This window comes from Actinophytocola sediminis, from assembly GCF_054779715.1.
On the sequence record NZ_BAAGXS010000074.1, the window covers coordinates 55,295 to 112,965 of the forward strand.

A 57,671-nucleotide genomic window follows, 5' to 3' on the forward strand; every position below is an offset into this window, starting at 1 on the left:
CGGTCGCCGGGCGGGTGAGGTCGAGCTGATCGCCGCCGGGGAACTTGTTCGGGTCGCGGTTGACCGCCGGCAGGTAGACCAGCACGCTCTCGCCCTTGCTGATGAGCTGCCCCGCCACCTCGACGTCGTCGAGGGCGGCCCGGTTCACCTCGTACTGCACGATGGTGAGGTGGCGCAGCATCTCCTCGACCGCACCGTCCACGATGGACTCGTCCGCGCGCAGGACGGCGAGCTGGTCGGGATGGCGCAGCAGTGCGAACGTGCCAAGTGACAGCATGTTCGCGGTCGTCTCGTGCCCGGCGAACAGCAGCATCGTGGCGATCCCGGCCAGCTCCTCGACGCTGAGGTCGGACGAGACGAGCCCGCTGATCAGGTCGTCGGCCGGCTGGGCCTGCTTCTGGCGCACCAGGGCGTGCAGCGACAGCCACATCGCCTCACCCGCGGCCTGCCGCTCCTCCTCGGGCCGGGCCGGATCGACCATCTCGAACGACTGCCGCTCGAAGACCTCGTGGTCGGTGTAGGGCACGCCGAGCAGCTCGCAGATCATCCGCGACGCCACCGGCATGGCGAAGTCGCGGACCAGGTCGGCCGGAGGGCCGATGTCCGCCATCGTCGACAGCGTCTCCGTCACGACCTCGGTGACCCTCGGTTCCAGCGCACGCATGCGGCGGAGGGTGAACTGGCCGGTCAGCAGCTTGCGGTACCGGGTGTGGTCCGGCGGGTCCAGGAACAGGAACATGCCGGGGGACTCGGTGTCCTGCGCCAGGCCGCGCAGCGGCGATCGGGCCAGGTCGAGCCGGCTGGAGAAGCGCGGGTCACTGAGCACCTGTCGGGCTTCGGCGTAGCCGGTGACCAGCCAGCCGAGCGAGTCGTCCGGGTAGCGCAGCCGACTGATCGGCGGGCGTCCGGACAGCTCGGCCGGCGGGTCGAACGGGCAGGTCCTCGTGGTGGGCACAGTCATGGTCATGTCAGCTCCCGGTTAGCATTGCGTATGACATAAACAATGCCACAGGGGGTCTGCGCGTGTCAGCCCGCCTCCGTCCGCGCCGGGCTCACCCGCGGACGGTTTCCGCGGTCGCCGGTTCGGGGTCGGCCACGGGGTCGAGGTGGTGGCGGAGTTTCTCGCCCTCGACGTCCACGTCGGGCAGGATCCGGTTGAGCCAGCGGGGTAGCCACCAGGCCGTCTTCCCGAACAACGCCATCACCGCGGGCACGAGCGTCATGCGCACCACGAAGGCGTCGACGAGCACGGCGAACGCGAGTCCGAAGCCCATCTCGCTCGCCATGGTGTTCGACGAGAACACGAAGCCGGCGAACACACTGATCATGATGAGTGCGGCGGCGGTCACCACCCGGGCGCCGTACCCGAAGCCAGTAATGATCGCGTCGGTCGGTTCGGCGCCGTGGACGTGTTCCTCGCGCATCCGGGTGACGAGGAAGACCTGGTAGTCCATCGCGAGGCCGAACACGATGCCGATCGTGATGATCGGCAGCATGCTGATGATCGGGCCGGTCGCGGGGGCGATGCCGAACCAACCCCACTGGAAGACCGCGACCATGGCGCCGAAGGTCGCGCCCACGGTGAGCAGGAAGCCGAGCGTGGCCTTGATCGGCACGATGATCGAGCGGAACACCAGCATCAGCAACAGGAACGCCAACCCCACGACGAGCGCGAGATAGGGCACCAGCGCGTCGCTCAACTGGTCGGACAGGTCGATGTTGATGGCGGTCTGCCCGGTCACCAACACGGTGTCGTCCATCTGCTCGCGGATCTGGGACACGAGTGCGGCGGTCTCCGGGGTGTTCGGGCCACTGGCGGGGATGACCGTGAGCAGCGCGGTGTCCCCGGCCGGGTTGACTCGCGGCGGGGTGACCGCGGCGACGTCGTCCATGCCACCGACGGTTTTCGCCACGGCGTCGGCATTCCCCGCGCCGGTGATATCGACGGCCAGCAACAGGGGCCCGTTGAAGCCGGGGCCGAAGCCCTCGGTGAGCAGGTCGTAGGCCTTGCGCTGGGTGGTGTCCTCGGCGGCCTGCGCCCCGCTGGGCAGGCCGAGTTCCAGGTCCAGCGCGGGAAGCGCGAGCACGGCGAGCCCGACGACACCGGCGACCAGCACCGGGATCCTGCGCCGGACCACGAGCCGACCCCAGCGCTCCCCCGCGGCCGGCTTCTCCGCGCGGGTACGGGACCGCCGGCCGAGAATCCGCCTGCCCGCGAAGCCGAGCATGGCAGGCAGCAGCGTGAGCGCGATGAGCACAGTGATCACGACCGTGGCCGCCGCGGCCAGACCCATCTCGGTGAGGAACGGGATCCCCACCACCGACAACCCGGCGAGCACGATCACCACGGTGAGACCGGCGAACACGACGGCCGAACCCGCGGTGCCCACCGCGCGACCCGCCGCCTCCTCGGGATCGCGGCCGAGGGCCAACTCGTGGCGGTAGCGGGACAGGATGAACAGCGCGTAGTCGATCGCGACGGCCAGACCGAGCATCGTCGCGAGGATCGACGTGTTGGAGCTGAGGTCGACGAACCCGGTCATCGCGGTGATCCCCGCGACGCCGATCCCGACCCCGATGAGCGCGTTGAGCAGCGGCAGTCCGGCCGCGACAAGCGAACCGAACGTGATCAACAGGACGACCGCGGCCACGGCCACGCCGATGATCTCGCTGGTGCCCCCGCCGCGGGACGCCTTGAGCGCGTCGCCGCCGACCTCGACCGTGAGACCGGCCTGCCGCGCCGAATCGACGGCGTCGGTCAGCGCGTCCTTCGCCGCGTCGGTCAGGTCCACCTGCTTGTCCTGGTAGCTGACCTGCGCGTATCCGATCGTGCCGGCGCGGTTGATCGCCCTGCCGGCATACGGGTCGGTGACCGACGCGACCTGCGGCGCACCCTCCAGGTCCGCGAGCGTGCGGGTCACCGTCTCCTGGTTGGCCGCGTCGGTCAGGGTTTCGCCGTCGGGCGCGCCGAACACCAACTGCGCGCTCGCTCCACCGGCCGCGGACTGCGGGAACCGCTGCTTTATCAGCTCGAGGGCCTGCTGGGATTCGGTGCCCGGCACCGAGAATCCGTCCTCGGTCGGTCCGGACAGCGTCACAGCGGCGATGCCCATGCCGACCAGTACCGCGAGCCAGATCGCGAGGACGAGCTTGCGGGCGCGGAAGGCGAACCTGCCGAGCCGATAGAGGGTGGTAGCCATGCCGACGACGATTCCCGCAAGCACGCTCCCGGTCGTCACACCAACGCTGACTTTCCGACGTACCGCGCCCGCGGTATTCCTGAGACCGGCTACCGCGGCTGAGTGCGCTCGACCCGCGCGAGCCCGGTCTGGTAAGCGATCACCACGAGCTGGGCCCGGTCACGCGCGCCGAGCTTGGCCATGGCGCGGTTGACATGGGTCTTCGCCGTCATCGGCGAGACGTACAACCGGGCCGCGATGTCGTCATTGGACAGTCCACGTGCGACAAGACCGAGCACCTCCCGCTCGCGGGCCGTCAACGCGCTCAACTGCTCCGGCGCCGGCAGCAGCGAGTGATCCGGCTGCGTCAGGAACCGGCCGATCAGGCCCTTGACCGCCTTCGGGGACAGCAGGGCATCACCGCGCGCGACCACCCGGATGGCCTCGATCAGCTCGTGTGCGTCCACGCCCTTGCCGAGAAACCCGCTCGCCCCGGCGCGCAGGGCCGCGAAGACGTACTCGTCGACCTCGAACGTCGTCAGCACCAGCACCCGCACCCCGGACAGCTCCTGGTCGGCCGCGATCTGTCTGGTCGCGGCCAGCCCGTCCATCTCCGGCATGCGGATGTCCATGAGCACCACGTCGGCGCCGACGGCCCGCACCTGGTCGATCGCCTCGCGCCCGGTCGACGCCTCAGCCACCACCGACAGGTCCGGTGCGGAGTCGATCAACACCCGGAACCCCGCGCGGATCAGCGCCTGGTCGTCGGCCAGCACGACTCTGATCATCAGCCTGTTCCCCTTCCGGTACCGGCAGCACCGCGCTGACCAGGAACCCACCGTCCGGCGTTGCGCCGGTCGCCAACCGCCCACCCACCGCGCCGACCCGCGCGCGCATGCCGGCGATCCCCCGCCCGTCGCCACCGATGGTGCCGGGTGTGGCCGTGGCACTCTCGTTGCGCACCTCCACCAGCAGCTCGCCGGGCTCCTGGACGAGGGTGACCGACGTACTGGCGCCGGCCGCGTGTTTGGCGATGTTCGTCAGCGCCTCCTGCACGATCCGGTACGCCGCGAGGTCCACGGCCGTCGGCAGCGCGACCTCGGGACCGTCCCACGCGACAGCCACGACCATCCCCGCGGTCCGGAACGACGCGACGAGGCTGTCGAGCCGGGCGAGCGTGGGCGCCGGCTCGGTCGGCGCCGCCTCGTTCTCGTCGGGCTGGTGCAGCACACCCAGCAGGACCGAGATCTCCTCGAGCACCGTCCGGCTCGCCTGCCGCACGTGGGACAACGCCTCCCGGGCCTGGACGGGTTGGCTCGCCAGCACATGGGTGGCCACCTCGGCCTGCACGGTGATAAGAGCGATATGGTGCCCGACCACGTCGTGCAGCTCCCGCGCGATCCGCAGCCGCTCCTCGGCGACCCGGCGCCGGGCCTCCTCCTCGCGCATGTGCTCGGCGTCGCGGACCCGCTCCTCGAACTCGGCGATCCGCTGTCGCCGGTTGCGGGCGATCCGGCCGAGCGCGCCGGCCAGCCCGATCACCAACGCCGCGTTCAACGCGTCCCGCCACGCATCGACATCCTGGACCAGCCGCGCGCCCCCCAGCACCATTGCCACACCGGCACACACCAGCCAGCTCCGACGGCGACCCTCCAGCGACATGACCACGTACGCGGCCACCGCGACCACCGGCACCGACGGCACCACCGGCCCGCCCACCACGATGACGAACAACGCGAGCGCCGCGTCGACACACAACACCGGCACCGGCCACCGGCGGCACGCCACCAGCACCACGCCCGTCAGCGCGCTCGGCACCGCACCCAGCGCCCCCGACGGCTCGTGACCGTGCGGCTGCAGCAGATCCCACCCGAAGAACGACACCGCGGCCACCACCAGACCACCGGAAACGAGCCGGTAGTACCGGAGGCGTCGCTGGTCACGGGTGTCAACGCCCATGACCTCACGTTACGGGGCGACCTCCCGCACCGGCATCCTCTCCACGCGGTAGCCGTCCTACCGCGAACGCGGTACCGCGAGTCAGCCGATGTGAGATTCCGCGTGCCCTGCTGTGTGCTAGCCATCACCGCACGTCCGCGCCCTGCTGACCACCCCGTTTGGGGAGGTCAGGGCCACCTCCGGTACCCTCTCCGGCGGAGGATTCGCATAGTGGCCTAGTGCGCACGATTGGAAATCGTGTTGGGTGTTAAAACCCTCGCGGGTTCAAATCCCGCATCCTCCGCGCCCTGAAAAGGCGAAACGCCCGGCATCCGTACTTGGACGCCGGGCGTTCGTCGTCTCGGGCCCTGCGCTCAGCAACGACAACGAGAAGAGGCGTGGATGGCAGATGAGGTGATGGCCCGGGTGACCGCGATCGTGCAACGTGGGCAGGCCGGCGAGCGCGCGGCTGCCCGGCAGGACCTGGAAACGATGTGGGCCGAGGTCGAGGCCGGCGGGGGCGACGACTTCCACCGCTGTGTGATCGCGCACTTCCTGGCCGACCTGCAGGACACCCAGCACGCGGAGCTGATGTGGGACGAGCGCGCCCTGGCCGCGGTCAACGGCGTGAGCGACGAGCGTGCGCAGGAGTTCGACGGGTCGTTACAGGTTCGGGGGTTCATGCCATCGCTGTACCTGAGCCTCGCCGACGATCACCGGCGACTCGGGGACGCGGACCGCGCGCACGAGTTCCTCGGCAAGGCGCAAGCCACGGTGGACGCACTGGGCGATGACCCCTACGGCGAGCTGGTCAAAGGCATCCTGGACAAGGTGGTCCAAGCGTTGGCCGACGGCTCGACCGAGCCATTGCCACAGTGACGTCCCGCCGGGTTGACGAAGAACCGGTTCGCCGCGCCGCCGAACAGCAGTGTGACAATCGCGACTGCCGTGCCGACCAGCATCAGCGCCACCACCCGGAGTAGCGGCGCAAGCGAACCTTCGTAAGGCCCGAAGCCGCCGATGGACACCACGTTCCAGGCACCGCGAACGCCCGCCCAGTCGATGCTGAACGCCAGCCCAACGGCGGCAAGGAACAGGCCAGCGCCGACCAGTGTGAGCCAGAAGGCGACGGTCACGGCCCGCGAACGCGGTGATGGGTGCTCGTGACCTGGCGGCAGGTTAATTTCGGGAGCCCGACCGCTCCGGTGGAACGACTGGCGTTACTCGTCGTCGGTCTTGGCATGGTTGGCCACACCCGGTGTCGGGTCGCGGTCGAGGTCGATCAGCGGGTGGCGCTCGGCCCCCTCCGGAGCAGCGTGACGACCCTCCGTCGGCTCTTGCTGCTGGTCAGCCTGCATGATGTCCTCCTCATCTCTCTCGTCACCGATCACCGGGCAGTATCGCCCACGGCCCGCCGTCCGGCGCGTCGGGATTGGATGGATCACAGCCTGCCCGCCCGGAGGGCTCGGGAAGCGCTTCCGGTAAGGTGCTCTGCGGTAGCGTGTCCGAGCGGCCGAAGGAGCGCGCCTCGAAAGCGCGTGAGGGTTCACACCCTCCGTGGGTTCAAATCCCACCGCTACCGCTCTGAGTAGGCACAACGCCGGGCGAGTCCTAGAGACTCTCCCGGCGTTTCGCCGTTAGTCTCAGTTCTAGTCTCAACAGGTAGTCGTCCTCCCGCCTGACTCTGATCAAGTCATCGCGTCAGCGGATACCGTCCCCCTTATCGGCCACATCCTCAACCGATCGCCGAGGTGAGGTTCGAGCAAGCTTCCATCGGATCTGCGGCGTATGGATGACAACCGCATGAGCAGACTGTCATCGTTCGACCACTCAGCATGAGAATCGAGATCGTTGACACGCTGAGGCCTCTTCATCCGATGTGACTGACGTGAGAACGGATCATCGCGTCACTGCGGTGCACTTCGATCTCACGGAGCCAACTTCTGCACATTGGGATGACAGGTGCCAGCAAATCCGCGAGAACGCCGCAACGATCCGTTGAATACTCGGATGTCGTTTCCCCAACCAAATCAGCACTCTGGCCCACTCTCCGGCCATGTCAAGAAGGGCCGCGTCTACAGATCTCCACTCGCTGCGACCGGACTCTTGCAACTCGGAAATTGGGTTCGGGATGATTTGCCAGATCTTTTGTGGCCGATACTTATATTGTCCGAACTGGGCACTAAACAAGCCGTCCGGTTTATGCGATGGCAGAAGAGCGTCCAGAATGACCTTCGTGGACTTGCCGAACCCCAGTTCATTGCCAACTGCCTCGACGGCCGACTCACCAGCTTAGATAGGTTGACGAACCAGATCCCTCAAGCGAAGACGACGATCAAGACCAGAGCCGAGGAACATGGACTACTTCCAGGATCCGCACAGAGCATATTGGCGTCATACCCGGAGCGCCCTGCGGCCTGGCTCGAAGATTGCAACCCCACTCCGCCAAGCCAGGAAGATATAGACGCTCTCGGACGTGCAGTACTAGCGGTTCTTAAAGACGGCCACCGCGAGGCGGTAGTCAAATGCCTTCACATATGGAGTTCAGTCCAAGCTGGCACGCTCAGTACGAGCGCCGAGACAATCTCCCTACTCAGAGAATATCCAAATGACATCACGACCCGAGACGCAGCTGATTCAGTTGTACGCGCGATGTGGAGCGCGCACAAAGGGCTCCTTCTGCACGAAGATAAAGGCTACTTCGATCTTGCCATTCGATGGGCGAAAACTTTTTGGTCTTCGAACTCTGTGATCACCCATTGCCTGCGACGTCAGGATATCGAAAACAACAGGCTGGACACGGAGGCAGAATCCGATGACCCCCTAGCGAACAATGCACCCCTCGACATAACCCTTACACCGACCATGGTTCCAGACAACAGATCCCGCCTTCACCAGCAAGCAATAGACTTATTTGCCAGCTACGTGGAAGCACTCGAGACATCGCCCGCAAATCTATACGACCACGAGAAACAGGAAGTTCACGCAGGACTTGTCGCAGGCGTTAGCCGAGATGTTATTACAGCACTCAACACCCCAGAATTGTGGTGTATGGAGCACGGTGCCCATATCGTTCGATCTTTGATCGAAAGTCGAATTTACATTCAATGGATGGCGCAACAAAGTCCAGCGATATATCGTCATTTTCAGGAGTATGGGGCAGGCAAGGCGAAGTTGTACGCACGGATATTTGATGAACTTCCCACAGAGGCGCGGAAGATCGATTTCAAGGAAGGTATCGAAGAACTCGAGCGGTTGAGTCACAACGATGCCACGATTGATATTCGCACAGTCGACACGAGAGATTCCTTCGCCGAAGGCAAAACTATACGAAACATGGCCAAGGAGTGTGGACTACTGGATCTTTACCGGCAGGCCTACTCGATAGCGAGCGGAGTCTCACACTCCGAATGGTGGTCGCTCGAGACTCATACCATGGAGCGATGTCTCAACGTCCTCCACGGAGGCCATCTGATTCCCAGCCTTTCACTCAACCCCGGCGGAAATGTTGAACTTGCAAGATCGTGGCTGGATCAATTGTACACACTCATGCAAGTGAGCATGCAGATACTTGACACAAACAAAGATGCAGTGAAAAATGCGTTTTCATGGCTCATGGACGATCAAGAACACGACTCACAAGATAGTCTTGGATCTCCTCCTCAAGAGAGCCAGTCTTCTTGGCACAGACTGAACGGCCCGACATAGAAGCGTTAACATCGCTCAGGCCGGGCCGTTAGTCTCTATTCAATTTTCTTCCAGAGTAAACTGCCGACATCTCGGCGGATGGCAGCGATGAGATGCTGGTATCTCGCGGCCATCGCGGTGTTCGACCCACCCTCACAAGGCGCCCTCCGTCACAGCCGTCACGACTCAAACGTTGGCTCATCCAGCAGCGAGACCGACACCGTGCGGTGCCGCTCTGACGCACGCCAGCGACACAAGAATCCAGAGACCGAACCATTCATCGCACACATGAAGTCACCCACGAGTAGCATAGACTGCACGTTTGAATCGAGGAGGTCGACATGCCTTATGATCTAAGCCAACGCCTCGTCGTCGGCATAGCCTCGAGCGCGTTATTTGACTTGAAAGAATCTGACGAAGTCTTTCGTCGAGACGGCGAAGAAGAATATCGTAGATTTCAAGATCAGCATCTCAATGATCCACTACCCCCAGGAGTCGCTTTTGCTTTCATCAAACGACTCCTAACTCTTAATAACCTAGGAGACCTCGACGACCCACTTGTTGAAGTTATGGTACTTTCGCGCAATGACCCATTCACCGGACTGCGGGTAATGAAATCAGCCCAGCATCACAACCTATCAATTAGTCGAGCGATCTTCATGCAAGGACAATCACCTCACAAATTTATGAATGCCCTGAAGATGTCTCTCTTTTTGTCGGCGGACAAGAACGATGTACGCCAGGCCGTTTCTAAAGGACTTCCAGCCGGCCAGGTTCTCGATTCCTCAGCAGCGGCCGAGCAAAACGAGGATCAGGATTTGCGCATTGCCTTCGACTTCGACGGTGTTCTCGCCGACGACAAATCGGAGCATGTTATGCAGACGCGTGGCCTTGAAGCGTTCCATGAACATGAAGTCACCAACGAGGTGATACCTCACACTCCAGGGCCCCTTCGTGACTTTCTAGCGAAAGTCAATATTATTCAACGACTCGAAGAAGAACGACGGCACAATGACTCGAATTATAGAATTCGCGTCCGCGTTTCAATCGTCACCGCTCGCAACGCACCGTCTCATGAACGGGCTGTCCACAGCTTGAAAAAGTGGGGAGTCACAGTAAATGACGCGTTCTTTCTGGGCGGAATTGATAAAAGTGCCATTCTAGAAGTCCTACAACCTCACATATTCTTCGATGACCAGCTTCGGCATCTCGACTCAGCATCGCATGTTGTGCCCAGTGTTCATATTCCATATGGCGTAACGAACGCCGCACATCAGGACGGCACCGAGTAAGGAGGCCGGCAGGGCTGGATCCCTCGCCGCGCAACTCAGGTGGAGCACCGGCCATTCCACCCGGCGCCGGTCTAGTCTTATAAATGCGCATCCAGGGCAGTACCAGCGACGCCCTGACCACCCTCGCCGGACGTCGCAGACTCTGGCTCGGCGACGACCTCACGCATCGCCCTGACCGGCCAGTCTCATCGAACAGGCCGAGCAATTCCCGGCGAGTTCAGGCGCCCCTACCGGCCTCCGTGGGTCGCCCATCGCAACGCAGCGTAATCGTCGGTCATGTTCACAACAAAACTCCCGTTTCTTCAGGAGCTAGCACGGATTCGAAGAATCTACTTAGGCGATCGAGAGTGGCTCCAACCTCGTTTCGAGCCAAGTGTGCGACGTAGTGTTTACGGATTTCCTGTTGGCCATTATTCTCGCGCGAGCGTGGCGGCAGCTTGCTTTCCGACAACCAACGCACGCCTCCGAAAGTGCCGAATATGTCGCGAGTGTTCAGGGGAAGCCTCATGGTGCCCCATGGGACCATCAGCGCCAGCAACTGGTGCAGAGAGCGATTCGTCGCGTATCTAGCCCCTTTGAGGAGCCCTTCCTCTTCAACGCGTCGATCCTGGTACCCCGTGAGCACAGGCTGGGTAGGCCGCCCCGTGCGATCAGGCAGCCCTCGGCACCAGTCATCGAGGGCACGTGCCCACATGATGGTCTCCACTGCTGGCCCTCGCACTCGCAACGATACTTCGCGGCGGGAGTTCTCGCCTTCGAATCGCACGTCCTGAAGATGGGCGTAGACCTCGCGCCAACGATCGTTCGCGAACTGGAGCAGACGAAGGGTTTCTCGCGCCGCGCCAAGGTCGAATGACTCGCTCACTTGGATATCCTCCTCGTGCGACGGGTCAGCAACGGCGTCATGCGGCGTCATGCTCACTGACGATACGACAAGGGTCAGGCGCTGCCATCCGCTCACTAAATCACAGCCCACCGACACGACGACAACGGAAACACCGCTCGGCGCACCTTCGAATGCGTCGTGCCCGCTGCTCTGCGCAGAGGCCGAATCTGTGGTCACTCCGGCTGGTCGACTGTCTGGTGTGATGCTGGATCGTAGTCTCAGTTCTAGTCTCATTCACCTACGTTCGAGTACGTCCAGGAGAGCAGCGCCAACCGTCCGAGCAGCTAGGACGCCCCCGACGACACCCGCTGAACGGGTGGTCGCAGACCTCGAAAGCGCGTGAGGGTTCACACCCTCCGTGGGTTCAAATCCCACCGCTACCGCTCTGAGCCAGTGAATGCCGGTTACCGATGATTATTCGGTGGCAGCATTTTCGTTGGGTGGCGTAGGTGTCGAGCTGTTGTCGTTGCACGGTGCCCGGAGTGGACGTCGCGGTTACCCGCGATGTCCGGCGAAGAACTCTGCCAACAGCGCGCCGCACTCCTCGGCCAACACGCCGCCGACCACCTCCGGGCGATGGGTCAACCGCCTGTCCCGCACCACGTCCCACAGCGAGCCGACCGCGCCGGTTCTCGGCTCCCACGCGCCGAACACCACCCGCGCGATCCTGGCCAGCACCAACGCCCCGGCGCACATCGTGCACGGCTCGACCGTCACCACCAGTGTGCAACCCGCCAGCCGCCAGCCGTCGCCGAAGTTCGTGGCGGCGGCGCGTAGGGCGAGGATCTCGGCGTGTGCGGTGGGGTCGGCTTGGGCTTCCCGCGCGTTGGCCGCGGCGGACAGCTCGGCGCCGTCCGGACCCAGTACCACCGCGCCGATGGGGACGTCCTCGGTCCGCACCGCTGTGCGGGCTACCTCGATCGCGCGGCGCATGTGGGCCTGATCGGCGGTCACTGCGGGATGGTGTCCAGCAGTTTGCCGAACTCGTCGGCGAATCCGCACCGTTGCGCGATCATCTGCAGCTGCTCGTCCGGGTACAGGTCTACCTCGCCGACGATCACCTGTAGCTCGGCGGCCGGCAGGCCGATGTCGGCCAGGATGTCCAGCGCGCCTTCCGGCCAGACCTCCTCGTCGTCCTCGGAGGGTGGTTCCACGCGCAGCAGGTCGAGGGCGTCGGCGGCGATGTCGTAGTCCAGTGCGGCGGCGGCGTCGGACAGGAGCAGGGAGATGCCGCCGGGGCTGGGGCGAAGGACCACGAAGAACTGGTCGTCCACGCCAAGGAGGCCGAACACCGCTCCGGTGCTCCGGACCTTGCGCAGCTCGGTGATCGCCACGTCCAGCTCACCGAGCACCGCCGCGTCCATGGCCGCACACCGCCATCTGCCATCCTCACGCACAACCGCGACCGCGAAGCCTGGCACCGCATCCTGCTCGGACATGGGGACACGGTATTCCTGATGTCCACCGCCCGAAAGGTGAGGGTTGCCAGAAGGCCGCTTCGGACGGTAAGAGGGCCCGCACTCCACGTCATCTGGTGCGATCATCGACGCATGACTCCCGCCGAGATCCCCACCCTGGCGCAGGACCCGCGGTTCACCGGGTTGCTCGAGGCCGCCAGGGCTCTCCAGCCGCGCACGGTCGCCCTGCGCCGTCAGCTGCACAAGCATCCGGAGCTGGGGTTGCGGCTGCCACGCTCGCAGGCCGCGGTCCTGCACGCGCTGGAGGGCCTGGACCTGCACGTCATGCGCGGCGAGTCCTGTGACTCGGTGATCGCGGTGCTCAACGGCGCCAACCCCGGGCCGAGCGTGCTGCTGCGTGGCGACATGGACGCGCTGCCGCTCAACGAGGACAGCGGGCTGGCCTTCGCCTCCGAGGAGCCAGGGCGGATGCATGCCTGCGGGCACGACACGCACACCGCGATGCTCGCCTCCGCCGCCCGGCTGCTCAGCTCACGCCGGGACGCGTTGTCCGGTCGGGTGATCTTCATGTTCCAACCCGGTGAGGAGGGCAACCACGGGGCTCGGCACATGATCGACGACGGTGTCCTCGAAGCCGGCGGGCGGCCGGTGGAGCGGGCGCTGGCACTGCACATCACCGCCACCGCGACCTCCGGGGTCATCACCAGCAAGCCGGGGCCGATCATGGCCAGTGCGGACGCCTGGACGGTCACCGTCACCGGGCGCGGCGGCCATGGCGCGATGCCCTTCCACGCGATCGACCCGGTGCCCGCGGCCGCGGCCATGGTCGGCGCGCTGCAGACGATGGTCACCCGGCGCTTCTCGGTGTTCGACCCGGCCGTGCTGACCGTCGGCCGGATCACCGCGGGCACCACGTCCAACGTGATCCCGGAGACCGCCGAGCTCGAGGGCACCGTGCGCACCCTGTCCGAACAGTCGCGTGCCGAGGCGCTGGCCCAGATCCCGGCCGTCTGTCGGCACATCGGCGCCGCGCACGGCTGCACCACCGACTTCGAGCTGGTCACCGGCTACCCGCCGACGGTCAACGACGACACCGTCGCCGCCAGGGTGCTCGAGCTGGCCTCCTCGGTGCTTGGTCAGCGGCACGCCGCGGTCATGCCCGACCCGCTGATGGCCGCCGAGGACTTCTCCTACGTCGCGCAGAAGGTGCCCGCCACGTTGGCCTTCCTCGGCGCCTGCCCGCCGGGCATCGAACCGGACAAGGCGCCGCCCAACCACTCCAACCGGGTGCACTTCGACGAGTCCGCGTTCGCGCACGGGGTGGCGATGTACGCCGCGTTCGCGTTGGACGCCCTGCGCTGATCAGTGGCCCTCCAGCCGGGTGGACCATGATGGTGCCCATGCGAGCGGTATGCGTTGTCGGTCTCGGTCTGATCGGTGGCTCGGTGCTGCGGGCGGCGGTCCGCTCCGGGCGGCAGGCGTGGGGCGCGTCCTCGTCGGCCGCCGACGCCGACGCGGCGGTCGCCGACGGGTTCACCGTGGCGCCCACCGAGGAAGCACTGGCCAAGGCGGCCGCGGAGGACGCGGTGGTGGTGTTGGCCGTGCCGCTGCCGGCGGTGGACGACGTGCTGCGCACGGTCGCGACGGTCGCGCCGTCGTGCCTGCTCACCGACGTGGTGAGTGTCAAGCAGCCGGTGGCCGAGGCGGTCGCGCGGCGGGTGCCGACGGCCCGGTACGCCGGTGGGCATCCGATGTCGGGCCGGTCGGCGTCCGGCTGGCCGGCCGGCGACGCCGCGTTGTTCGACGGCGCGCCCTGGGTCGTGGCGACCGACGAGGAGACCTCGCTGCCGGCCTGGATCGCGGCGGCCACGCTCGCGCTGGACTGCGGCGCGCATGTGGTGCCGACGACCTCGACCGAACACGACGCGGCGGTCGCGCGGATCTCGCACCTGCCGCACGTGCTGGCCGCCGTGCTCGCCTCGACCGGCGCGGACGGTGGGCCGCTCGCGCTGGCGCTGGCGGCCGGCTCGTTCACCGACGGCACCCGCGTGGCCGGGACCCGGCCGGAGTTGGCGCTCGCGATGTGTGCCGGCAACCGGCTGCCGCTGCTGGACGCGGTGGACGACGCGCTCGGCCGGCTCGGTGCGGCGCGGGGTGCGCTGGCGTCGACCGGTGGGTTGGCGGCGACCATCAACGCGGGCCACGAGGCGCGCACGGCACTGGACGAGTCCCGGGCGGCGCGGGCGGCCGACTGCGAGGAGCTGCGGATCGACCTCGCCGGCGCGGAGGCCATGGATGACCTGCGCGCGCTCGGCGCGGGCGGCGGTCGGGTCATCCGGCTCGACGGCGACGTGGCGGTCGCCTGCCTGCCGGACTAGACCCTGGTCGCGATGCCCGGGTAGTCGATCACCAGGCCGTCCAGGTCGACGGTGAGGTCGGCGCTGAAGCCGGGAACCGAGTAGTTGATCACGGCGCCGTCGTCGGTCACGGCCACCGTCCGGTAGGTCTGGTGCACCAGACGCACCGACAGGTCGGGCATCGACATCTGCAGCACCGGCAGCACGTGCTCACCCGCCTGCCGGTGCAGCCCTAACCGGCGGATGGGCAGCGCGGTGAAGGTGACCGCGCCGGTCACGTCGACGTCGGCCGCGCCGTCGAACTCGTTGCGTTCGGTGCCGTCGCCGTGGTCGACCAGCCACACGCCGTCCTCGGTGCGGCCGACCGAGATCTGGCGTTCCTCGTCGGCGGTGGTGGTGCGCAGCAAGCCCTTGCCCACCTCACCGCCGCGGGCGACGGTCAGTTCGAACGACGCGTGGAAGGCCTCGGCCCGCCGCGAGCCTCCCGGCGCGACCGGGGACGACGGGCGGGCGGCGACGATCCTGCCCGTCGCCCGCAACCGCCCGTCGGACACCAGTAGCCGAACCGATTCCAGGTAGGGCGCCGCCACGCCCTGCCAGGTCATCATCAGTGGCTTCCGCGAGGTCACGTGTCGTCGCCTTTCCACTCGGTCATCGACGGCCGCGTGATCCTCAACAATACGGGGAAATCGCTCAGGCGCGGCGACGTCGACGCAGGAACAGCAGCGCACCGACGCCGGCGGCGACCAGTACGACCCCGATCATGATGGGGGCGAACACGGACGCGCCGGTGTCGGCGAGGCCGCTGGTGTTGCGTGGCTGCGGTACCGGAGGGGCCTCGGAGCTGGTGGTGCTCGTCGGCGGCGTGGTGGTCGAGGTCTCGGTGGTCGGCGGCGGTGTGGTGGTCTCGGTGCTCGGCGGCGGCGTCGTCCACTTCGCGCCCGCGGTCACGGTGATCTCGCTGCGGGCGGCCTTGGCCACGATGAGCGACTGGGTCTTGGCCTCCGCGTAGCCGATGCCGACGAACAGGCGACCGGTGTCCAGGGTGGCGTTGGCGGTCAGCTCGATGCTGACCTCGCCGTCGGGCGCGTCGGCCGGCACGTCCAGGTACAGCTCGGTGCCGTCGGTGATCGCGCGGGCGTCCAGGTCCTTGCCGTCTACGTCGGTGATGCGCACGCCGTCGGGCAGTTCGGCCTTCAGCTCGGAGACCGAGCCGGTGGTGGTCACGGTGAACGGTCCGATCCGCTCACCGGACTTGCCGGCCAGTTCGGTCGGGCTGACCTCGAGCGCGGGGGTCGGCTGGTCACCGATGCCGACGTTGGCGTCGCCGATCAGGTAGTCGTAGAGCGCGAGCACGTCGGCCGCGAAGCCCTGGCCCTCGCCGCCGGGCAGCGGGTCCTCGCGGTTGAGGTCGACGCCGTCGCTCAGGTGCCAGATGGCGGCCTGGGTGCCGGTGATGGCCTCCTGGCGGTTGAGCCCGCCGTGCAGCTCGACGCCGGCGTCGGTCAGGGTCTGCTCCAGCGTCTCCCGCTCGACGACCGGGTAGCTGTGGTGCAGGACCCAGTTGATCCGGTCACGGTTGGCGTGGAACGGCGAGTTGGCCGCCGGGTACTCGTCCCATGGCGTCTCGGCCATCTCCCGCTTGTGGTCCAGGTTCGTGCGGATCTCGACGCAGTACATGTCGAGCTTGCTGCCATCGGCTACCCGGAAACCGATCAACTTGGCGAGGATCTCGTTAAGCTTCCCATCGCCCATATCAACGTGGTAACCATCTACCGCGCCATCAGGGAAGCCGGTGGCCGGCTCGGCCGCGGCCGGAATAGCCGCGGTCATCATCAAGGTCACTGCGGCGCCGACCGCCGCGACTCCGGCACGTGCGGCCTTGAGTCTGCTGGCCATAGAAACTCTCCTAGTCGATCAGGGGGGAGCCGCAGCGTATCCACCTGCGACGATGATCAAATTCGGGGGTGTCGATAGCGCACCGTTATCAACATCCGGGCATGGCGGGCTATCGTCCCCAGGTGTGAGCGGATGGCAGGGTGAGGACGGAAATCAGGGCGGTTGGGGACCGCCGGGAAACGAGCCTTACGGGCAGGATCCGTATTACCTCCAACCCGATCCGTACGGCTATCCACCGCCGCCGCCCGCCCGATCCAAACTCCCGATGATCTTCGGGGTGTTGGCGATCGTGCTCATCGTCGGCGCGGTGGTCACGATCGTGTTAGTCACCCGAAAGAGTGGCGGCACACCCGTCGCCGCGCCGAGTTCCAGCGCCACCGCGCCGTCCTCGTCCGCTCCCCCGAGGTCGGGTCCAGCGAGCTCGTCGCCCTCGACCGGCCCGGACACCCGCGACGGTTGGCAGACCATCGACAACACCTCAGACTCCGGCCTGATCTACGAGGTGCCGCCGGAGTGGAAGGTCGGCACGGCCACCCGGCCGAGCGGCCTGGGGGTGGACTTCACCGGCACCGCCGACTTCGGCGTCTACCAGTGCGAGGGCAACACCTACATCCGCAGCTACGCGACCAGCGGCGACGTGCAGGCCAAGGACGGCGCCGACCTGGACCTGACCAAGACGGTCAAGGACTTCACGACCGCGTTCGGCAAGGCCTCCTTCCAGGACACCGCGCAGGTCACCGTGCCGGAGCCGGAGAAGTTCGACCTGAACGGCCAGCAGGCGGTGCGCGTGGTCGCGAAGGTGATCCCCGAGGTCACGGTGCCGACGTGCGAGGCGTCGGAGGGCGAGGTGGCGATCGTCGGCGTCCTGCTGCAGGAGGACGGCAAGCCGTCCGGTGTCGCGATGCTGGCGGTGATCAGCGACGTGGCCGGCGGCCCGGCCGACCCCGAGTCCCTACCGAAAACGGTGGCCACGGAGATCCTGGCCTCGATCAAGGTCGGCTGACCACGGCGAGTTGACCGAGATGTTCGGCCACCACGACTATCGAGTGACGAGCTGTCGCAGGACAGGCAGCGGAAGCGCCCCGTTGGTCAGCACGGTGTCGTGGAAGTCGCGGAGGTCGAAGTCCGGGCGGGACTCGGCAACGGCACGCATCCCCTGGATCTCCAGCCGACCGACCATGTACGACAGCGCCTGCCCGGCGTAGACGATGTAGCGGTCGACCTCGGTACCGATCTCCAGGTCGGACATCGGCGTGTTGTCCCGGAGATACCCGACCGCCCGATCCCGAGACCACCCCTTGGCATGCATCCCGGTGTCCACCACCAACCGCCCGGCCCGCATGGAGTCCATCGCCAACATGCCAAGCCGCATGACATCCGACGAGTACAGCCCCATCTCCTCGGCCAGCCGTTCGGTGTACAGGCCCCAGCCCTCGACATACGCCGTCGGCGTCACCACCCGCCGCAGCAACGGCAGGTGGCGCAACTCCTGCGCGAGCGCGATCTGTAGATGGTGGCCGGGGACGGCCTCGTGGAAGGCCACCACCTCGGCGGTGAACCGGTCCCGCTCCTCGGCCCGGTCGGTGTTCGCGAAGAACGTCCCCGCCCGGCTGCCGTCCAGCGCGGGCAGCACGTAGTAGGCGGCCGGGCTACCAGGGGCGTCGGCGGCCGGAATCGGCTCGATCGCGCACCGGGTACTCGGCAGCCGTCCGAACCACGCCGGAAGCACGCCCTCGGCCCTGGCCACCGCCGCCTTCACGGCGTCGAGCAACTCGTCACCGTCACGCCAGCGCATCGCCGGATCGGTTGTCATCCGACGGAAGATCTCGGTCCGATCCCGCGTACCGAACACCCGGGACCCGACCTCCGCGTACTCCTCGGTCAGCCGATCGATCAACTCCAGCCCGGTCCGGTGCAGGTCCTCCGGCGTCCGATCAGTCGTCGTGTGATGCCGAACCAGCCCCGCGTACATCGCCTCGCCGTCGGGCAACCAGCACAACCCGACCCGCTCGTCATCCCGCCCGTGCGGTGCGATCTCGGTGGCCAACATCCGCTGGTACTCGACGAGAGCCGGCCGCACCACCTCGGCCAGCAGACGCCCCCGCACCACCGCCGGCTCACCGTCAAGTGCCGGCCGAGCCAACCGATCCGGATCGGCAAGGCTCCGGTCAAGGTGCGCGACCGCCGCGTGCACCAACCGCGCCACCGGCACCCGCCCCTCGGCGACCCCCGCCCGATGCCGCTCCGCGACCGTCGCCAGATACCCCGGCACCGCCCGCAACCGCTCCAGATGAGCCCCGACCTGCTCCGCCCCGGCCAGCACGGTCATCGGCAACACATGCAACAGCTCAGCCGCCGGACTGACGAACAGATCCGAGATCGCGTACTCGACGCCCCGCGCCGCCAACTCGTCCACCATCGACCGGGCATGGTGGGCGACCACCGCCCTGGTCACCGCGTCATCCCCGGCCAGCGTCCCCGGATCGATCGCGTCGGCACGCGCGGCGATGTCCAGACACCGCACCCGGCACGCCTCGTCCGCCGAAGCGGACCGGTCGCTCAGGGTCGAGTCATGGCCAGGAACCCCCAGCACAGTCGCCAACAGGGGATCCCTCGAAAAGGTGAGCGCGAGGAGTTCATCGGCAAGCGAGTTCGGAGTGTCGACCACCGGCCCAACCTACTGATGCTCCTGTTGGTACTCCCGCCAACGCGCCATCATGACGTGGATCTCGCCGCGGAGGAACTCGAAGAACTTGCGGCTCTCGTCCAGCCGCTTGCCCACCCTGGTGTCCTCCCCGGCCACCGTGACCCCGTCCCCCATCAGCATCACCCACTGCTGAAGCTGCTTGTCCCGGTTGGCGTACGCCTCGTACCAGAGATCGTCGGTCACCTCGTAGTGGTCCCGGCGCTCCCCGGGATGCCGCGCCCGGATGATCAGCCCGACCTGCATGAGGTACCGCACCGCACCCGAGATCGCCGCCGGGCTCACCCGCAGCTGTTCGGCGAGCGCACTCGCGGTCCGGCTGCCGTCCTCGGCCACCAGCAGGGAGCCGAACACCCGCGCCGGCATCCTCGGTACTCCGGAGTCGACCAGGAGCAGCGCGAACCGCTCCACGAACCGGGCTACCGCCTCCTCGTTCTCGCCTTGGGCCACGCTGCGCATCCTCCATCCCGGATGGTGTGAACCTGGTCAGTTTATACGCTTTCTTAACTTCACAACTTTGTGAACCGACTGTAGCTTCGGGGTCATGACAACCGCAATCTCCGTGTCTGGCCTGGTCAAGACGTTCGGCCAGACGCGTGCGCTCGACGGTCTGGACCTGACGGTCCGTACCGGGGAGGTACACGGCTTCCTCGGGCCCAACGGCTCGGGCAAGTCGACCACCATTCGCGTCCTGCTCGGCCTGCTGCGGGCCGACGCCGGCGAGGTCGCGCTGCTCGGCGGCGACCCGTGGACCGACGCCACCTCCCTGCACCGCAGACTCGCCTATGTGCCGGGCGATGTGTCGCTGTGGCCCAACCTGTCCGGCGGCGAGGTCATCGACCTGCTCGGCCGGCTGCGCGGCGGCCTCAACACCAAGCGCCGCGACGAGCTTCTCGAGCGCTTCGACCTCGACCCGACGAAGAAGGGCCGCACCTACTCCAAGGGCAACCGGCAGAAGGTCGCCCTGGTCGCCGCGCTGTCCTCGGACGTCGAGCTGCTGGTCCTCGACGAGCCGACCTCCGGGCTGGACCCGTTGATGGAGGCCGTGTTCCAGGACTGCATCACCGAGGAGCGCGAGCGCGGCCGCACCGTGCTGCTGTCCAGCCACATCCTGGCCGAGGTGGAGACCCTCTGCGAGCGGGTGAGCATCATCCGGCTCGGCGCCACCGTGGAGACCGGCACGCTCGCCGAATTGCGCCACCTGACCCGCACGTCGATCGCCGCCGAACTGGCCGGACCGCCGACCGGCCTCACCGGCCATCCCGGCGTGCACGACCTCAGGATCACCGGCAACCAGGCGCGGTTCGACGTCGACACCAAGGAGCTCGACGCCGTCCTGCGCGAGCTGACCAGCGTCGGCGTCCGCAGCCTGACCAGCCAGCCGCCGACGCTGGAGGAGCTGTTCCTGCGCCACTACGAGGCTGACGTGGCCGAGAACGGCGGCCGGCACGCGGCGGTGTCGTCCACATGACCACCACCGCCCTACCCGCGCCGGCCAGGGTCGCCACGACCGGTCAGCGCGACGGTCTCGCCGGCACCGGCGCGCTGCTGCGCCTCGCGCTGCGCCGCGACCGGATCCTCGCACCGCTGTGGATCCTGCTGTTCGTCGTCACGGCCGCCGGCTCCGCCTCGGCGTCCCAGGGCCTGTTCCCCACGCTGGAGTCCCGAGTGCGGGCCGCGTCGGCGGTCAACGACACCCCGGCCACGCTCGCGCTGTACGGCCGGGTGTTCGACCCGACCTCGCTCGGCGCGGTCTCACTGATCAAGCTCGGCGCGTTCGGCGCGGCGCTGGTCGCGCTGGTGTCGATCTTCATGTTGGTGCGGCACACCCGCGCCGAGGAGGAGTCCGGGCGCCTGGAGCTGATCGGCTCCGCGGTCGTCGGCCGGTACGCGACGCTGACCGCGGCCCTGCTGCTCACCGTCGGCACCAGCCTGGTGCTGGCCGTGCTCACCGCGCTGGCACTGATCGGCGCCGGGCTGCCGGGCGCCGGGGCGCTGGCCTTCGGGCTGGCCTGGGCGGGTGCCGGCATCGCGTTCGCCGCGGTCGCCGCACTGGCCGCGCAGGTCACGGAGAACGCGCGCACCGCGAACGGCATCGGCGCGGCGGTGCTCGCGGCGGCCTACCTGCTGCGCGCGGTTGGCGACGCGGCCGGCGCGGACACCTCGACCTGGCTGTCCTGGCTGTCGCCGATCGGCTGGGCCCAGCAGGTGCGGCCCTTCGCCGGGGACCGCTGGTGGGTGCTCGGCTACCTGCTGGTGTTCTCGGTACTGGTGGCCGCGGCGGCCTACGCGCTGGTCGCCAGGCGCGACCACGGCGCGGGCCTGCTCGCCCAGCGGCCGGGCCCCGCGTCGGCCGGGCCCCGGTTGCGCACGCCGTTCGCGCTCGCGCTGCGGCTGCACCGGGGCGGGTTGCTCGGCTGGCTGGTCGGCCTCGCGCTCGGCGGGCTGATCGTGGGCAGCATCGCCTCGCAGGTCGGCGAGATCGCCGACACCCCGCAGGCCCGCGACATGATCACCAAGCTCGGCGGCGAGCGCGGGCTGACCGACGCGTTCCTGTCCGCGGAGATGGGGATCATCGGGGTGATCGTGGCCGCCTACGGCATCTCGGCCACGCTGCGGCTGCGCGCGGAGGAGACCGCGGGCCGGGCCGAACCGCTACTGGCGACCCAGGTCAGCCGGCTGCGCTACGCGGCGAGCCACGTGCTGATCGCGCTGGGCGGCAGCACGCTGCTGATCCTCGTGCTCGGCGTGTTCGCCGGGTTCGCGCACGGCGCGGCGGTCGGCGACCTCGGGGAGCTGGGGCGCGTGCTGGTGGCGGCGCTGGTGCAGTTGCCGGCGGTGTGGGTGCTCACCGGGATCACCGTCGCGGTCTTCGGGCTCGCGCCCGCGCTGGCGCTCGTCGGCTGGGGCGCGTTGGTGCTGTTCCTGCTGCTCGGCCAGCTGGGGCCGGTGCTGAACCTGCCGGAGTGGATGATGGAGCTCTCCCCCTTCACCCACACCCCCAAGCTGCCGGGCGGTGACCTGCCGGCGACCCCGCTGGTGGTGCTGACCGCGATCGCCGCGCTGCTGGTCGCGATCGGGCTGGCCGGTTTCCGCCGGCGGGACATCGCCACCAGCTGACGCGGACGGGACTCAGCCACACCTGACCGAGCCCTGAGCCGGACATGTGAGTCTTTACCTGGAATGCCTGGCCAACCGGTGTGGTTATGGCCAGGCAGACCGGTAGGGACGACAAGTGGGGTAGGTGGTCGCGCGTGGGCGCCGCATCGGCAACGTCGGCGGCCGGCGGCACCACCCGCTTACCCAGGGAAGTCTGGGTCCTGGTCGCGGCGAACTTCGTGATCGCCGCCGGGTTCGGCCTGGTCGCGCCCGCGCTGCCGACCTTCGCCCGCAGCTTCGACGTGAGTGTGACCGCGGCCTCGATCGTGGTCAGCGCGTTCGCGGTGACCCGGCTGGTGTTCGCGCCGGCGAGTGGCCGGATGGTGACCCTGCTCGGCGAGCAGAAGGTCTACCTGACCGGCATCTCCATCGTCGCGGTCAGCACCGGGGCGTGCGCCTTCGCCGGCGAGTACTGGCAGTTGGTGGCGTTCCGGTCGGTCGGCGGTATCGGGTCGACGATGTTCACCGTCTCGGCGATCGCCCTGCTGATCCGGCTCACCCCGCCGCCGCTGCGCGGCCGGGCCTCTGGCCTGTGGGGCACCGGGTTCCTGCTCGGCAACGTGATGGGCCCGCTGCTCGGCGGCGGCCTGCTGACGATCTCGCTGCGCACGCCGTTCCTGGTCTACGCCGGAGCGCTGTTCGTGGCGGTGTTCATCGTCTGGTGGTTCCTGCGGAACTCGACGCTGGCCGCGCGGGTCAACAACGACCAGGCGCCGACGTTCACCGTGCGGGAGGCGCTGCGCCACCGGGCCTACCTCGCCGCCCTCGGCTCCAGCTTCGCCAACGGGTGGGCGGTGTTCGGCGTACGGGTGTCGCTGGTCCCGCTGTTCGTCACCGAGGTGCTGCGCCAGGGCGACGCGTTCGCCGGGACCGCGCTCGCGGTGTTCGCCGCCGGCAACGTGGTCATGCTGTTGTTGTCGGGCAAGCTCGCGGACACCATCGGGCGCAAGCCGATCCTGCTGGCCGGGCTGGTGGTGTCGGCCGGCGGCACGATCTGGGTCGGCTGGACCGACTCGGTGTTCACGTTCATGGTCGCCACCGTGGTCGCCGGGCTCGGCGCGGGGCTGCTCGCGCCGCCGCAGCAGGCCACGGTCGCCGATGTGATCGGGTCCGAGGCACGGGGCGGGCCGGTGCTCGCCACGTTCCAGATGTCGGCCGACATCGGCGCGGTGCTCGGCCCGATCGTCGCCGGGATGCTCGCCGACCAGCTCTCCTACGCCACCGCGTTCACCGTCACCGGGGCGCTGTGCCTGGTCGCGGCGCTGGTGTGGCTGCCGGCGCCGGAGACGCTGCCGCGCGCCGCGCCGGTGCCCGCGCCGACCGCGACCGATCCGACGGCGGCCGCGTCGGCCTCGGGTGAGCCGGCGGTCAGTCCGGTGGCGGAGCCGACGCCGACGCCGGAAGGTCCGCCACGAACCGGGTGACCCCGCGAATCCTGTCCGACCGGTCGCGTAGGTTCGGGCCCATGGCGACGATGGTGACCTTTCATGCCCATCCTGACGACGAGTGCATCAGCTGCGGCGGGGTGATGCGCAAGGCGCACGAAGACGGGCACCGGGTGGTCCTGGTGGTGGCGACCAGGGGTGAGCTCGGCGAGGTGCCGGACGACTTCCTCGACGACGGTGAGGAACTGTGGCAGCGCCGGGTCCGGGAGACCAAGGACGCGGCCGACGTTCTCGGCGTGGCACGCGTGGAGTTCCTGGGGTACACCGACTCCGGGATGATGGGCGAGCCGACCAACGACGTGCCGGACACGTTCTGGCAGGCCGACGTCGAGGAGGCGGCCGAGCGGCTGGCGGCGATCCTGCGTGAGGAGGACGCCGAGATCCTCACCGTGTACGACGACCACGGCGGCTACGGCCACCCCGACCACATCCAGGTGCACCGGGTCGGGATGCGCGCCGCGGAGCTGGCCGGCACGCCGAGGGTGTACCAGGCGACGATGAACCGGGACGCGGCCAACCGGGCGCGGTCGGCGTTCGCGCAGCCGGACGGTGGGGTCGAGCCGCCGGAGTTCGACGAGACCTTCGGCTCGCCGGAGGCGGTGCTCACCACGCAGGTCGACGTGACCAAGTGGACCAGCTACAAGCGCCAGGCGATGCGCGCGCACCCGAGCCAGATCAGCGAGCAGTCGTTCTTCCTCGCCATGCCCGACGAGGTGTTCGACGTGGTGTTCGGCACCGAGTGGTTCATCCGGGTCGGCGCGCGGCCGGGGATCAGCGAGTTCGATCTGTATGGCGACTGAGGTCTTCCACCAGGTGCACGGGCCGGCGCACGGCCCGGTAGTGGTGCTGTCCGGATCCCTCGGCAGCGACCTGCGGATGTGGGACCCGCAGGTGGAACCGTTGGTGGCGGCGGGTTTCCGGGTGGTGCGCTACGACCACCGGGGGCACGGCCGGTCGCCGGTGCCGCCGGGGCCCTACTCGCTGGCCGAGCTGGCCGGCGATCTGGTGGCGCTGTTGGACCGGCTCGAGGTGGCGCGGGCGTCGCTGGTCGGGCTGTCGCTCGGCGGCATGGTCGGCATGTGGCTGGCCGCGCACGAGCCGGCGCGGGTGCACCGGCTGGTGCTGTGCTGCACGTCGGCCAGCCTTGGCCCGCCGACGATGTGGGTCGACCGGGCGCGCGCGGCCAGGGAGTCCGGAATGGACGCTTTGGCCGACGCGGTGGTCGGCCGCTGGCTGACACCGGCGGCCGATCCGGCGCTGGCCGGCCGGCTGCGGGCGATGATCGCCGGCACGCCGGCCGAGGGCTACGCGTCCTGTTGTGCCGCGCTCGAGACGATGTCCATCGAGGACGACCTGTCGTCGATCTCCGCGCCGACGCTGGTGATCGCCGGCGCGCGGGACCAGGCGACGCCGCCGGAGCACGGGTTGGCGATCACCACGGCGGTGCCGGGGGCGAAGCTCGCGGTGGTCGACGACGCGGCCCACCTTGGCAACGTGGAACGCCCGGAGCGGTTCACCGAGCTGATCCTCGAGCACCTCCGGGAGTCCACTTGGGACACCGGGATGGCGGTGCGCCGGGCGGTGCTCGGCGACGCGCACGTCGACCGGGCGGTGGCCGGGACGACCGCGTTCACCGCCGGGTTCCAGGAGTTCATCACCGAGTCGGCGTGGGGTTCGGTGTGGGCGCGGCCGGGTCTGGACCGGCGCACGCGCAGTGCCATCACGTTGAGCGCGCTGGTCGCGATGCACGCGTTCGGCGAACTGCCGATGCACGTGCGCGCCGCGGTCGGCAACGGGCTCACCCACGCCGAGATCGCCGAGGTCCTGCTGCACACCGCGGTCTACGCGGGCGTTCCGGCGGCGAACCGCGCGTTCGCCATCGCCAGTGAGGTGCTCGCCAGTGAGGTGCTCGCCGAACAGCCGTGAGGCTCAGCCGCTGACCTGGCCGCGCATCCGGCAGCACCGCTTGTACCGCTGCCCGGAGCCACACCAGCACGCCGCGCCGCCTTCCGGCGGCCACGTCCCGGCCACCGGCAACGACCGCAGGTACGAGCTGATCGTGGTGCCGATCGGCGGCACCCCCCTGGTCCGCGCGGCGAACACGTCGTAGTCGGCCACCCCGTAGGTCGGCTCATCGACCCTGGCCAGCGTGCGCTCCACCGACGCCCGGTGCTCGTCCCAGTCGACGCCGAGGTCGTCCTTGAGCGTCGGCCAGGTCGCCACCGCTCTGGTGTGCTCGGACTTCGGCCAGAACAGCACGCTCGGCGGCCGCACCCGACCGGCCGTCGCGGGCGCCGCCGCGCCGGCGCCGCGGGCCCGGCCGGCCGCCTTGCGCAGCTGGGTCGCGAGCGGACCGTCGGCCATCGCCTGGCCGGCCTCGTAGATCCGCACCGCCGCCGCCAGTTCGCCGGCCGCCTCCAGTGCCTCGCCGTAGACCTGGTGCTCGGTAGCGCCCGCCCGGCCAAGCTCGGTCAGCTTCGCCCACTCGGACGCGGCTTCCTCTGCCCGACCGGTGTCGGCGAGGAACGCCGCCAGGTAGGCGAGCATCTCGACGCCGTCGTCGCGCACGCCGTCGGCCACCGCCTGCCGCAGGGTCGCCTCCGCCTCGGCCGGGCGGCCGAACTTCAGCTGCACCTCGCTCACCGCGAGCATCGCGTACGCCACCGAGAACTCGATCCCGCGCCGCGCGGGATCGGTCACCGCCGCCATCAGCTTGGCCACCGTCGCGTCCGGCGTGCCAGCGTCGATGGCATCGCGTACCGCGAAATCGATGTCATCTCCGGTTACCACACCACGAAAAGCCATGCGCGGAGATTACTCATCCCACAACCCTGGCCAGTGCGGCCGGGTCCGGCGCGTCGTCGGCGATGACCACGGTGTAGCGACAGGACAGCGTCTGGTCAGCGTCAACGATCACTTCCCGGTCGAAGAACGGCGCCGGGCACACCGCGGCGAACGGTTGCGACCGGACGAACCACTTCGGCTCGTCCGGCGCGAGGAACACCAGCGTCGAGCTCCCGCCGTGCTCGTCGTGCCGGCCGACGAAGCCCAGCCAGGGGGCGCGTACCCCCATCAGCTCGTCGCCGCCGACCCTGCCCGGCGCGTGCACGACACCGCCGGTGAACGAGCGCGGGCCACGCCAGAACAGGCCGCCGTAGCCCGCGTTCGGCCGGCCCTCGGTGGTCGGGCTGCCGATCGCCAGCTCGCCGCCGGAGACGTTGGTGCACCGGGTCGCGAACCGCACCACCCACGCGTCGGCCACCTGCTCGAAGGTCTGCGTGCGTTCCTCGGTGAACCAGGTCTGGCCCTGTTCGGTCTGCCACACCAGCGACTCGACCAGGCTCACCTGCTCGCCGGTCGCGCGCACCGTGGCGAACCCGGTGTGCCGCATGGCGCCGTTGTTGGGCAGTTGCTCGTAGCCGCGGTCGCGCAGGTAGGTCGGGCCGCCCCAGAAGTTCGCCGTGCCGACGCCGGGCTGCGACACGTTGGGTAGCGACCACGCGATTCCCCTGTGCCACACGTGATCGTGCGGACGGTAGAGCGACACCACCCGCCCGCCGAGGGTCCGCAGTGGATGCAGGTAGGGCCGGGGCGACTCCAGCCGGGCGTCCGGCGGTCCGTAGACGTATCTGGCGATCTCCGTGCCATCGCTGGAGATCCGCATCGACGTGCCGTGCTCCTCGACCAGGCTCAGGCCCACGGCGCCCCCGTTCCGTCCATCCGCCGGTAGAACGGCGAGTCCGGCCCCAGCTCCCCCGCGCCGATCCGCCTGCCGGTGAACGCCGAGGCGTAGATGGCCGCGATCAGCTCGACCGTGGACCGGGTGTCGGTGAGCGACACCGGCGGCGGGGTGCCGGCGTCCAGCGCGTCGAGCACCGCGCCGAGCTGCGCGTCGTGCCCGCTGCGGACCCCGGTCGGGCCGGTGGCCCACGCGGCGGCCACCTCGTCGGCGTGTCCCGGCGCGGCGGTCACCGTCCAGTTCTCGTCGCCGTAGCCGTAGACGTGGTCAAGCTCGACGGTCGCGTGCTCGAAGTCGAACCGCAGGTAGCTGGTCTCGCGCGGGGACACCACGCTGTTCATCACCGTGGCGACCGTGCCGTTGGCGAAGGTCACGATCGCGCACGACAGGTCCTCGGTCGCGGTCGGCTTGGCCTGCCGTGCCGCGACCGCCACCACCTCCCGCCACGGCCCCATGACCGACAGCAGCAGGTCGAACTGGTGGATGCCGTGGCCCATGGTCGGTCCACCGCCCTCCACGTCCCAGCCGCCGCGCCAGGGCACCGCGAAGTACTCGTCCGGCCGGAACCACAACGTGTGGCACACCGCGGCCGTCGGCCGGCCGAGCGCCGGATCGCCCACCAGCCCGCGTAACGCCGCCGCGCCGCTGCCGAAGCGGTGCTGGAACACGGTGGCGAAGTGCGCGCCGCCGGCACTGGCCGCGGCCGCGATCGTGTCCAGCTCGGCCAGGCTGAGCACCGGCGGCTTCTCACACAGCACGTGCACGCCCCGGCGCAGCGCCGCGACCGCCTGCGGCGCGTGCAGCCCCGGCGGGGTGCACAGGTGCACCAGGTCCGGTGCCTCCTCGGTGAGCAGCGTGTCGAGGTCCGGGTAGCGCGCGGGCACCGCCCACTTCTCCCCGAACGCGGTCAGCGCCGTGTCGTTGATGTCGGTGGCCGCGACGATCCGGGACCGGTCGCCGAGCCGTCGCAGACTTGCCGCGTGGAACCCCGCGATCTCCCCGGTGCCCACGATCGCGCTGGTAAAAGTCGCCATGTCACCTGACGTTAACGGCAACCGATGCGAAAGAGGTCGGCCCGACGACGACTTCCTGTCCGGCCAACCGAAGCCGGGCGACGTGGCGCACCACCGCGCTCGACGAGCCGAGCCGCAGCTCCAGCTCCCCCGGTTCGACCACCCGGTGTCCGGCCAGGCCGGTGAACGCCGCCGCGGCCGCCGGCACCGCGAACTCCACCACGCGCGACTCCCCCGGCGCGAGCCGCACCTTGGTGTAGCCGACCAGGCGCATCACCGGACGGGTCACCTGGGCGACCGGGTCGTGCAGGTACAGCTGCACGACCTCGGCACCTGGCCGCTCGCCGGTGTTGGTGACCGTCAGCCCGACGGTCACCGTGCCGCCCTCGGTGGCGATCTCCTGCGCGGACTGGGTGAACCCGGACCACGAGAAGTCCGAATAGGACAGTCCGTGGCCGAAGGGGAACAACGCGGTCGGGTCGACCGAGCTGGCGTCGTTGTGCCGGCCGAGCACCGGCGCGAGGTAGCCGCTCGGCTGGCCGTACGGGTCGGCCGGCACGCTGACCGGCAACCGGCCGGCCGGCTCGACCCGGCCGGTGAGCACGCCGGCGACCGCCGGCCCGCCCTCCTCGCCGGGGAAGAACGCCTGCACGATCGCCGCGACCCGGTCGGCGTAGGGACCGAGGGCGTAGGGCCGGCCGCTGAGCAGTACCAGCACGACCGGGGTGCCGGTGGCCAGCACCGCCTCGAGCAGTTGGGGCTGGTCGCCGGGCAACCGCAGGTCCGGCACGTCGCAGCCCTCGCCGGAGGTGCCCCGGCCGAACAGTCCGGCCCGGTCGCCGACCGCGACCACGCACACGTCCGCGCGCCCGGCGGCGGCCACCGCGTCGTCGATGCCGGCCAGGTCGCCGCCGGTCACGTCGCAGCCGGGGGCGTGCTCGACCAACGCGGAGCCGAGCTCCGCGGTCAGCGCGTCGAGCAGGGTCGGGATGTCCACCCCGAGCGGCAGTTCCGCGTGCTGGCTGCCGACGTGGCTGGGGAAGGTGTAGCAGCCGAGCATCGCGTCGACGGTGTCTGCCTGCGGGCCGATCAGCGCGACCCGGGCGCCCGCGGCCAGCGGCAGCGTGCCGTCGTTGCTCAGCAGGATCACCGACTCCCGCGCGATCCGGCCGGCGAGCTCCCTCGCGGGTGGCGGATCCAGCGACATCCGTCCGTCCACAGTGGGCTGTTCCCAGTCCGGGTCGAGCAGGCCGAGCGCGAACTTCTGCCGCAGCACCCTGGTCACCGAGAGGTCGACAACGGACTCGTCGACCAGTCCGGAGCGGACCGCGGCGATCAGCGGCTCGCCGTAGCACCGGACGTTGGGCAGTTCGACGTCCACGCCCGCGGTGAGCGTCAACGCGGCCGTCTGCTCCGGCCCGGCGGCGAGCCCGTGCTGGGTCTGGACGAACCCGATGGCGAAGTAGTCGGAGACCACGGTGCCCTCGAAGCCCCACTGCTCCCGCAGGATGCCGGTGAGCAGGTCGCGGTCGGCCGCCGGCGGCACCCCGTCGATCTCGGCGTAGGAGTTCATCACCGACCGCGCGCCGCCCTCGGTCACCGCCAGCAGGAACGGCGGCAGCAACACGTCGGCCAACTCGCGGCGACCGATCGCCACCGGGCCGAAGTTGCGCGCGCCCCGGGAGGCGGAGTAGCCGACGAAGTGCTTGAGCGTGGCCATGAGCCCGCTCGACTCCAGGCCGCGCACGTAGGCGGTGCCCAGGGTGGCGACCAGGTACGGGTCCTCGCCCATGGTCTCCTCGGTGCGGCCCCAGCGCGGGTCGCGGACCACGTCGAGCACCGGCGCGAGTCCCTGGTGGACACCGAGTTCCCGCATCATGGCGCCGATCTGGCCGGCCATGTCGCCGACGAGGCCGGCGTCGAAGCTCGCGCCCCAGGCCAGCGCGGTCGGGTAGATGGTCGCGCCCCAGGCCATCAGCCCGGACAGGCACTCCTCGTGCACCACGGCCGGAATGCCGAAGCGGCTCGCGGCCATGATCTCCGCCTGCATCACCGCCATCCTGGCGGTACCGGCGACCGGGGTCACGGGTGCCGAGCCCAGCGGCCGGGTGAGCTGACCGAGGCCCTGTTTGATCACCGCCGGCCAGTCGAGCTGGGCGTCGACCAGGTCGTGCTGGAACGGCGCGACGTCGTCGTCCCCCTCGGACATGCCGAGCCAGATCGAGTACAGCTGGGCGACCTTCTCCGACAGGGTCATCCGGCCGAGCAGATCGGCCACGCGCTCGTCGGTCGGGCGTCGGGGGTCCCGCCACGGCTCCACGACCGTCGCCGCCCCCTCAGACTCGTTGAGCATGCCGCTATCCCGTCCCTCATGTTCCGAAATTTTTCGGAACCAACACCTCCACGCTAACCCTCCTATTACGGCCGCATCAAGGGATTGACGCCCCGCAGACACCGTCGTAGCCTGCGACCTGAGTCGTCGCAAGTATCGTTCATACTCCGAAACTTTTGTGATCGCGCGCTGGGGCCGATCACCAAGACCGGCGATCCCCGGCTCGGCAGCAGGTAACCTTCCGGAAGTGTTTCGGGAATCGGAGGCGGACCAGCCAGTGAGTACTGACGGGGAGAAGAAGGTCACGATCACCGTGATCGCTCAGGAAGCCGGGGTCTCGGTGCCCACGGTATCCCGGGTACTCAACGGCCGGTCGGACGTGTCGCCACAGACCAGGGCCAGGATCGAGGCACTACTGGCCCAGCACGGCTACCGCCGGCGGGTGTCCAGGAGACGGGAGAGCGCCGGGCTGATCGACCTGGTGTTCAACGACCTGGACAGCCCGTGGGCGGTGGAGATCATCCGCGGCGTCGAGGACGTGGCGCACGCGGCGGCGATCGGCACCGTGGTCAGCGCGGTGCACCGGCACTCCGGGGCCACCCGGCAGTGGCTGGAGAACCTGCGGGCCAGGGCGTCCGACGGGGTCATCCTGGTGCTGTCCACGCTGCAACCGGCCCACCAGGCCGAGCTGCGCAGGCTGAACGTGCCCACGGTGGTCATCGACCCGGCCGGCGGACCGGCGCTGGACGTGCCGACCATCGGCGCGACCAACTGGGCCGGCGGGATGGCCGCCACCGAACACCTGACCGCGCGGGGCCACCGCCGGATCGGCTTCATCGCCGGCCCGCCGGGGCTGCTGTGCAGCCGGGCCAGGCTCGACGGCTACCGGGCCGCGCTGGACGCGGCCGGTATCGAGGTGGACAACGCGTTGATCCGGCCGGGCGACTTCTACCACGAGTCCGGCTTCCGGGGCGCGACCGAGCTGATGGACCTCAAGCAGCCGCCGACGGCGATCTTCGCGGCCAGCGACCAGATGGCGCTCGGCGTGTACGAGGGTCTGCGCCAGCGGGGGCTGCGGGTGCCAGAAGACGTGAGCGTGGTCGGGTTCGACGACCTGCCGGAGGCCCGCTGGTCCTCACCGCCGCTGACCACCGTGCGCCAGCCGCTGACCGAGATGGGCATGCTGGCCGCGCGCACCCTGCTGCGGCTCGCCCGCGGGGAGCAACCGGACAGCCCACGGGTCGAGCTGGCCACCGACCTCGTTGTCCGGGACAGCACAGTTGAACACTCTGGGTAATTGTTGCCGAACGTAACGTCGCGATTTAGCTCGGCAGAACCCATTTCGTGCGCGCAGGGCAACGACCTCATCCACCGTTTGAACGGTCCTGGCGGCATTTGGATGACATGCGGTGACAGGGCATCCCGTGCGCTGCACCGTATAGGACATGGTGGGGAGCAATCTTGGCGAGCTGCATGGGCGGCTGCTCGTCCAATGTCAGCCTGGGCAGGCAAAGAACGCGGCGCGTGTGGCGACCGCGCACGACACCGGTCTGGTACTCACCGGCCGCACCCCGAGACCCGTGGTGCGGGCCCTGCGTGAGCACGGCTTCACCGGTCCGATCCTGTGCGACGCCAACCGCTACTCCGGCAGACGCCGCTCCACCGCGGTGTCCGGCCCACACGCGGCCTGGACCGCCGAACAGCAGGACCTCGGCCTGGTCGCGGTCACCGACTCCGGCTACCTCGCCGAGCACGACTGGGGCGGCCTGCGCCGGATCCTCACCGAGGCGGCCCGCCAGCCGGGCCAGGTCATCCCGATGCTGCCGCTGGCCGCGCGCTGGTTCGAGCACTCGGTCGACGGCCTGGTGGCCGAGCTGAACCACTTCGGCCTGCCGGCGGCCGTCGCCATCGAACACCCGAAGGACCCGTTCAGCGTGCGGTACCTGATCAGGGGATTCCTGTCCCTGCTGGCCGCCGACGTGCCGATCCTGCTGCTGCGCGCCGACATCTCGGCCATCGCCGCGAGCTTCCACGGCGCGCACACCGCCGCCATCGGCACCACGACCGCGCTGCGCCACGTCTATCCCCGAGGCGGACCGGGCGCGCCCCGATTACCGTCGATCGCCGCCTTCGTCCCCCCGCTGCTCGATCACCGCCCACTACCCACCCTCGCGACCCAGACCCCACCCGGCTGGAGTTGCGACTGCCCCGAATGCGCGGGCCGGCCGCTAGCCACCCTGGCCCGCTCCCCGCGCCCGGAGGCCTCCGCGTTCAGACACTCGCTGAGCGCCCAACTCACCCTTTATGACCGGCTGCGGCATCGTCCCGCGCCGATCGCCGCGTGGCACGAGCTGTGCGCTACCGCGCTCGCCGAGCACCGCCGGCTGGCGGAGAACCTGCCGGACTGGCACACCCCGACCAACCTGCGCGCCTGGTACCAGCTGACCCGCGACGCGGTGCCCGACGGCGCCCCGCTCCCACACCAGGACGAACGCGCCCACGGTTGAGCGGTTCACCCCCGGGTTCCCGGACCGCGCGTCGGCGTCAGCCGGCGTTGTGGCTGATGATGGCCTCGACGTCGGCGGTGCCGTCGAGTACCGCGCTGGTGATGTCGGCCAGGCGACGGTTGTTTGCGCGGGCGTAGGCACGCAGCGCGGTGAACGCCTGCTCGGGGGTGAGGGTGCCGCTGTGCGCGGCGAGCATGCCCTTGGCCTGCTCGATGATGACCCGGGTGTTGAGCGCGGTCTGCAGTTGTTCGGTGAGGATCTCGGCGTGGTCGATGCTGCGTTGCTGCAGGATGCCGATGGTGGCCACGTCGGCGAGCGCCTGGCCGAGCTCGGTCGAGACCGGGCGCACGCCGGCGGACTTGGTGTTGAGCAGCGACAGGGCGCCGATCACCTCGCGGCGCAGCCGCATCGGCAGGGCGTGGGTCGCGGCGAAGCCGCAGAGTTCGGCCGCGGCGACGTATCTCGGCCACCGGGGGGCGTCTGCCGCCAGGTCCGGGCTGAACACGGGCTGCCCGGTGTGCACGCACTCGACGCACGGGCCGCCCTCGGTGTCCGCGGCGAACACCTCGATCAGCTCGGCCTTCTCCGAGGACGCGGCGGCCATCCGCACGCCGCCACGCTGGTCGGCGAGCAACACCCCGGCGGCGTCCACCTCGAGCAGGTCCACGCAGTAGTCGGCGAGCATGTGCAGGAACTCGGCGAGGTCGAAGTCGTCGACCAACGTGTCCGCGAGGCTCACGAACGCGCGCGAGACCCGGCGCTCCCGAAGCGCGGCCGCCTCCCCGCCGGCGACGACGGTGTCCGCCAGTCCTGGTGTCTCTGCTGGTTCGCGATTCATCCGGGTCACTCCCCGTTGTCCAGCCGCAAACGGCGCTCAATGATGTCTTTCGCGACCTCGACCAGCGCTCGCTGATGGGCGAAGGCGTGTCCGCGGATGCGCAGCAGGGCCTCCGGCAAGCTCACCTTCAGATCCACCGCGACCATACCGGTCGCCTGGTGCACCTCGGCCTGAATGTCGACCAGCGTTGGCAGCGTCATCGGCGCGACACCGTGCAGGTCCTGGAGGATCGTGTCGGTGGCGGCGTCGGCGAGCAGCAGCGCGTCGGTCAGCTGGGCCGGCGTCAACGCCCCGGCCGCATCACGGTGCAGTTCCAGCATTCCCAACCGGACCGCGCCGATCTGCAGCGGGAAGGCGAACACGGCCACCGCGCCCGCGGTCACCGCGTCCGCGGTGAAGCCGGGCCAGCGGGCACCGTCCGAGGTCAGGTCCGCGACCAGCACCGGGCGCCGCCGCTCGTAGGCGTCGACGGACGGTCCGGCCCCGGCGGTGGTGGCCAGGTCGTCCAGTCGCACACCGAGCGCGTCGCTCGCGTACACCATCGCACCGCCTCCGTTGGCTCTGGTTCCGCCCAACATCCGGATCCGTGCGCCGGTCACCGCCAGCTCGGCCACACACAGATCGCAGATCTCGCGCAGCACACCCGCCGCGGTGTCGTGCACCGCGAGCAGGGTCTGCAGGTGCTCGCGCCGGTCCGCGCTCATCACACCGCCCTTCCCGACACCCGCCTCGTGAGGCGGATGTGGCGGTCACTCTAGTGCCGTGTCCGACCGGAGACCGATTACCGCACGACGCGGAACCGATCCGGTGGTTGACAATCCGTAATCGGTGCGAGGTCCCCCCGAACGGGCAATGTCCTGCCGACGCCGCTGCTCCATTCGAGCCATACTGTTTCGCCAGGTGACCGGATGATTTCGGTCAGTGCGCGCCGCTCTTAACGATCGCGTTACGTACATCTGTGCGCTTTTTTCCGGACACCAAACGAACTTAGGCTCCGGCAGGTTCGAACCGCCATGGGAGGCCCGCCAGATGCCAAGCAGACGCCTACGAGTCGTCGGTCCATCGATGGTCATCGCCGCCGCGACCGCGGTCACGATGGCCGGTGGCCCGGCGGCGCTCGCCGAGGAACCGGCCGCGCCGACGATCAGTGAGCTGCACTACGACAACCTCGGCACGGACACCGGTGAGGCGCTGGAGGTCGAGGCACCGGTCGGGTTCGACCTGACCGGCTGGCAGCTCGCCCTCTACAACGGCAACGGCGGCGCGGTGTACAACACCCGCGCGCTGTCCGGCACGGTCGACCAGACCGGCGTCGTGGTCGCCACCTACCCCACCGACGGCCTCCAGAACGGCTCCCCCGACGGCGTCGCGCTCGTCCGTCCGAACGGGACGATCGCGGAGTTCCTCAGCTACGAGGGCCAGCTGACCGCCGCGAACGGCCCGGCCAGCGGCGCGACCGCCACGGACATCGGGGTCGCGCAGGCCGCCGACACCCCGGTCGGCCACTCGCTGCAGAAGGTCGACGGCGTCTGGCAGGCGCCGGCGCCCCACTCCTTCGGCGCGCGCAACACCCCCGGCGAGGACCCCGGCCCGGACCCGGTCGGCTGCGACCTCACGGTCACCAACACGATCGCGCAGGTGCAGGGCACCGGCGACGCCTCGCCGCTGGTCGACACGCAGGTGGTGGTCGAGGGCGTGGTCACCGCCGACCACCGCACCGGCGGCTACCACGGCCTCTACGTGCAGACCGAGGGCTCCGGCGACCGCGCCCCTGCGCCGGGCACCGCCGCCGACGCCGTGTTCGTCTACCTGACCAACAACACCGCCAACCACCCGAACGTCGCCATCGGCGACCAGGTGCGGGTGCGCGGCACGGTCGGCGAGTACTTCGGGCTCACCCAGGTCACCATCGGCGCCCGCACAGACGTGCAGGTCTGCGCGAACGACGCGCCGCTGCCCGCCGCTGCCCCGCTCGGCCTGCCGCTGGACGCGGCCGCGCGCGAGTCGGTCGAGTCGATGGTGGTGGCCCCGGTCGGCGACTTCGCCGTCGCCGAGGTCTACAACACCAACCGCTTCGGCGAGGTCGTGCTCACCGCGGGCGACCAGGCCGCGCGCATCCCGACCGACCTGCACGCGCCGGGCACCCCCGAGGCGCAGGCGCTGGCCACCGCCAACGCGCTGGGCAGGCTGCTGGTCGACGACGGCCGCACCACGAACCTGTCCAACGCCGGCGAGGCGCCGCCGTATGTCTACCCGGACGCCCCGCTGCGGGTCGGCGACCAGGTCGAGGCGTTCGGCCCGACCGTGTTGTCCTACGGGTTCGACGAGTGGCGGCTGCAGCCGACCACCCCGGTGAACGCCACCACCCCGGCCATCGACCGGACCACGTTCAAGCAGACCAACCCGCGCACGGCCGCACCCGAGGACGTCGGTGGCGACCTGCGGCTGGCCAGCTTCAACGTGCTCAACTACTTCGTGCACTTCGGCGGCGAGGCCAGGGGCGCCAAGGACGAGGCCGGGCTCGCCAAGCAGCAGGCCAAGATCGTCTCCGCGATCGGCGCGCTGGACGCGGACGTGGTCGCGCTGGAGGAGATCGAGAACTCCGCCCGCTTCGAGGACAACGACCCGCAGCTGGCGCTCACCCGGCTGGTCGGCGCGCTCAACGCGGCGCAGGGCGCCGGCACCTGGGACTACGTGCGCTCGCCCGCCGAGCTGCCCGCTGCCGAGCAGCAGGACTTCATCACCACCGCGATCATCTTCAAGCCGGCGGCGGTGACGCCGAAGGGCGCGTCCCGGTCGATCAACGACGAGACGGTGTGGTTCAACGCCCGCGAGCCGATCGCACAGACCTTCACCGCCGGCGACGCGACGTTCACCGTGGTGGCCAACCACCTGAAGTCGAAGTCCACTTCGGACTCCGCGACCGGGGACAACGCGGACACCGGTGACGGCCAGGGCGCGTTCAACGGCGACCGGGTCCGCCAGGCGCGGTCGCTGGCGTCCTTCGTCGCGGGCCTGCGGGCCGACAGCGGCAGCGAGGACGTGTTGCTGCTCGGCGACTTCAACGCCTACACCCAGGAGGACCCGATGCGGGTCCTGCACGACGAGTCCTATGTGGACCTCAACGACACCGGCAAGGCCAGCTACGTGTTCGGCGGCGAGTCCGGCTCGCTTGACCACGCGGTGGCCTCGCCGTCGCTGGCGCAGCGGGTGACCGGGGTCGACGTGTGGCAGATCAACGCGCACGAGTCGTTCGCGTTCCAGTACGACGGTTTCCCGACCTTCTACGCCGCCGACCCGTACCGGGCCAGCGACCACAACCCGATCGTCGTCGGCCTGGCCACCTCGGCGCAGGGCCCGGCGGAGCTGAACCTGTTGGGCATCAACGACTTCCACGGCCGGCTGGAGTCACTCGGCGAGGGCGTCGGCGGGGCAGCGCAGCTGGCCGGGTTCGTCGACGCGCAGCGCGCGGAGAACCCGAACACGCTGTTCCTCTCCGCCGGGGACAACATCGGCGCGTCCACGTTCGTCTCCGCGATCGACGAGGACAACCCGACGCTGGACGCGTTGAACCTGATGGGCCTGGACGCCGCCGCGGTCGGCAACCACGAGTTCGACAAGGGCATGACCGACCTCACCGAGCGGGTCATCCCCCGCGCGGAGTTCCCCTACCTCGGCGCGAACGTCTACCGGGGTGACCAGCGCGCGCTGGAGGCCTTCACCGTGCGCGAGGTCGACGGCGTGCGGGTGGGCATCGTCGGCGTGGTGACCGAGCAGACCGCGTCGCTGGTCAGCCCGGACGGGATCGCCGGGATCACCTTCCGCGACCCGGTGGCCGAGGCCGAGCTGGTCGCCGGTCAGCTCAAGGACGGCGACGAGGCCAACGGCGAGGCCGACGTGGTGGTGCTGCTCGCCCACGAGGGCGCGGCCACGGAGAACATCGACTCGGTCGACGAGCTGCGCGCCGACCCGGTGTTCGGCGAGTTCATGGACCTGAGCGCGAACGTGGACGTGCTGATGTCCGGGCACACCCACCAGCCCTACGCGTTCACCGCGCCGATCCCGGGCACCGACCGGCTGCGGCCGGTGATCCAGGCCGAGGAGTACGGCCGCAGGCTGGGCAGGGCGACGCTGACCGTGGACCGGACGACCGGCGACGTCCTGACCACCGGGGCGCAGTTGCTCGACGTGGCCGGCGGCCAGGAGAACCCGGCGGTGGCCCAGCTCGTGGCCGACGCCAAGGCCAACGCCGACGTGCTCGGCCAGCGGCCGCTCGGCTCGATCACCGCCGACGTCAACCGGGCCAAGAGCCCCGACGGCGCCGACGACCGGGGCAGCGAGTCGGTGCTCGGCAACTTCATCGCCGACGTCCAGCTCGCCGGCACGGCCGACGATGGCCGGGGCGGCGCGCAGATCGCGTTGATGAACCCGGGTGGGCTGCGGGCCGACCTCACGCACGCGCCCGACGGCGTGGTCACCTACGCCGAGGCGTTCGCGGTCCAGCCCTTCGCCAACGACGTGGTGACCCTGTCCTACACCGGTGAGCAGCTCAAGCAGGTGCTGGAGGAGCAGTGGCAGCCGGACGGCGCGTCCCGGCCCAAGCTGCACCTTGGCGTGTCGACGGGCTTCCGCTACACCTATCTGCCGGACAACCCGGCGGGTGAGCGGATCACCTCGATGTCACTGAACGACACGCCGATCGAGCCGACCGGGACCTATCGGGTGACGGTGAACTCGTTCCTGGCCGCCGGTGGGGACAACTTCTTCACCCTGGCCGAGGGCACCGACCGGGCGACCACCGGTGACAACGACCTGACCATGCTCACCGCGTACCTGGCGGCGAACTCACCGGTCACCGCCGACGTGGCGCCGAGGGCGTCGATCGGCGAGCCGGAGCCGGCGTGCACCGAGACCATCACCGGCCTTCGGCTGTGGAAGGTGGAGGTGACCAGCGGGCAGACCTGCCTGGCCGACGCGGTGGTGCTCGGCTCGGTGACCGTGCGCGGTGGCGCGTCGCTGACCGCGACCGACGGCACCATCCTCGGCACGCTGACCGCGAAGTCGGCGGAGCGGGTGACCGTGACCGGCACGCAGGTGCTCGGCCTGGTGACGATCACCGGCACGACCGAGGCGGTCGCGATCGAGACCGCCACGGTGACCGGCACGCTGACCCTGCGCGACAACCAGGGCGCGATCACCCTCGACGGCTCGACGTTCACCGGACCGGTGACGCTGACCGGCAACCGAGGCGGCGTCCTGGTGGCGGCCAACCACGTCCGCGGCGTGCTGACCTGCCAGAACAATGACCCGGCACCGACCGATGAGGACCGGGCGAACACCGTGCGCGGCGCGGTGGTCGGCCAGTGCCGGCAAATGTGACGATTTGTCCGTGACGACGGCCCGTTCGATGAGCACATCGGACGGGCCGTCGTTATTTTGTGACCTGACATAGATCACATCGTGCGAGGATTCACCCTTCCCGCGTGATCCAGTGTTGGAGGGCGTCGTGTCGGAAGAGTCGGAAGATCGGACCAGCAACCGGACTGATGTTGACAAGGCCCTGCTGGGCCACGCGACCTATCGCAGCCTCGGTGAGCAGCGACTGTCACCGGGCGAGGAGAGATTCGAGAAGTCCCGGCGCACGGTCGGCCTGTGGCTGGCGCCGCTGGTGTCCGTGGTGTTCCTGCTGCTGCCGCTGGACATGCCCGACAACCAGCAGACCCTCGCCGGGGTGCTGCTCGGGGTGATCATCCTGTGGGTCACCGAGGCGGTGCCGATCCCGATCGGCGGCCTGATCGGGGTGGCCGCCATCGTGATCCTCAACGTCGTGCCACCGGACGACGCCCTCGGCCCGTTCGGCTCGTCGACGGTGTTCACGTTCATCGGCGCGTTCATCCTGGCGCAGGCCATGCTCAAGCACGGCGTGGCGCGGCGGTTCGCGTTCCGCATCCTGGCGATGCCCAAGGTCGGCAAGTCGACCACCGGGGTGATCGTCGCCTTCGGCGGGATCACCTGTGTGTTGTCGGCGTTCGTGTCCAACACCGCGACCGTCGCCATGCTGCTGCCCACCGCGCTCGGCATCCTGTCGGTGATCGCGAAGCTGCTGCAGGAACGTGGCCTGGTGGCGGCGAACTTCGACCCGCTGCGGCTGCGCGTCGGTGCCGCGCTCATGCTGATGCTGGCCTACGGCGCGAGTGTGGGTGGCCTGCTGACCCCGGTCGGCAGCCCGCCGAACCTGATCGGCCGAGGGCTGATCGAGGAGGCGACCGGCAAGCGCATCTCCTTCGCCGAGTGGATGGGCGCCGCGCTGCCGATCTGCGCGCTGATGTTCGTGGTGCTGGCCGTGGTGCTGTTGTTGTTGAACCGCCCGGAGATCAGGCGCATCGAGGGCGTCGAGGAGTACGTCGCGCAGCAGCGCGCGGAGATGGGACCGCTGTCGCGGGCGGAGAAGAACACGCTGATCGCGTTCGGCATCACGGTGACGCTGTGGATCTTCCCCGGCGTGATCGCGCTGATCTTCGGCACCGAGTCCGCTGTGTACGCCGAGATCTCCGACCGGCTCGACGAGGGCATCGTGGCGGTGCTCGGTGCGAGCCTGCTGTACCTGCTGCCGGTCGACTGGCAGAAGCGCGAGTTCACCCTGCGCTGGCGGGACGCGGCCGAGATCGACTGGGGCACGATCGTGCTGTTCGGCACGGGCATCATCTTCGGCTCGCTGCTCGCCTCGACCGGTCTCGCGGAGACCATCGGCAACTCGGCCTCCGAAGGGCTCGGCCTGTCCAGCGCGGTGACGATCACGATCTTCGCGGTGCTGCTGGCGATCATCGTGTCGGAGACGACGAGCAACACGGCGTCGGCGGCGGTGGTGGTGCCGATCATCATCCCGGTGGCGGTGGCGGCCGGGGTGGACCCGTTCGTGCCGGCGCTCGCGGCGACGTTCGCGGCGTCGTTCGGCTTCATGTTGCCGGTGTCGACGCCGCAGAACGCCGTGGTCTACGGCTCCGGCGCGGTGCCGATCACCACGATGATCCGCTCCGGGGCGTCGTTCGACGTACTCGGCGCGATCCTGATCATGGTGGCGATCCCGGTGATGGTGGCCGCGATCGGGATTGGCAGCTAACCGGATTCGCGCGGTGGCGGTCGGTAGTGTTTCGGCATGGCGCAGGACGAGGCCAGGCTGGTCGCCGGCCGCTACCGACTCGTCGAACCGTTGGGGCGCGGCGGCATGGGCGTGGTGTGGCGCGCGCACGACGAACTGCTCCACCGGGTGGTCGCGGTCAAGGAAGTCCACCTGCGGTTCGGGCTGGCTGAGCAGGCCGAGTACGCGGCGGCGCGTTCACTGCGAGAGGCGCGCGCCGCCGCCGGCCTGCGCCACCCCGGCATCGTCGCCGTGCACGACGTGGTCATCGAGAACGGCCAGCCGCTGATCGTGATGGAACTGGTCGCCGGGCAGTCGTTGGCCGAGGTCGTGCGCGGCCGAGGACTGTCCGGCGAGGCACAGGTGGCGGCGATCGCGCGGCAGGTGCTCGACGCCCTGCGGGCCGCGCACGCCGCCGGGATCCTGCACCGGGACGTCAAGCCGGCCAACATCCTGCTCGACGGTGACCGCGCCGTGTTGACCGACTTCGGCATCGCGGCGGTCAGCGGGGCCACCGCGCTGACCGAGACCAACGCGTTGGTCGGGTCGCCGGAGTACCTGGCGCCGGAGCGGGTGAACGGGCAGCCGGCGACCGAGGCGTCGGACCTGTGGTCGGTGGGCGTGACGTTGTGCGTGCTGCTGCGGGGCGAGTCGCCGTTCCAGCGGGAGGACACCCAGTCCACGTTGGCCGCGGTCCTCACCTACGACCCGCCGCCGGACCTGTCCGCCGGGCGGTTGTGGCCGGTGATCGAGGGCCTGCTGCGTAAGGACCCGGCGCACCGGCTGACCAGCGGGGCGGCGATGGAGTTGCTCGGCGGCGGGGTGCCGACCACCACGCTGACCCCGGTGGCGTCGCCGCGATCCCGTCGGCGGCACCGGATCGTGGCGTTGCTGGCGGTGTTCCTGCTGGTGGTCGGCGGCGCGGTGACCTGGGTGCTGTTGCCGACCGGTGAGACGGCCGCTGACCAGTCGCCACCGTCCGGGTCGCCGTCCGGGTCGGTGTCCGACGCGCCGGGGGCGCCGCCGGGGTTCACCAGGTACGAGGATCCGGCCGGCTACTCGCTGGCCGTGCCGCGTGGCTGGTACGGGGAGTCCTACGAGCAGGAGACGGACTGGTCGGCCGGCAACGACCAACGCAACACCCTGTGGATACACGTCGAATGGCAGGACGACGCCGAACCGAACGCCTCCCAGTTCATGCTCGCCTTCGAGCGCGGCGAGTTCTCCGCCTCTCCGGTGTCGGAGTATCAGCGGCTGAGGTTCTCCCCCGGGATGAGGGTGGCCGAACTGGAGTGCGTTTACCAGTACACCAAGGATGGCGCGACCTACGCGCACGACCTGCTGCGCACGATCATCACGGAGTCGGGTCGGCGGTACACGCTCACCCTGGCCGCGCAGACCACCGACGGCGCGGCCGCGACCGAGGCCATGTGGCAGGACAACCTGGCCCGGATCACCACGATCCTGAAGAGTTTCCAGGTCGAGTCGTGACAGAAGACGGGCTCGCCGCGGCACCTGATTCTGGAGGGCTCCCACGTCACATGAACGGGGAACCGTTGCGGGGTTCCCCGTTCATGCCCCTACATTTCTCTCCTACTTCTTGTTATCCGCCGACCCCGCCATTTCAGCAAAGTTGGCCCAGCCGCCCTCATTCACTATCCCGGATATTGCATCCTGGTTCGCTTCCGAGATACCGCTTCCCTCCTCACGAACCTGACTTGGTTGAGACTGGGACGGCGCAATCTCCCGGGTCTCGGTGTCGATTCTGGAAACTGGCATGTTGCCAGCGCTGAAGCCGACTCGCGATCTGGCATCGTCATAGACGGTGACATTTGGCGAGAACACACCTCCACCGAACTCGGCGGCCACACCGGTAGGTCGACCATACTCATCGTAGGACATGCCAACAAAGCCCACCGAGGTTTCGATCGACTTCCCTTCCTCCGGCGGCTTGTTCGACAGCCCGAAACTGAGGTCGCGACCCGGACCAAAACTTACCAAACTATACCCGCCGCCGAATGTCTCGGTCTGCCGACCATCGAGCGAATAGGACCGACCGTAGCTTCCGCAGACGCCACCTCTGCAGCCCGTTCCAGTAAAATCGGCCGTCATTTTTCCGAGACCGAGATAGTCCACAACCGAACCCCACCAGGAAGGTTCGACCATGGTGGGATCCGCGAAGGTGACGGGATCCCCGAAAACGTCCATGTCGGGCAACGTTTCTGGCGAAACAAGGCCACCCAGATCCACTCCCACCGGAAGACCGCCGGCGTATGGGCTCTCGTCGATGAACGACGTGTCCCAATTCTCGGCCGGGACATCCGAGTAAAAGTCGCCGTACACGTCGCCGAGGTCGCCGGTGGAGGCGTCGCCGTATACGGAACCAGTGCCCAGATAGCCATCGACGTCGGCCGGACTCTCCTGGAAGTCGCCAACAGTGCCGTAATCCCCGAAGTCACCTTCGGCGGGACCGTTATCCTCATAGCTGTCGTAACTGTCGTAACTGTCGTAACTGTCATAGCTGCCGGCGTAGTCACTGCCGGCATAATCGCTACCGGAATAGTCACTGCCGCCGTAATCGCCACCGGAATAGTCACTGCCGCCGTAATCGCCACCGTCCGAGTAGGCGTTGGCTGTGGCCGCTCCCCATGGACTTGCCATGACGAAGGCAGCGAAGGCGACGACCGTCAGAACGGCTTTCAACGGTCTGGCCGTTCGCCGCTCGACGGGCCCAGTACGCTTTTCACGTCCGAGATGTCGCATCCCTCCTCCTCTCCTGTTTCCGCTCACCGGCGCGCCGTCGGCGCCGGTTGATCTGGGTGCCACGAGCAAGGCACCGAAGCGCCCTGCGGGCACGCTCTCAGTTCCTTCCGGTTCGCAAATCCCGCCGACGCCCCGTCTTCTCCGTCATCGGTAGCTGTAGCGGAGCTTCTTGGGCGCCGGCTCCTCAGCGGTGTCGCCGGTCTCGGTGGCGGGCTGGTCGGTAGCAACCGGGGGGCAAGGCACCATGTCGACCGCCGCGGCCTCGGTCACGGCGCAGGGCAGCAGAGTGGCCTGTTCGACCTCGGTGTCCTCCCTGCGCTGCGAATCGTCAGGACGTTCCACGGCGTCGTCCCGCTCGGCACGCTGCGACCGATGGTTGTCCCAACGACTACCCGCCGGCTCCGTTTCCTCGGTCTCCTCCGGCTCGGTCCCCGCAGGCTCCGGCTGCTCGTCCGTCTCGACCTCGTCAGCCGGTGTGCCATCGGCTGCATCGGTCTCGTCCGACTCGAGCCGCCAGGCGGCCCATGACCGAGACGTCCGCTCTTCCTCGACCTCACCGTTCTCGTCGGCCTCCGCCGACTCGCCGGCCTCCGGCTCGTCCGCCGCGGGTACCGGCTCCTCACCGGTCGGCTCCCGCGGCTCGATACCCAGCACAACCGGCACCAGTTGCACGATCGGCTGCGCGACCACGACGACCTCCCGGACCACCGGAATCGAAACCGGCTCCCGCGCGGGCGCCTCCGGCCGCCGAGGCCCGTCCGCCTCCGAGCGCTCGCCCGGACGCGCGACCCGTGGCCGGTCCGGCGCCGTCTCGGGACGCGACTTGTCGAGACGCGCCTTGTCCGAGCGCCCGACCGTCGTCGGCACCTTCGCCACTGCGCGTTCCAGCGCGATGGCGTCGGTCCCGGTCGGCTCCTTCGCCGGTTCCTTCGGCGCCTCGACGCTCAGTGCCTTGGCAAGCGCGCCGACGATCGGTTCCGCGATCAGCCCCGCACCGTCCACGTTCGGCTGGAACACCTCACGCGTCCGATGATCGGCCGCCGGGCCGCCCTTGCCCGCGCTCAGGTCGTTCACCGCCGGGTCCTCGGCGTAGGCCTCGCGGCCCTCGAGCGTCCTGGAGACATCGGCCAGCGTGGCGCAGTCGCAGATCCGCACCGCGCGGTCGATCGCCGCGTTGAGCCGCTGGCCGAACTCCCGCAACCGGGTCAGCTCGTCGGCGCTGAACTCCTCGAAACCGGCCGACCTGCTCGGGTCGACCAGGAACGGGTAGTTCGTCACCACGATCTTGGCGTTCGGCGCCTTGGCCCTGGTCGCGTCGAGGACCTGCAGGAGCCGCGCCGTCAGCGTGGGCGCCAGACCCGGCTGCGACTTCGCGGCCTGCTCCCGGTACAGCGTGTCAGCGCCCAGCGCGCTCAGCCCTGGCTCGACGGTCGCCAGCAACGTGTCGAACGTCGACTCGTCAGCCGCGCCGGCCGCGGCGTGCATGAGCTGGGCGGACATCGCGTCACTGCCACCGAAGCCGACCACGATCACGTCCGCGTCCGCGCGGACCTGGTCGAGCTGCGGACTGTTGACCACCTTCCCGTCCAGTTCCTGCGGTCCGAAGAAGTCCATCGTCAGCGCCCCGGATGCCGCCGCGACCTTGGTGTCGACCGCGAGATCCGGATTCGCGGCCACCACTCGCGCCAGTGCCTGTGCCGGCGCGGCCTGGCGGGACTGGTGGCGCGCGTCGTTCGCGTCGAAGTACGTGCCGTGCAGGCCCTCGCCGGCGATCTGGGAGTCACCGACGAAGTCGACCTTGACCGGCGGTGGCGTGTCGTCGGCCTGCGCCGTGGTCGCGTTGCCGAGGGACAGCCCGAAAGCCATCCCGCCGGCGATCAACGCCGGCACCGGCCAACGTTGTCGTCGAGCGCGCATAGTTCCCCACTTCCCGTCTTACCTACGGTGATCGAGTGATCACGTAGCGGGCAGGCTATGGCCGGGCCTCACCCCGCGTCGAGAGCGCGCGGGGTGGAAGATTCCTTCTTCTGCCAGCCGAAAACCCTTGTATCGCAGGAAATCAGGGAGTGCCGAGACGTAGCGGCGGCGATGGCGCCGGAGCGTCGAGTGCGCACGGGGTGGAACATTCCCGGTTTGTTGGCACACCCATATGCTTGACAGAAATCTGGGGGTGGCGCGTGCTGCGGGTGACGGTTCGCGGATCGGGTGTGCCGACCGTGGTGCTCGGGTCGGGCGAGACGTTGGTCATCGGCCGGGAGCCGCAGTCGGTGTTGCCGGAGCTGACCCCGGACACGCAGCTGCGTTACACGCCGCTGGTCCTGCCACAGTGTGCCGAGCACGTGTCGCGGCTGTTGGGCGAGCTGGAGATCGGCGAGGAGGTCGTGCGGCTGAGCTGGCGCGGTGGCACCGAGGCGCAACTGGCCAGCCTGCTCGACGCGCCCGGCGGCGCCCGCAGGGTCGTGCTCACCGAGGGCATGTCCGCACAGCTCGACGACGGCGAGAACCAGCTGACCGTGTTGCGCGGCAAGGTGATCCGACCCGACGTGCTCGCCGACCACCTACTGGTCGTCGAGGCGGCCAGGGTCGACACGCCGGCGACCAGACCGGTCCTCCAACCGGCGAGCGGCACCACGACCAGAGACGCACCTGGCCTCGCGCCGGACAGTCGGGAGTGGTTCGTCGCGCTCGCACTGGCCGAACCGTGGCTGGTCGGCGCGGACGACTACCCCAGGCCACCGACCAACCGCGAGATCTACGAACGGATACTCGGCTGGCACGGCTACGCGTGGAACCTCGAACGGTCCCAGCGGGTCGACGAGGCGATGCGCCGGGTGTCCAGGGTGGCCTTCGGTCCTCGGGACGACCCGTTCCGCGTGACGGAGGGCCGGCGGGTGAGCAACGTGCGGTTCGCGGTCGGCCGGCGGGCGGCCGAGGTTCGCCTGGTCACCGCGCAGGACCTGACCGAGGTGGGGCAGCGGCGGCGCTGACCCGGTGCGCTTCGCCGCTCGGCGGGCCGATCGTCGTTCTCGTCCCGCCAGACCCGAACGCGGGTCAGTCCTCCTGCTGCTGTTCCTTGATCGCGGCGCGGACCTCGTTCATGTCGACCTCGCGGACCTTGCCGATCAGCTCGGCCAGTGCCGGGGCGGGCAGGGCGCCTGGCTGGGCGTAGAGCACCACGCCGTCGCGGACCGCCATCACCGTGGGGATGGAGGAGATGCCGAACGCCTGCGCGATCTCGGTCTGCGCCTCGGTGTCCACCTTGCCGAAGGTGATGTCGTCGTGTTCCTCCGACGCCTTCTCGAACACGGGCGCGAAGCCGCGGCACGGTCCGCACCACGCTGCCCAGAAGTCGATCAGCACCGTGCCCTCTGCGCTCACCACGTCGTTGAAGTTGTCCTCGGTCAGCTCAACCGTCGCCATGCGTCCTCCCTTGGTCACTGGGCACAACGCCCGAACCGGGGCGACTGTTCCAGGAGGTGGCCGATCGACCGCGTCCGGCAGAATTCCGGCCATGGGTTTCCCGTCCTTCCCCGAACACCTGGCCAACCTGGACCCGGCCGCGTTGACGCGGTTGCTGGCGGCACGTCCGGACATGCTGGTCGACCCGGTGCCGCGCGGGTTCACGCAGCTCGCCCAGCGCCTCGGCGGTGACCACTCACTGTCGCTGGCGATGCGCACGCTGAACCGGGACACCGTGATCGTCGGGCTGACCTGCGCCGTGCTCGGTGACTCGGCGACGGTGCCGGCAGTGGTACGGCTGCTCGACGCGCCGGCGACCGTGGTGCGCGAGTGCCTGGCCGACCTGTGCGACCGCGGCCTCATGTGGATCGACGGCGAGCGCGTACACCTGCCAGACCGCCTGCGGGAACACTGGGCCGCGGAAGTCGGCGGCGATCTTCCGGCGGCCGAGATGGCGCAGCAGGTGCTCGCCGATGAACTGCGGGTGGTCGCGGCCGGGTTGGGGGTCGCCGTCGACGGGCTGCGCAAACCGGAACTGATCGCGCGGATCTCCGACGCGATGGCAGATCCCCGCCCACTCGCCGACACCATCGCCGCGTTGCCCCCGGACGCCCGTGACCGGCTCCACGACCTGTGCCACGACCACTTCGAGTTCGGGTTCGGCTACTCCGAGCCGGGCCGGGATGAACTGACCGACCTGCTGGTCCGCGCCGGCCTCGTGCTGCGCCCCGGCCGGCGGCCGGCAGTGCCCCGGGAGGTCGCGACCGCCTTCTGGCTGGCCCACGACCGAGCCACGATCACCGGCAGGCCGGCCATCGCCCCGGCCGAGCCGGCCGCACCGGGTGTGCGCCGCGCTTCGCAGGCAGCCGCCCGCGAGGCCGTCCGCGCCGTGTCCACCCTGCTCGACCAGGCCCGCGCGCAGCCACTGGCCGCGTTGAAGAAGGGCGGCGTCGGCCCCCGGGAACGCACCCGCCTCGGCAAGTACCTGTCGATGCCGGCCGACGAACTGGTGCTGTGGATCGACCTCGCGCACGCCGCCGGCCTGCTGGCCGAGGTCACGGCCGGTTACGCGCCGACCGACGCCTACCAGGACTGGCGCGCGGCCGCACTCAGCGGCCAGTGGGCGGCGCTGGTCACCGCCTGGCAGCACCTCGAACACGCCCCGCTGAACCGGGAAATGGACGGGGACAAGGAACACCCGCCGCCACTGCCCCTGATGTCGGGGGCCGGCGTGATCCGGCGGGCGCTACTGGCCGCGACCGGCGGCGACAGGTCGGTGCGCGCCGCGGGAGCGGAGATCGACTGGTTCTGTCCGATGCACGGCTACCCGCCGGCGCAACGCGACGAGAAGGTGCGCGCGGCCATGCGGGAGGCCGAGTTGCTCGGCGTGTTCGCGGGTGACCGCCGCAGCGAGCTCGGCGAGCACCTGCTCGCCGACGCCGAGGACGACGACCTGGCCACGCGCTGCGCGGAGCTGTTGCCCGAGGCACCCTGCGAGGTGCTCCTCCAGTCCGACCTGACCGCGGTGGTGTCCGGCCAGCCGAGCGCGGCGGTGTCGAAGCTGCTGGCCAGCTCGGCCGTCCCGGAGGCTCGGGGAACCGCCGAGGTGTGGCGTTTCTCCGAGCAGAGCGTCCGCGGCGCGCTGGATGTCGGCTGGACCGCGGCGGGTCTGCTGAGCGAGCTGGCCACGGTGTCCAGTCGCGCGGTGCCCCAGCCGCTGGAGTATCTGGTGCACGACGCCGCGCGCCGCCACGGCAAGGTGCGGGTGCGCGGCATGCGGTCGTGCGTCGTGGCCGACGAGGTGCTCATCACCGAGATCGCCAGCACCCGCGCGCTGGCGAAGCTACAGCTCAGTCGGGTGGCGCCCACCGTGCTGTCGAGCCCGTTCGAGATCGACCACGTACTCGAGCGGCTGCGGGTCGCCGGCCTGTCGCCGATGGCCGAGGACTCGTCGGGCGTGGTGATCGTCGAAACCCGCGCGGAACACGAGGCGCCGACCACACGCCGCGCCCGGACCGCCAAGCGGCCGACCAGCCACACGCCCGCCAGCCTGGCCGAACAACTGGTCGCCGACCCGGCCGCGGCGGCCGGGTCGGCGACCTTCGACCTGCTGGCCAAGGTCAACCGCTACCTCGACAAGACGGAACTGACGCAGCTCGCCGACGCGGTGGACCACCAGCTGAACATCCTCATCACCTACCGCGACAGGAAGGACGGGCGCGTCAACCTCCTGATCCAGCCGAACGGCGTATTCGGCAACCAGCTCGACGCCTGGTGCCACCTGCGGGAGGCCGACCACGAGTTCGCCATCGCCGACATCGAGACCGTCGTGGCCACCGGCTGACCGCGCACCCGCCGCGCGTCGCGCTGAGGTGTTCAGCCGCCCAGTCGCTCAAGCATCGTGTCGAAGGCCGCCGCGGTCACGATGGGGATGCCGTACCGCTGGGCCTTGCGTGCCTTGCCGGACAACGAATCCGGATCCGCGGCGACGAGCAGGCGCGTCCGCCTGGTCACGCCACGCCCGGTGACCGTCAACCCGGCGACGACGGCGCGCCGCTCCCAAGCCCCGCGCTCCCCACCCAGCTGCCCGGTGAACGCGACCGTGTCCCCGACGTCGAGCCGGAACCGGTCCGGCGCCTGGGGTTCCGCACCGGTCGCCGCGGCCCGCAACGCGGCGTCGACGTCGCCCGACGCAAGGCCGAGCAGGCCGGCGACCCGTAGCAGGTCGTGCCGCTCGTCGTCGGTCACGACCTCGTCCCGCAACGCCACCTGAGCGAGCGAGTTGAGGTATCGGTGGTGCAGGTCCATCGCCACGGCGACCGAGATACCCAGCGACTCGGCCAAGTCCAGCAACGCGTCCTGCTCGCTGGCCGACAGGTGCCGGTCGAGCAACGCCCGGTCGAGCAGGGCGAGGTAGTCGTCGGCGTGTGGCACGTCCGGTACCCCGGGCAACCGGTCGACGAGACGGGCGAGGAAGTCCGGTTGCCGAGTGCCGGGCGTGCTTCGGTGGTGGGTGCGCCCGCTCGGCTCTGGCAGGGCGGGCCAGGTGGGTTCGGTCGAGAACAGCGCCGACCAGGGCTCCGGCCGGTCGGCCAGCCGGATGAGGTGGCCGAGCAGTTCCGCCGCAGACCGCGCGTCATGCAGGGCGGAATGCGCCGCGACCTGCCGAATACCCACTATCGCGCAGCAGGCGGCCAATGACCGTGCCGAACTACGCAAATACCGGCCCGACAGGTTCATCGTGCACAGCCCGAGTTCGACGTCCACCGGCACCGACAAGCCGAGCCGGTCGAACTCGTATCGCAGGAACCGGGCATCAAATGCCAGATTGTGCGCGACGATTACCCGACCCTTGAGAAACATCGCAACATCCGGCGCGATGTCCGCGAAAGTGGGCGCCAACCGGACATCGCTTGCCTGAATTCCGTGCACGTGCTGCGGGCCGAGGTCGCGCTCCGGGTTGACGAGCGTGCTCCACTCGTCGGTGATCGCGCCGTCGCGGCCCACCAGGACGATACCGATCTCGGCAATGCGGTTGTGCCACCGACCCGCGAACAATCCGGTCGTCTCGACATCGACCACCGCGTACCCAACGGATTCCATCGCACCACTCCAGAGATTTGGGCAAAATTCGGCCGTACCCTGTTTCGCCGAACCGGAAGCCCGCGTTGCGTCCCTTATCGCGATGATACTGATCCGTAATCAGTACCGATGAAAGAATTCCGTGAAATACTGGGCGGTCAGGTGGTCAGCGCCGCCCTGGCGAACAGGGCGCCCGCTGATGTCGGCAGCTCCCGCCCTTCCCCGGGCCTGCCCTCCCACGCCAGTCCGCCAAGACGCCGCAGCAGACTGCTCATCTGCAACGTCGCGTCACCGGGATGAAGCACCGGGGTCCCGTCGCCGTGGGCCCAGCCGATCGCGCGGAGCAGTTCGACGACGGTCGCGTTGAGGTCGTCGGTGCTACGCGCGGCGGTCAGCAGCAGGAGGGCGAGCCCGCCGTGCGTCCGCCAGGTGTCCTTGGAACGCGGCGGGGTCTGGCTGGCGAGTTGCCACCACAGCGCGACCGGATCCGTGCGCACCTGGCTGCCCTTGGTGGTCAGCAACAGTTTCCCGCGATACTTGCGCAGCAGCCCGGCCCGCTGGGCCGACTCGCGCAGGTTCAGCACCGGCAGTGTCTGCACCTCGCGGTTCTTCTTACCGATCCACTCCTCGGCCAGATCGAGCGCGGCCACGGCCGCCTCGACGTGGGCCGGCGGGAGATAACCGGCGCCGGTCAACGTGATGCCGTCGGAACCGACATGATCCAGCAGCCAGGTGTACGGCCGCACCATGCGCGCGGCGGTTTCCGGATCGAGGTCCACCGGGGTGTCCAGGGCCGCGTCGGCGAGCAGCTTCCGCACCAACCGCTGGCCACTGGCGGTCCGGACCGCGTCCGTCAGCTCCCGGAGCGGCTCCGGCACAACGGCTGGACTCGATTCTTCCGCGAGTGCTCGGGTGATCTCATCGGCGTCGAACGGGGTCAGGGTGTACCCCGGGTCGGTGCCGTAGTACTCGCGGTAGGCCGCGAGCGCGTCCCGATGGTCAGGCCGGCTCGGGTCCGTGGCGGCGGCGACCAGTTCGTAGCCGGGGACCCCGCCACAGTCCTCGGGTGGACCCGGACGGCTCCCGGCGGTGCACACCGCCCGGGGCGCGGTGGCCGCCCGCGGCCGTACGGCCTCCAGTGCGACGGTGTGCTGCCAGTAGTCGCCGAAGTCGTAGATGTAGGTCAACTCGTCGCCGGCCTCGGCGAGCACCTCGTCCAGGCGGACCTCGTTCTCCGGGACGCCCTCGTCGCCCTCCTCGACGTCGAACGGGCACAGGAAGTTCTCGTCGCCGAGGGAGAACCGGTGCAGGTGGCTGTCGGTCCAACCGAACGCGACCTGGACGATGTCGTGCAGCTCGTTCAGGAACAGGTCCGAGGCGACCTCGAGCCGCCGCCACAACGGCGGCTCGGTCTCGTCCAGGTCCACACGCAACCGATAGGTGACGACATCGGTCCGGCGCGGTCGCCGTCGGGATGGCACCGCGAACGCGTCGGCGCCGGTACGCAGGAACCGCGGCATTTCGAACTGCTGGTCGCTACCTGTGCCCGTCGCCGCGGCGGTGAACCGCGCAACCAGCCCATGATCACGTTCGATGGCCATGAACCGACGCTATCGAGTGCCCGATCGGCGAGCAGATTCGCCATGCTCCAGACGGGTGACCCTCGTCAAAACGTGCACAAACACGAAATTTCCGCCATACGCTCAACTGGCGCGGTGTACCCGGACGGACACAGACAGTAGAATCGCCGCGCACCTGGGGAGGTACGGGGATGACGAACGCACAGCCGCCGTTGGGCAACGCCGGCTACTCGATCACCGGCAGCGGCGGTGGGGGCTCCGGCGGCAGGTACGTCTTCGCCTCACTGGAGGAACTCGACGCGATCATCGGCGAGTGGGCCAGGATCCGCGACGAAATCCGGCTTGACGGGCGAAGAATTATGCAAGCCCAGAACTTGATAAGACCACCCGCCGATGACATCATGAGCAGACTGCAACAAAGTGCCACAAACAGCTCTCTCGACAAGGCCCTGACCCATAACGCGGCCATGGTGACGTACGTGAACTCATACATTGAAAAACTGTCTACCGCGAAATCACTCTACGCTTCCGACGATGAACAAAATGCGGCACGGATGCGAGATGTTAATGAGCACTGATAAGATCAGTTCACGCATCCCGCTAATCGTAATATTGGCCTTGGCAGGCGCGCTGGGAATCGCCTGTTCGCCAGAGACGAACGGCACACCATCAACACCAACCAGCGAACAATCAGGACCGAACGATACCCGACACTCTGAGTCAGAGCCTGACGGTCCAGCCGAGAACACTCCTTTAGTGGCAAATCCACTAGACGCGAGCCACTTCATCGCCGACCCCTGCGCTGTACTGGACCAGGAACAACTGGCCTCACTCGGAGTGACCCGACCTGGAATCCCAGAGACCACCGGCGCCGTAGCAGAACAAGTTGGCCCATTCTGCTCGTGGCATGCCTCGGCCGAAGAAGACAGCACCATTGGAGTGGGATTCGTTACAGGCAACAACAACGGCCTGTCTGACACTTATCGCGGTCGCGACCAGTTTGAAGATTTCCGACCAACTGAAATAGATGAGTATCCGGCAGTATTCGCAAACAGTCCAGATCTCCGCTCATCGGGAATGTGCAACATAGTTGTCGGCGTCAGCGACTCATTGGCATTCAGCGCCACCGAGCAAGGTTCGCTGGATGCCTCGGGTTCCTGTGACCGGGCGGAACAGGTGGCGACGGCGGCGTTGGCGACGATCCAAGAGGGAAGCTGATGTTCGGGCTGATTGGTATGACCGGTGACGATATCTACCGGAACTTCACTGACGGAGACGGACCGAACGGGCTCTTCGCCGGTGCAGCCATCCTGAACGACATCGCCAAAACCTATGACACCCGGGCGACCGATATTCAGAGCCTGGTGGGCCGGATGGAGTCGGCTTGGGAAGGAGATGCGGCGGCGGCGGCGCAGCGGGGCGCGGGACCGGTGGCTGTCGAGCATCAGCTGTCGGGGATGGCATTGGGAACCGCACAGGATTTGACGAATCGGCAGGCTGGGTCGTTCAGTGAGGCCAAGGGGCGGGTGGTGCCCGTACCACCGACACCGGAGCCGATCAACCCGACGACTGTCTTCACCGATCCGACCGTGCTCATCGACCATGAGCAGCGGGTTGACGAGCACAGTGCGGCGGCGCAGAACAACGTCGATGTGATGAACGGCTACTCCAGCGCCTCCGACTACAACACCACCAACCTACCGGCCAGTTACGGTGCGCTGTCCGACGACAACGCCGGAATCGTCATCGGCTCGGATCACACCGCCACCGGCGCTGCCGGCTCGGTGTTCGAGACCAGCAGTGACTCCGGCGGTGACTCCGCCCGGGGTGCCGGGGGTGAGGGCTCGTCGCGGGTTGACGAGCGTCCGCAGGGTGACCGCACGCCGACGCCAGGGCCTGGCGGCACACTTCAGCCCGGGCCAGGCAATGGCTCGTCCGGCTCTGGCAGCGCGGGAAACACGCCGCCTCCGGGCATCACGACGCCCGACTCGTTCGTGCCCAATCCTTCTGGTCAACCTGTGCTGCCGACTGGTCCTGGTGCGGGCAGGGTGCCCGTCGGCGCGACTGGCGGACCACCGTTCGGCGGTGGCCCAGGCGTTGTGGGTGGTCCGAACCTGTTCGGGCGTCCGCACGGTGGCGTACCCGGCGGTGGTGCGCCCGGTGGTGGTGGCGCAGGCCCACGCGCCGGCGGAATACCAGGCGGCGGTGGAGCGCCAGGCGGGCCGGGTGGGCGCGTTGTCGGGGCGGAGCCGCATGGGCCGGTCGGACGACCGGGACCGACTGCCGGAACGGTCGGTGGACGTGGTGGTGGTGCGGGTATGGGCGGGATGCCGATGGGCGCGGGTGGTCGAGGCGGTGACAGTGAGGACGCCGAGCACAAGAGACCGGAATGGCTCGAAGGCGGCGATCCCGACGAACTGTTCGGCACCGACGTGTTCACCGCGCCGCAGGTCATCGGTGAGGACGACTGACGTGGTGCTACCCACGCCGGCCACCGTGCCGGCGTCGCTGCTGGCATGGCTGGTGGCTGACGCGAACCTCGGCGAACTGCACAAGACCCTGGCGCCCGAGGCCCAGTGGCTACCGACGGCCGGGCGCGACGCGCTCCGGCTGCGGGGCCAGGAGTTGATCGCCGAACTCGGCTGGCGGGACCGCTACGGCAGGCTGGAGCGGGAGGTCGCCGGCGCGCTCACCGTGTTGTGCCGGCCGAAGGTCGAGTACTACGGCTGGATCGCGCACGAAGGCCAGACCGTCGGAGTGCTCGCCGCCAGCGCCGGCCGGGAAGCCGTTTTCGCGGTCCGCCAGGCGGACTCGACGATCTGGCTGACCTCGGTCCACGCCACCCAACTCGCCGAGCGTCTGGTGGCGCAGATCCCGGTGGTGCCGGCCGGTCGAGGCAGGTCGTTCACCGTGTCCGCGAAGGAGGTGCGGTCGACCCGCCGGGACGGCCGGCAGCGCACGCCGTCCGGGGCCGGTGTCCGCCGCGCCGGGCCGGAGGTGCGGGACGCGCAACGGCTGGCGGCCTTGCCATCGACCGGACACGGCGAGCTGTCCGTGGCCAGCCGGGACGAGGTCGGCCGCCGGCACCGGGCACCGCGACCACTGCGGTACACCGACACCAGCGACGGCCGGTTCACGTTGTCGTTCCTCGACGGTGGGGACCAGGTGCGGGTGGCGCCGGCCGGGCGGGACGACCTGCTGCGTCACCTGACCCGAATGGCACAGACACTGAGCTAGTGCTCCATCAACGCGGTGCGACTGTCAGGCGAAGAACGGCCTCCGCCATGACCTCGACTGCCCGGTCGGCCCGCGCCGGGTCGAGCGGCACCGTAACCAGGTCGCTGCCGCGTGGGGGTTGCGTCTCCAGTCCGATGTGCAGGTTGCCCGGCGCGGACAGGTTGTCATGGGGCGAGACGTAGACGTCGAACGTCGAGCCGTCGCTGTCCCAGAACGTCACCGCTGGCAGGCCGGCGATCTCGGTCACCCTGCGGTCGCGGAAGAGGTCACCCTGCCCGTAGCCGCTGGGAGCGGTGCCCCAGCCGCCGGCGGAGACGTTGACCCTGATCACCAGTTCGTGTTTCGGCTCGACGAAGAAACAGTGCACGGCCCAGGTGACCGCGGTGTACGCCGGACCGAAACCGGCCTCGATGGCGTCCGCGAACACCGCGCACTGGCCGTGCCGGTTCGCGTCGGCCACGGCGAGAATCTCCGCAGGAGTGCCGTCCAGGTCGACCTCCTGGTACGGCTCGCAGTCGTCATCGTTTCCGTTGCTGAAGTGGACGCAGGCCCCCTTGGTGGCGGTGTCGTTGTCGTCCGGGCCGTAGAGCAACGGGCGTTGCGGGGTGGCGTCGGCCGGGCGGTCACTCGCGAGGGCCACGACCTGTTTCACCATGGCCGGAACGGCTTCGCAGTCGCCGACCGTCAGTTCGACGACCGTGGTGGCGAACCACTTGTGCGCAGTGCCGCTCGGCCCGTTGTCCCAGCTCGCTGTGCAGCTCTCGGAACTCTCGAGTACCTCGACCGCCTTGCCGGCGAGCTGCTGGGTCGGGCCAACCGGGTCGGGCGCCGACTCGTAGGTGATCGCCAGCCGAGAGCCGTGCCCGCCGCTTTGCGGTGCCGGCCGCCCAGAGCAGCCCGCGAACGGATCCTGCACACCGTCCGGTTCGAAGGTCAACGTCTTCGCCTCCGCACCGAGGGCCCGTGCAAGCAATGTGCAGCCGTCCCACCTGGCGTACGGATAGGACGCCGGGTCCATCGCGACACTGTCCGGGTCGCCCAGCTTGGCCACCGCGGCCTCGGCGAACCGGCGCGTGGTCACACACGGGTCCGTGCGTTCGTCGCCCTCGTGGGCGAACTCGATCGCCCGTACGGTACTCACCGGCACGACAACTCGGCACTCCTCGCCGCGGATCTCCTGGTAGGCCTTGGCATCGCCGATGGTCACCGGTGCGGCCAGGTACCGCGCGATGTGGACATAATGAGTGCCGACGCGCACCTTGACGCCTTTCTCCACCACGCCTGGTGAGTACGACGCGTCCGCGTGCAGCCGGCACGAGTGTGGCCCGGTGCGCATGGCCGTGGCCTCCGGTAATCCCTGCGATCTGGCGAACTCGACTCCGGGTAGCTGGCACGGGTCGAGCACGCGCAGTGCGGCGGTCACCGCTTCCATGTCCCGCCCAGCCGGCCGGGGAGTTCGTGTCTCCGTCGGCACGGTCACCTTGGTGGTCTGCTCAGCGGACGCGGCACGGTCGCCAGC

47 protein-coding genes and 2 tRNA genes (2 of these 49 running past the window's edge) are annotated in these 57,671 nt (G+C 69.2%); 24 read left to right on the forward strand and 25 right to left on the reverse strand.

Annotated features, from left to right (window positions below; genetic code table 11):
- From ACYVIP_RS34045 to ACYVIP_RS34060, 4 genes are all read right to left on the reverse strand, one after another.
- Window positions 1-967: the 5' portion of a cytochrome P450 gene (locus ACYVIP_RS34045; RefSeq protein ID WP_460403940.1), read on the reverse strand. Its footprint begins 191 nt before the window's first position; only the first 967 of its 1,158 coding nucleotides appear in the window; it begins with the start codon at window positions 965-967; its stop codon lies off the left edge, out of view.
- An 85-nt stretch (window positions 968-1,052) separates the two neighbouring features.
- Window positions 1,053-3,200, reverse strand: a complete 2,148-nt coding sequence (locus ACYVIP_RS34050) for an MMPL family transporter (protein ID WP_460403942.1) — start codon at window positions 3,198-3,200, stop codon at window positions 1,053-1,055.
- A gap of 89 nt (window positions 3,201-3,289) precedes the next feature.
- On the reverse strand, window positions 3,290-3,967 hold the full coding sequence (locus ACYVIP_RS34055; RefSeq protein WP_460403944.1) for a response regulator transcription factor: 678 nt from the start codon (window positions 3,965-3,967) through the stop codon (window positions 3,290-3,292).
- Window positions 3,873-5,138, reverse strand: coding sequence for a sensor histidine kinase (locus ACYVIP_RS34060; RefSeq protein WP_460403946.1), 1,266 nt, complete (start codon window positions 5,136-5,138; stop codon window positions 3,873-3,875). Before ACYVIP_RS34060 ends, ACYVIP_RS34055 begins: the two co-directional genes overlap by 95 nt.
- 196 nt (window positions 5,139-5,334) lie before the next feature.
- Here ACYVIP_RS34060 and ACYVIP_RS34065 point away from each other — a divergent pair.
- Window positions 5,335-5,421: transfer RNA gene (locus ACYVIP_RS34065), tRNA-Ser, on the forward strand.
- A 98-nt stretch (window positions 5,422-5,519) separates the two neighbouring features.
- Window positions 5,520-5,996 (forward strand): hypothetical protein, encoded by a 477-nt coding sequence (locus tag ACYVIP_RS34070; RefSeq protein WP_460403948.1) that lies wholly within the window; start codon window positions 5,520-5,522, stop codon window positions 5,994-5,996.
- Here ACYVIP_RS34070 and ACYVIP_RS34075 read toward each other — a convergent pair.
- Window positions 5,915-6,253, reverse strand: a complete 339-nt coding sequence (locus tag ACYVIP_RS34075) for a hypothetical protein (protein WP_460403950.1) — start codon at window positions 6,251-6,253, stop codon at window positions 5,915-5,917. The genes ACYVIP_RS34070 and ACYVIP_RS34075 overlap by 82 nt on opposite strands.
- 84 nt (window positions 6,254-6,337) lie before the next feature.
- Complete coding sequence (locus ACYVIP_RS34080) at window positions 6,338-6,475, reverse strand: hypothetical protein (RefSeq protein WP_460403952.1); 138 nt, start codon at window positions 6,473-6,475, stop codon at window positions 6,338-6,340.
- Between the two features lie 137 nt (window positions 6,476-6,612).
- Here ACYVIP_RS34080 and ACYVIP_RS34085 point away from each other — a divergent pair.
- From ACYVIP_RS34085 to ACYVIP_RS34095, 3 genes are all read left to right on the forward strand, one after another.
- Window positions 6,613-6,699: transfer RNA gene (locus ACYVIP_RS34085), tRNA-Ser, on the forward strand.
- Window positions 6,700-7,418: 719 nt separating this feature from the next.
- Window positions 7,419-8,825, forward strand: coding sequence for a DUF5677 domain-containing protein (locus tag ACYVIP_RS34090; RefSeq protein WP_460403954.1), 1,407 nt, complete (start codon window positions 7,419-7,421; stop codon window positions 8,823-8,825).
- Between the two features lie 320 nt (window positions 8,826-9,145).
- Window positions 9,146-10,096 carry a 5'-nucleotidase gene (locus ACYVIP_RS34095; protein ID WP_460403956.1) on the forward strand — a complete coding sequence of 317 codons (951 nt, stop codon included), beginning with the start codon at window positions 9,146-9,148 and terminating at the stop codon, window positions 10,094-10,096.
- A 280-nt stretch (window positions 10,097-10,376) separates the two neighbouring features.
- On the opposite strand, the gene ACYVIP_RS34100 is transcribed toward ACYVIP_RS34095, so the two are convergent.
- The 3 genes from ACYVIP_RS34100 to ACYVIP_RS34110 form a co-directional block, all read right to left on the reverse strand.
- Window positions 10,377-11,012: a hypothetical protein gene (locus ACYVIP_RS34100; RefSeq protein WP_460403958.1), complete on the reverse strand. Its 636-nt coding sequence runs from the start codon at window positions 11,010-11,012 to the stop codon at window positions 10,377-10,379.
- Between the two features lie 465 nt (window positions 11,013-11,477).
- Window positions 11,478-11,936, reverse strand: a complete 459-nt coding sequence (locus ACYVIP_RS34105; RefSeq protein ID WP_460403960.1) for a nucleoside deaminase — start codon at window positions 11,934-11,936, stop codon at window positions 11,478-11,480.
- Window positions 11,933-12,421 (reverse strand): tRNA adenosine deaminase-associated protein, encoded by a 489-nt coding sequence (locus ACYVIP_RS34110; protein ID WP_460403962.1) that lies wholly within the window; start codon window positions 12,419-12,421, stop codon window positions 11,933-11,935. Before ACYVIP_RS34110 ends, ACYVIP_RS34105 begins: the two co-directional genes overlap by 4 nt.
- A gap of 111 nt (window positions 12,422-12,532) precedes the next feature.
- On the opposite strand from ACYVIP_RS34110, the gene ACYVIP_RS34115 reads away from it, so the two are divergent.
- Both ACYVIP_RS34115 and ACYVIP_RS34120 read left to right on the forward strand, forming a co-directional pair.
- Window positions 12,533-13,762, forward strand: a complete 1,230-nt coding sequence (locus tag ACYVIP_RS34115) for a M20 metallopeptidase family protein (RefSeq protein WP_460403964.1) — start codon at window positions 12,533-12,535, stop codon at window positions 13,760-13,762.
- 38 nt (window positions 13,763-13,800) lie between these two features.
- Window positions 13,801-14,778: a prephenate dehydrogenase gene (locus tag ACYVIP_RS34120; RefSeq protein ID WP_460403966.1), complete on the forward strand. Its 978-nt coding sequence runs from the start codon at window positions 13,801-13,803 to the stop codon at window positions 14,776-14,778.
- Here ACYVIP_RS34120 and ACYVIP_RS34125 read toward each other — a convergent pair.
- Together ACYVIP_RS34125 and ACYVIP_RS34130 are read right to left on the reverse strand one after the other, a co-directional pair.
- Window positions 14,775-15,386 carry a putative glycolipid-binding domain-containing protein gene (locus ACYVIP_RS34125; RefSeq protein ID WP_460403968.1) on the reverse strand — a complete coding sequence of 204 codons (612 nt, stop codon included), beginning with the start codon at window positions 15,384-15,386 and terminating at the stop codon, window positions 14,775-14,777. The genes ACYVIP_RS34120 and ACYVIP_RS34125 overlap by 4 nt on opposite strands.
- Window positions 15,387-15,450: 64 nt before the next feature.
- On the reverse strand, window positions 15,451-16,656 hold the full coding sequence (locus ACYVIP_RS34130) for a thioester domain-containing protein (protein WP_460403970.1): 1,206 nt from the start codon (window positions 16,654-16,656) through the stop codon (window positions 15,451-15,453).
- Window positions 16,657-16,921: 265 nt separating this feature from the next.
- On the opposite strand from ACYVIP_RS34130, the gene ACYVIP_RS34135 reads away from it, so the two are divergent.
- Window positions 16,922-17,659 (forward strand): hypothetical protein, encoded by a 738-nt coding sequence (locus ACYVIP_RS34135; RefSeq protein WP_460403972.1) that lies wholly within the window; start codon window positions 16,922-16,924, stop codon window positions 17,657-17,659.
- A gap of 36 nt (window positions 17,660-17,695) precedes the next feature.
- Here the strand turns inward: ACYVIP_RS34135 and ACYVIP_RS34140 are convergent, their stop codons facing one another.
- The gene (locus ACYVIP_RS34140) at window positions 17,696-19,258 is read right to left on the reverse strand and encodes a DUF885 domain-containing protein (RefSeq protein WP_460403973.1); all 1,563 of its coding nucleotides are present in this window, start codon (window positions 19,256-19,258) and stop codon (window positions 17,696-17,698) included.
- 75 nt (window positions 19,259-19,333) lie between these two features.
- A complete protein-coding gene (locus ACYVIP_RS34145; RefSeq protein WP_460403974.1) occupies window positions 19,334-19,819 on the reverse strand; it encodes a GbsR/MarR family transcriptional regulator in 486 nt (161 codons plus the stop codon).
- 85 nt (window positions 19,820-19,904) lie between these two features.
- Here ACYVIP_RS34145 and ACYVIP_RS34150 point away from each other — a divergent pair, with 85 nt between their 5' ends.
- The 5 genes from ACYVIP_RS34150 to pcaDC all read left to right on the forward strand — a co-directional run bounded on the left by ACYVIP_RS34150 (window position 19,905) and on the right by pcaDC (window position 25,890).
- The gene (locus tag ACYVIP_RS34150; protein ID WP_460403975.1) at window positions 19,905-20,831 is read left to right on the forward strand and encodes an ABC transporter ATP-binding protein; all 927 of its coding nucleotides are present in this window, start codon (window positions 19,905-19,907) and stop codon (window positions 20,829-20,831) included.
- A complete protein-coding gene (locus ACYVIP_RS34155) occupies window positions 20,828-22,480 on the forward strand; it encodes an ABC transporter permease (protein ID WP_460403976.1) in 1,653 nt (550 codons plus the stop codon). The genes ACYVIP_RS34150 and ACYVIP_RS34155 overlap by 4 nt, the downstream gene beginning before the upstream one ends.
- A 134-nt stretch (window positions 22,481-22,614) precedes the next feature.
- On the forward strand, window positions 22,615-23,943 hold the full coding sequence (locus tag ACYVIP_RS34160) for an MFS transporter (RefSeq protein WP_460403977.1): 1,329 nt from the start codon (window positions 22,615-22,617) through the stop codon (window positions 23,941-23,943).
- Between the two features lie 41 nt (window positions 23,944-23,984).
- Window positions 23,985-24,764, forward strand: a complete 780-nt coding sequence (locus ACYVIP_RS34165; RefSeq protein ID WP_460403978.1) for a PIG-L family deacetylase — start codon at window positions 23,985-23,987, stop codon at window positions 24,762-24,764.
- Window positions 24,754-25,890: a bifunctional 3-oxoadipate enol-lactonase/4-carboxymuconolactone decarboxylase PcaDC gene (gene pcaDC / locus ACYVIP_RS34170; protein WP_460403979.1), complete on the forward strand. Its 1,137-nt coding sequence runs from the start codon at window positions 24,754-24,756 to the stop codon at window positions 25,888-25,890. Before ACYVIP_RS34165 ends, pcaDC begins: the two co-directional genes overlap by 11 nt.
- Window positions 25,891-25,893: 3 nt before the next feature.
- Here the strand turns inward: pcaDC and ACYVIP_RS34175 are convergent, their stop codons facing one another.
- Genes ACYVIP_RS34175 through ACYVIP_RS34190 form a run of 4 tightly spaced genes read right to left on the reverse strand, consistent with a single transcriptional unit; the run spans window position 25,894 to window position 31,069 of the window.
- The gene (locus ACYVIP_RS34175) at window positions 25,894-26,769 is read right to left on the reverse strand and encodes an SEC-C domain-containing protein (RefSeq protein WP_460403980.1); all 876 of its coding nucleotides are present in this window, start codon (window positions 26,767-26,769) and stop codon (window positions 25,894-25,896) included.
- A gap of 13 nt (window positions 26,770-26,782) precedes the next feature.
- Entirely contained in the window at window positions 26,783-27,664 is an 882-nt protein-coding gene (locus ACYVIP_RS34180) for a DUF6807 domain-containing protein (protein ID WP_460403981.1), read from the reverse strand.
- Entirely contained in the window at window positions 27,655-28,737 is a 1,083-nt protein-coding gene (locus tag ACYVIP_RS34185; RefSeq protein WP_460403982.1) for a Gfo/Idh/MocA family protein, read from the reverse strand. The genes ACYVIP_RS34180 and ACYVIP_RS34185 overlap by 10 nt, the downstream gene beginning before the upstream one ends.
- Window position 28,738: 1 nt before the next feature.
- Window positions 28,739-31,069 (reverse strand): beta-xylosidase/alpha-l-arabinosidase, encoded by a 2,331-nt coding sequence (locus ACYVIP_RS34190; protein WP_460403983.1) that lies wholly within the window; start codon window positions 31,067-31,069, stop codon window positions 28,739-28,741.
- A gap of 256 nt (window positions 31,070-31,325) precedes the next feature.
- Between ACYVIP_RS34190 and ACYVIP_RS34195 the strand changes: the two genes are divergently transcribed.
- Together ACYVIP_RS34195 and ACYVIP_RS34200 are read left to right on the forward strand one after the other, a co-directional pair.
- Complete coding sequence (locus ACYVIP_RS34195) at window positions 31,326-32,345, forward strand: LacI family DNA-binding transcriptional regulator (protein WP_460403984.1); 1,020 nt, start codon at window positions 31,326-31,328, stop codon at window positions 32,343-32,345.
- A gap of 148 nt (window positions 32,346-32,493) precedes the next feature.
- Window positions 32,494-33,555 carry a hypothetical protein gene (locus tag ACYVIP_RS34200; protein ID WP_460403985.1) on the forward strand — a complete coding sequence of 354 codons (1,062 nt, stop codon included), beginning with the start codon at window positions 32,494-32,496 and terminating at the stop codon, window positions 33,553-33,555.
- Between the two features lie 37 nt (window positions 33,556-33,592).
- Here ACYVIP_RS34200 and ACYVIP_RS34205 read toward each other — a convergent pair whose 3' ends face one another.
- Window positions 33,593-34,393, reverse strand: coding sequence for a GAF and ANTAR domain-containing protein (locus tag ACYVIP_RS34205; RefSeq protein WP_460403986.1), 801 nt, complete (start codon window positions 34,391-34,393; stop codon window positions 33,593-33,595).
- 5 nt (window positions 34,394-34,398) lie between these two features.
- Window positions 34,399-35,097, reverse strand: coding sequence for a GAF and ANTAR domain-containing protein (locus ACYVIP_RS34210; protein WP_460403987.1), 699 nt, complete (start codon window positions 35,095-35,097; stop codon window positions 34,399-34,401).
- Between the two features lie 325 nt (window positions 35,098-35,422).
- Here ACYVIP_RS34210 and ACYVIP_RS34215 point away from each other — a divergent pair, with 325 nt between their 5' ends.
- The 3 genes from ACYVIP_RS34215 (at window position 35,423) to ACYVIP_RS34225 (ending at window position 43,022) form a co-directional block, all read left to right on the forward strand.
- The gene (locus ACYVIP_RS34215) at window positions 35,423-39,772 is read left to right on the forward strand and encodes an ExeM/NucH family extracellular endonuclease (RefSeq protein WP_460403988.1); all 4,350 of its coding nucleotides are present in this window, start codon (window positions 35,423-35,425) and stop codon (window positions 39,770-39,772) included.
- A gap of 127 nt (window positions 39,773-39,899) precedes the next feature.
- Window positions 39,900-41,513 carry an SLC13 family permease gene (locus ACYVIP_RS34220; protein ID WP_460403989.1) on the forward strand — a complete coding sequence of 538 codons (1,614 nt, stop codon included), beginning with the start codon at window positions 39,900-39,902 and terminating at the stop codon, window positions 41,511-41,513.
- Between the two features lie 36 nt (window positions 41,514-41,549).
- Complete coding sequence (locus ACYVIP_RS34225) at window positions 41,550-43,022, forward strand: serine/threonine-protein kinase (protein WP_460403990.1); 1,473 nt, start codon at window positions 41,550-41,552, stop codon at window positions 43,020-43,022.
- A gap of 102 nt (window positions 43,023-43,124) precedes the next feature.
- Here ACYVIP_RS34225 and ACYVIP_RS34230 read toward each other — a convergent pair whose 3' ends face one another.
- Window positions 43,125-44,294: a hypothetical protein gene (locus ACYVIP_RS34230; RefSeq protein ID WP_460403991.1), complete on the reverse strand. Its 1,170-nt coding sequence runs from the start codon at window positions 44,292-44,294 to the stop codon at window positions 43,125-43,127.
- A gap of 144 nt (window positions 44,295-44,438) precedes the next feature.
- Window positions 44,439-46,184 (reverse strand): GDSL-type esterase/lipase family protein, encoded by a 1,746-nt coding sequence (locus tag ACYVIP_RS34235; protein WP_460403992.1) that lies wholly within the window; start codon window positions 46,182-46,184, stop codon window positions 44,439-44,441.
- Window positions 46,185-46,471: 287 nt separating this feature from the next.
- Between ACYVIP_RS34235 and ACYVIP_RS34240 the strand changes: the two genes are divergently transcribed.
- A complete protein-coding gene (locus ACYVIP_RS34240) occupies window positions 46,472-47,281 on the forward strand; it encodes a hypothetical protein (protein ID WP_460403993.1) in 810 nt (269 codons plus the stop codon).
- 64 nt (window positions 47,282-47,345) lie between these two features.
- Here ACYVIP_RS34240 and trxA read toward each other — a convergent pair whose 3' ends face one another.
- The gene (gene trxA / locus ACYVIP_RS34245; protein WP_460403994.1) at window positions 47,346-47,714 is read right to left on the reverse strand and encodes a thioredoxin; all 369 of its coding nucleotides are present in this window, start codon (window positions 47,712-47,714) and stop codon (window positions 47,346-47,348) included.
- 91 nt (window positions 47,715-47,805) lie between these two features.
- On the opposite strand from trxA, the gene ACYVIP_RS34250 reads away from it, so the two are divergent.
- Window positions 47,806-50,097: a helicase-associated domain-containing protein gene (locus ACYVIP_RS34250; protein WP_460403995.1), complete on the forward strand. Its 2,292-nt coding sequence runs from the start codon at window positions 47,806-47,808 to the stop codon at window positions 50,095-50,097.
- Window positions 50,098-50,129: 32 nt separating this feature from the next.
- On the opposite strand, the gene ACYVIP_RS34255 is transcribed toward ACYVIP_RS34250, so the two are convergent.
- A complete protein-coding gene (locus ACYVIP_RS34255) occupies window positions 50,130-51,356 on the reverse strand; it encodes an exonuclease domain-containing protein (RefSeq protein ID WP_460403996.1) in 1,227 nt (408 codons plus the stop codon).
- A 137-nt stretch (window positions 51,357-51,493) separates the two neighbouring features.
- Complete coding sequence (locus tag ACYVIP_RS34260) at window positions 51,494-52,936, reverse strand: plasmid pRiA4b ORF-3 family protein (protein ID WP_460403997.1); 1,443 nt, start codon at window positions 52,934-52,936, stop codon at window positions 51,494-51,496.
- 170 nt (window positions 52,937-53,106) lie between these two features.
- Here ACYVIP_RS34260 and ACYVIP_RS34265 point away from each other — a divergent pair, with 170 nt between their 5' ends.
- The 4 genes from ACYVIP_RS34265 to ACYVIP_RS34280 are packed head-to-tail and all read left to right on the forward strand — an operon-like array spanning window position 53,107 to window position 56,152.
- The gene (locus ACYVIP_RS34265; RefSeq protein ID WP_460403998.1) at window positions 53,107-53,493 is read left to right on the forward strand and encodes a hypothetical protein; all 387 of its coding nucleotides are present in this window, start codon (window positions 53,107-53,109) and stop codon (window positions 53,491-53,493) included.
- A complete protein-coding gene (locus ACYVIP_RS34270; protein WP_460403999.1) occupies window positions 53,450-54,133 on the forward strand; it encodes a DUF3558 domain-containing protein in 684 nt (227 codons plus the stop codon). Before ACYVIP_RS34265 ends, ACYVIP_RS34270 begins: the two co-directional genes overlap by 44 nt.
- The gene (locus ACYVIP_RS34275; RefSeq protein WP_460404000.1) at window positions 54,133-55,386 is read left to right on the forward strand and encodes a hypothetical protein; all 1,254 of its coding nucleotides are present in this window, start codon (window positions 54,133-54,135) and stop codon (window positions 55,384-55,386) included. Before ACYVIP_RS34270 ends, ACYVIP_RS34275 begins: the two co-directional genes overlap by 1 nt.
- Window positions 55,373-56,152 carry an ESX secretion-associated protein EspG gene (locus ACYVIP_RS34280; RefSeq protein ID WP_460404001.1) on the forward strand — a complete coding sequence of 260 codons (780 nt, stop codon included), beginning with the start codon at window positions 55,373-55,375 and terminating at the stop codon, window positions 56,150-56,152. The genes ACYVIP_RS34275 and ACYVIP_RS34280 overlap by 14 nt, the downstream gene beginning before the upstream one ends.
- A gap of 7 nt (window positions 56,153-56,159) precedes the next feature.
- Here the strand turns inward: ACYVIP_RS34280 and ACYVIP_RS34285 are convergent, their stop codons facing one another.
- Window positions 56,160-57,671, reverse strand: partial view of a hypothetical protein gene (locus ACYVIP_RS34285; protein WP_460404002.1) — the 3' portion only. Its footprint extends 66 nt past the window's final position; the window shows 1,512 of its 1,578 coding nt (coding positions 67-1,578); its start codon lies off the right edge, out of view; the stop codon is at window positions 56,160-56,162.

What these genes read in the sequence shown, in the direction of transcription:
- ACYVIP_RS34050 (WP_460403942.1), bottom strand. Translation starts at nt 3,200, where the DNA reads ATGGCTACCACCCTCTATCGGCTCGGCAGGTTCGCCTTCCGCGCCCGC.
- ACYVIP_RS34055 (WP_460403944.1), bottom strand. Translation starts at nt 3,967, where the DNA reads ATGATCAGAGTCGTGCTGGCCGACGACCAGGCGCTGATCCGCGCGGGG.
- ACYVIP_RS34060 (WP_460403946.1), bottom strand. Translation starts at nt 5,138, where the DNA reads ATGGGCGTTGACACCCGTGACCAGCGACGCCTCCGGTACTACCGGCTC.
- ACYVIP_RS34070 (WP_460403948.1), top strand. Translation starts at nt 5,520, where the DNA reads ATGGCAGATGAGGTGATGGCCCGGGTGACCGCGATCGTGCAACGTGGG.
- ACYVIP_RS34080 (WP_460403952.1), bottom strand. Translation starts at nt 6,475, where the DNA reads ATGCAGGCTGACCAGCAGCAAGAGCCGACGGAGGGTCGTCACGCTGCT.
- ACYVIP_RS34095 (WP_460403956.1), top strand. Translation starts at nt 9,146, where the DNA reads ATGCCTTATGATCTAAGCCAACGCCTCGTCGTCGGCATAGCCTCGAGC.
- ACYVIP_RS34100 (WP_460403958.1), bottom strand. Translation starts at nt 11,012, where the DNA reads ATGACGCCGCATGACGCCGTTGCTGACCCGTCGCACGAGGAGGATATC.
- ACYVIP_RS34110 (WP_460403962.1), bottom strand. Translation starts at nt 12,421, where the DNA reads ATGTCCGAGCAGGATGCGGTGCCAGGCTTCGCGGTCGCGGTTGTGCGT.
- ACYVIP_RS34115 (WP_460403964.1), top strand. Translation starts at nt 12,533, where the DNA reads ATGACTCCCGCCGAGATCCCCACCCTGGCGCAGGACCCGCGGTTCACC.
- ACYVIP_RS34120 (WP_460403966.1), top strand. Translation starts at nt 13,801, where the DNA reads ATGCGAGCGGTATGCGTTGTCGGTCTCGGTCTGATCGGTGGCTCGGTG.
- ACYVIP_RS34130 (WP_460403970.1), bottom strand. Translation starts at nt 16,656, where the DNA reads ATGGCCAGCAGACTCAAGGCCGCACGTGCCGGAGTCGCGGCGGTCGGC.
- ACYVIP_RS34135 (WP_460403972.1), top strand. Translation starts at nt 16,922, where the DNA reads ATGATCTTCGGGGTGTTGGCGATCGTGCTCATCGTCGGCGCGGTGGTC.
- ACYVIP_RS34145 (WP_460403974.1), bottom strand. Translation starts at nt 19,819, where the DNA reads ATGCGCAGCGTGGCCCAAGGCGAGAACGAGGAGGCGGTAGCCCGGTTC.
- ACYVIP_RS34150 (WP_460403975.1), top strand. Translation starts at nt 19,905, where the DNA reads ATGACAACCGCAATCTCCGTGTCTGGCCTGGTCAAGACGTTCGGCCAG.
- ACYVIP_RS34155 (WP_460403976.1), top strand. Translation starts at nt 20,828, where the DNA reads ATGACCACCACCGCCCTACCCGCGCCGGCCAGGGTCGCCACGACCGGT.
- ACYVIP_RS34165 (WP_460403978.1), top strand. Translation starts at nt 23,985, where the DNA reads ATGGCGACGATGGTGACCTTTCATGCCCATCCTGACGACGAGTGCATC.
- pcaDC (WP_460403979.1), top strand. Translation starts at nt 24,754, where the DNA reads ATGGCGACTGAGGTCTTCCACCAGGTGCACGGGCCGGCGCACGGCCCG.
- ACYVIP_RS34175 (WP_460403980.1), bottom strand. Translation starts at nt 26,769, where the DNA reads ATGGCTTTTCGTGGTGTGGTAACCGGAGATGACATCGATTTCGCGGTA.
- ACYVIP_RS34185 (WP_460403982.1), bottom strand. Translation starts at nt 28,737, where the DNA reads ATGGCGACTTTTACCAGCGCGATCGTGGGCACCGGGGAGATCGCGGGG.
- ACYVIP_RS34190 (WP_460403983.1), bottom strand. Translation starts at nt 31,069, where the DNA reads ATGCTCAACGAGTCTGAGGGGGCGGCGACGGTCGTGGAGCCGTGGCGG.
- ACYVIP_RS34200 (WP_460403985.1), top strand. Translation starts at nt 32,494, where the DNA reads ATGGTGGGGAGCAATCTTGGCGAGCTGCATGGGCGGCTGCTCGTCCAA.
- ACYVIP_RS34205 (WP_460403986.1), bottom strand. Translation starts at nt 34,393, where the DNA reads ATGAATCGCGAACCAGCAGAGACACCAGGACTGGCGGACACCGTCGTC.
- ACYVIP_RS34210 (WP_460403987.1), bottom strand. Translation starts at nt 35,097, where the DNA reads ATGAGCGCGGACCGGCGCGAGCACCTGCAGACCCTGCTCGCGGTGCAC.
- ACYVIP_RS34215 (WP_460403988.1), top strand. Translation starts at nt 35,423, where the DNA reads ATGCCAAGCAGACGCCTACGAGTCGTCGGTCCATCGATGGTCATCGCC.
- ACYVIP_RS34225 (WP_460403990.1), top strand. Translation starts at nt 41,550, where the DNA reads ATGGCGCAGGACGAGGCCAGGCTGGTCGCCGGCCGCTACCGACTCGTC.
- ACYVIP_RS34230 (WP_460403991.1), bottom strand. Translation starts at nt 44,294, where the DNA reads ATGCGACATCTCGGACGTGAAAAGCGTACTGGGCCCGTCGAGCGGCGA.
- trxA (WP_460403994.1), bottom strand. Translation starts at nt 47,714, where the DNA reads ATGGCGACGGTTGAGCTGACCGAGGACAACTTCAACGACGTGGTGAGC.
- ACYVIP_RS34250 (WP_460403995.1), top strand. Translation starts at nt 47,806, where the DNA reads ATGGGTTTCCCGTCCTTCCCCGAACACCTGGCCAACCTGGACCCGGCC.
- ACYVIP_RS34255 (WP_460403996.1), bottom strand. Translation starts at nt 51,356, where the DNA reads ATGGAATCCGTTGGGTACGCGGTGGTCGATGTCGAGACGACCGGATTG.
- ACYVIP_RS34260 (WP_460403997.1), bottom strand. Translation starts at nt 52,936, where the DNA reads ATGGCCATCGAACGTGATCATGGGCTGGTTGCGCGGTTCACCGCCGCG.
- ACYVIP_RS34265 (WP_460403998.1), top strand. Translation starts at nt 53,107, where the DNA reads ATGACGAACGCACAGCCGCCGTTGGGCAACGCCGGCTACTCGATCACC.
- ACYVIP_RS34270 (WP_460403999.1), top strand. Translation starts at nt 53,450, where the DNA reads ATGAACAAAATGCGGCACGGATGCGAGATGTTAATGAGCACTGATAAG.
- ACYVIP_RS34275 (WP_460404000.1), top strand. Translation starts at nt 54,133, where the DNA reads ATGTTCGGGCTGATTGGTATGACCGGTGACGATATCTACCGGAACTTC.